The following is a 56,908-nucleotide window of genomic DNA, read 5'->3' as shown; positions in this document are numbered from 1 at the left end:
ATCGGCCTGTCGCTTGACAGCCCGAATGCCGACCGGCCCGACCTTGGCTTCGAGTTCAAGCTCGGTCGCGTGGGCGAGACCGTCGGCTACCAGTCGGCGCTCAGCGAAGCCTATTCGGTCTACAACGTGCGGCTCGATATCCGGCCGATCGTGGTGCAAAGGCCGCTGTATCAGTATCGCTGATCTCCAGGTCGCGCCTGGCGCTCAGTCACAGCGCCTTCTCGGGCGCCGTGATGGCCTCGAAAAAGCGGCGCATGACCAGGCGATACAGGTCCATCGTAGATGCCATGCCGTCGCCTTTCCAGCCGACGAATTTCAGGAACGAATAATCCTCGCCCCCGGTATAGCCGGCCTTTGCCTGTGGCGAGGCACAAGACGGCAGCACCTCGAACCTGGATGGCGGCGTCGGGTCGATGTTGGGCGCCTCGTACTTGCGCACGGCGCGCCGCACGATGCCGCTGCCACGCTGATCCCACTGCGCCAGCGTGATGTGCTTGCGGCACGATGCAAAGGGACCGGCACCAAACACCGAGGTTGGATTGCCTGGGCCGCCATGCACGTACAGCAGCACCGGATTGGCGCAGTCGTCGCCGCTGACGGTGACCTACTGCGCGATGCCGCCGATCTCCACGAAGCCGCTTTCGTCGACCGGCTGGCCGGGTCAATCGGCACGGCCTGGCAAATCTGACAGGCGGCGCCGTCGCCGCCGATCACGACAGGCTTAGAATAGCGCGATCTACCTATGAAGGATTCGCGATGCGCCTGTTTCACTCCTTCGCTGCGCTGCTGCTTGGCGCGCTGGCTTGCCTTGCCCACGCCGTCCAGCCGGCCACGGTCCGCCTGGACTACACGCACAGCGGCAATGCGCTGACTGACGGTTACGCGATTGAACGCGTCGTCATCGAGCCGTTGCCCTGGCCGGGCAGCGCGGATCGCAACCTGGACCACACCAATCGCGGCCAGAACCGGGTCGAAGTGGTCGATCCGAAAACGGGTGACGTGTTGTACTCGCGCGGTTTCTCGACCGTGTTCGGCGAGTGGAGCAGCACCGAAGAAGCGGGGCGCATCAGCCGCAGCTTCAGCGAGTCGGTGCGCTTTCCCCAGTTCGCGCAGCCGGTGCGCGTGCGCATCCTCGAACGCGATGAGCGTAACCAGTTCTCGGTGGCGTGGAGCATCGACGTCGATCCGAACGCACCGGATGTGGTCAAGCGCCAGCCGCCGCCAGCGGCGAAGCCGATCCCGATCCGGGTCAGCGGCCCGTCGCCCGACAAGGTCGATCTGTTGATCCTGGGCGATGGCTACACGCAGGCAGAGATGACCAAGTTCCAGCAGGATGCGCGGCGCCTGTCGGCGCACCTGTTCTCGGTCTCGCCGTTCAAGGAGCGCGCGCAGGACTTCAATGTCTGGGCGATGGCCGTGCCGACCACGCAATCGGGCATCAGCCGGCCATCGACCGGCGTACACCATGCGTCGGCGCTGGGCACGCGCTACGACATCTTCGGCAGCGAGCGGTATGTGCTCACGCTCGACAACCGGGCGCTGCGCGACATCGCCCAGCATGCACCGTACGAATTCATCGAAATCCTGGTGAACAACGAAACCTATGGCGGCGGCGGGATCTTCGGCCAGTTCAGCACGGCCGCAGCCGGCAATGACTGGGCCGACTACCTGTTCGTACACGAATTCGGCCATCACTTCGCAGGCCTGGCCGACGAGTACTACACGTCGCCAGTGGCCTACGCTGCCGCCAGCGGACGCATGGAGCCATGGGAGCCGAACGTCACGGCCCTGCGCGACCCGGCGAAGCTCAAATGGCAGCGTCACGTGACAGCCGCTACCCCGCTGCCGACGCCATGGCCAAAGGCCGAGTACGAAGCGGCGTCGCGCGACTACCAGAAGCAGCGCGCCGCGCTGCGCGAGGCCAACCGGCCGGAATCGGAGATGAGCGCCTTGTTCCGTGAAGACCTCAAGCAGACCAATGCGCTGTTCGACCGGCAGCCGCACCGGCATGCGGTCGGCGCCTTCGAAGGGGCGAACTACGAGGCTAGCGGGTACTACCGGCCAGCGATGCAGTGCCTGATGTTCGACCGCAGCGATGCGTTCTGCCCGGTATGCCGCGACGGCGTCACGGACATCATCGATCTGTATGCGGGCTCTGTTCGTCAGTAATCTTTGCTTACAACTCTGACAATTTCTGCGTGTGGTGGCTAACAGACTGGACGGTGGTGAAGCCGTATTCTGGAATCACTGAACAACAACAACGACTGCACGGGCAACCCGCTCTGTACAGCGACCACCAAAAGGAAACTTATCATGAACAAACTGATCGCAACCCTTATCGCCGGCCTGATGGTTACCGCTGCTCACGCCCAGACCACCGCACCAACCACCACCGCTGCGGACAACCGCATCGTGAAGGCTGAAGCCAGCGCCGAGAAAGACGTCATCAAGGCAGAACAAAAAGAAATCAAGACCGCAGTCAAGGCCGACCAGAAGCTGAACAAGACCGTGGCCAAGGCGAGTGAAGCCAAGGGCGACGCCCACGCCAAGCTGGTCAAGACCCACACCGACGCTGCTGCCAACGTCGCCAAGGCCGATCCTGAAGACCGCGCCAAGGCCATGGCCAAGGCCGAAGGCAAAGTGGCTGACGCCAACCTGAAAGCCGAGAAGAAAATGATCAAGGCTGACGAGAAAGTGCTGAAAGCACAGGTCGATGCTGCTGCCGACAAGGCAACCGCTGCTGCCAAGACCGAACAGGTCCGCGCTGAAGCCCAGGCTGATGTGCACAAGGCTGCTGCAAAGAACTAAGCAAACAGCTCCAATGAAAAATGCCGGCTCAGCCGGCATTTTTTTTGCGTTCAAACAGCGAGTGAGTCAGTCGTAGGGCGGGCGGCTATGCCGCCCACGCGTTCACACCCACTTCGCTCTGTGGCATGCAAAGGCGGGTTGAACGCGTGGGCGGGAAACCCGCCCACGCTACAGTAGCTAACTGAACGCCATTTCGGCGTTATGCCGCGTTGTGGCCGCGTTACGTTTTCACAGCATCGGTTTCGGCTGCCCGCATTGCCAGGTCATGCGCCTTTAGGCGCGCCGACAAGGCTTTGCCCTTGCGCGAGCGCTTGCCGAAGTGCGGCTCCAGGCCCGATGCGAACAGTTCCACGGTGCGCGCCTTGTCGCCGGCCCAGGTGCCGATCACGTTCAGCCCCTTCTGGTTGATTGGCTGTACCGCCAGCATCGTCTCTTTCGGCTCGAGTTCCATCAGCGTCACGCCGCGGCCGCCATTGGTCAGCACCTTCATTTCGTCGATGCCGAACACCAGCACGCGGCCCTTTTCGGACAGGCACGCGATCGCCCCGCAGGTATCGGTCACGATCCGTGGCGGCAGTGGCGCTGCGCCGTCGTTCAGCGTGATGAACGACTTGCCACCCTTCAGGCGGCTGACCATGTCGCCCGCCTTGGTGATGAAGCCAAAGGCGTCCGATGTCGACAGCAGCAGGCGCGTCTCGGCGTTACCGGCAAAGTAATGCAGGATGCGGATACCGCCCGACAGGTCGACCAGCGTGGTGATCGGCACGCCGTCGCCGCGCGAACCAGGCAGCGCAGCGACCGGCACCGAGTACACCTTGCCGTTGTCGCCAATGCCCAGCAGATGGTCGACCGTGCGGCATTCGAACGCCTTGTACAGCGAGTCGCCGGCCTTGAACGCGAACTGCGCCGGGTCGTGGCCGATACCGGTGCGCGCACGCACCCAGCCTTTTTCGGACACGATCACGGTGACCGGCTCGTCGACGACCTTCTGCTCGGCCACCGCGCGCTGCGCTTCTTCGATCACGGTGCGGCGCTCGTCACCGAACAGCTTGGCGTCGGCTTCGATTTCGCGGATGATCAGGCGCTTCATCGACGACGGGTTCTCGAGGATGTCCTGCAGCTTTTCCTTCTCGCTGCGCAGGTCGGCCAGCTCTTGCTCGATCTTGATCGCTTCCAGGCGCGCCAGCTGGCGCAGGCGGATCTCGAGGATGTCTTCGGCCTGGCGCTCGCTCAGGCGGAATTCCTCGATCAACGCAGCCTTCGGTTCATCCGCATTGCGGATGATGGCGATGACCTTGTCGATGTTCAGCAGGACGATCTCGCGACCTTCCAGGATGTGGATGCGGTCGTTGACCTTGGCCAGCTTGAAGTCGGTGCGGCGCCGGATGGTCGTGAAGCGATAATCGATCCACTCCTGGATGATCGTGCCCAGGCCCTTCTGGCGCGGACGGCCATCGCCGCCGATCATCACCATATTGATCGGGCTGGACGACTCGAGCGACGTATGCGCAAGCAGCATCAGCATGAATTCGTTCTGGTCCAGGTTCTTCGACTTCGGCTCGAACACCAGGCGCACCGCGGCTTCGCGGCCCGATTCGTCGCGCACCGTGTCGAGCGCGCCCAGCACGGTGTTCTTCAGCGCGAGCTGCTCGGGCAGCAGCGCCTTCTTGCCGGCCTTGACCTTCGGGTTGGTCAGCTCTTCGATTTCTTCGAGCACGCGCTGCGACGAGCAGCCCGGCGGCAGTTCGTAAACGATTGCTTGCCACTGGCCGCGCGCCAGTTCTTCGATCTTCCAGCGCGCGCGCACCTTCATCGAACCGCGGCCCACCGCGTACATGTCGGCGATGCTGGTGGCCGGGGTGATGATCTGGCCGCCGCCCGGAAAGTCGGGGCCGGGCACCATGGTCATCAGCTCGGCGTGCGACATCTTCGGATTGCGGATCATGGCGACGGCGGCAGCCGCCACTTCGCGCAGATTGTGCGACGGGATCTCGGTGGCCAGGCCGACCGCGATGCCCGAAGCGCCGTTGAGCAGCACCATCGGCAGGCGCGCCGGCAGCGTGCGCGGCTCGGTCGTCGAGCCGTCGTAGTTCGGCTGCGAATCGACCGTGCCCATGTCGATTTCATCCATCAGGATGCGGGCGATGGGCGTCAGGCGTGCTTCGGTATAGCGCATCGCGGCGGCGCCGTCGCCGTCGCGCGAGCCGAAGTTGCCCTGGCCGTCGATCAGCGGATAGCGCAGCGAGAAGTCCTGCGCCATGCGCACCAGCGCGTCGTACACCGACTGGTCGCCGTGCGGGTGAAGTGTGCCGAGCACGTCGCCGACCACGGCGGCCGACTTGCGCGGCTTGGCGGTGGGGCCCAGGCCCAGTTCATTCATCGCGTACAGGATGCGGCGCTGGACCGGCTTCTGGCCGTCCGACACGTCCGGCAGCGCGCGGCCCTTGACCACCGAGACGGCGTAGTCGAGGTAGGCGCGCTCGGCGAAGGTGGAGAGGGTGAGCGTCTCGACATCGGACGGCTCGTGTTGCTGTTCAAAGAGACTTGGTTGGTTCGTCATGGTGTCTGTTCTGTTGCGCGCGGGGCGGATGGCCGGTGCGGCGTATTAGATATCGGCCTCGGTTTCGTTCCCGTGCTCTTCGATCCAGGCGCGGCGCGCGGCGGCTTCGCCTTTGCCCATCAGCATATTGAAGCGTGCCGACGATTCGGCGTGGTCGTATTCGCCCAGGAACACGGGCAGCAGGCGGCGCGTGTCCGGGTTCATCGTCGTTTCCCACAGCTGCTCGGCGTTCATCTCGCCCAGGCCCTTGAAGCGCGAGATGCTCCACACGCCTTCTTTCAGGCCTTCTTTTTTCAGCTTGTCTTCGATTGCCAGCAGCTCGCCCGAGTCCAGCGCATACAGCTTCTGGATCGGCTTCTTGCCGCGCGCCGGGACGTCGACGCGGAACAGCGGCGGGCGCGCAATGCAGATGTTCCCGTTCGCGAACAGGGCCGGAAAGTGTTTGAAGAACAAAGTGAGCAGCAGCACCTGAATGTGCGAGCCGTCGACGTCGGCATCGGACAGGATGCAGATCTTGCCGTAGCGCAGACCGGTGAGGTCGGGCGAGTCGCCCGCGCTGTGCGGATCGACGCCGATCGCCACCGAGATATCGTGGATTTCATTGTTGGCGAACAGGCGGTCGCGGTCGGTTTCCCACGAATTGAGCACCTTGCCGCGCAGCGGCAGGATGGCCTGGAATTCCTTGTCGCGACCCATCTTGGCCGAGCCGCCGGCCGAGTCGCCCTCGACCAGGAACAGTTCGTTGCGCGTGATGTCGTTCGATTCGCAATCGGTGAGTTTGCCCGGCAACACGGCCACACCCGACGATTTTTTCTTTTCGACCTTCTGCAGCGAGCGCAGACGCGATTGCGCCTGGCGGATCACGAGTTCGGCCAGCTTCTTGCCGTATTCGACGTGCTGGTTCAGCCACAGTTCGAGCGGCGGCCTGGTGAAGGTGGAGACCAGCTTGAGCGCATCGCGCGAATTCAGACGCTCTTTGGTCTGACCCTGGAACTGCGGGTCCAGTACCTTGGCCGACAGCACGAACGAGACGCGTGCGAACACGTCCTCGGGCAGCAGCTTGACGCCTTTCGGCAGCAGGCCATGCAGCTCGACGAAATTCTTTACGGCGCCATACAGGCCGTCGCGCAGACCGGCTTCGTGGGTGCCGCCGCTGACCGTGGGGATCAGGTTGACGTAGGATTCGCGCACCACGCCGCCTTCTTCGGTCCAGGCCACGACCCAGGCCGCGCCTTCGCCTTCAGCGAAACTGTCGTCGCCGGCAGACGCGTACTGCGCGCCTTCGAACAGCGGGATCAGGGTCTCGCCGCTGGAGCTTTGCGCCAGCGCCTCGGTCAGGTAGCCGCGCAGGCCCTCGTCGTAGCGCCAGGTCTGCACTTCGCCCTTGGCGTTGGTGAGCGTGACCGTCACGCCCGGCAGCAGCACGGCTTTCGAGCGCAGCAGGCGTTGCAGGTCGCCCATCGGGATGGTCGGCGAATCGAAGTACTTGCCGTCCGGCCAGGCCGTCACGCGCGTGCCGTTCTTCTTGCCGCCGCGCTCGAACGGCGCGGAGGTGAGGGGTTCGATCACGTCGCCCGCGGCGAACACCAGCTTGTGCTGGCCGTTGCCTTGATCGTCCTTGCGCCAGACCTCGATCTCGAGGCGCTTGGACAGCGCATTGGTCACCGAGACGCCAACGCCGTGCAGGCCGCCCGAGAACGCGTAGGCGCCGCCCGAGCCCTTGTCGAACTTGCCGCCCGCGTGCAGGCGCGTGAACACGATTTCGACCGTGGACACGCCTTCTTCGGGGTGGATGCCGACCGGGATGCCGCGGCCATCGTCCTCGACCGTGATCGAGCCGTCCGGGTTCATCGTGACGCCGATGTTTTTGCAATAGCCACCCAGCGCCTCATCGGAGGCGTTGTCGATCACTTCCTGGATGATGTGGAGCGGATTTTCCGTGCGGGTGTACATGCCCGGACGCTGTTTCACAGGTTCGAGTCCCTTGAGGACGCGGATGGATGATTCGCTGTAGTCTGGAGCGGGTTTCTTGGAGGCCATCTTGAAGAGTATTTGTAGAATGCGATGGCATTCTATCTTGTCGAGCGGAAAAGGAAATGCTTTTTAACTGTATAAATATACAGTATTTTGCGCTTATGTCGTGCTTTTCACCTTGCACCTTTGTGCTAGATTGGGCTGTAAACACATAATCGATGCCACAAGGTGGTGCCCCATGCAGCGATCTCATTGTCTGTTCACCGTACGACCGGTGGGCTTCGATCCGGTTGAAACCGCCCGGCTGGCGGCGCTGCTCGAAGGCGCGCCGGGTGCGGGGCCGTTGTATTCTTGCCTGCATGCCGATAGTTTGCAAGAGCCGGATCTGCTCATTGCCAATGGCGACAGCCCGCTTGCGCTGGCGCAGCTGGCGAGGCGGCCACCTGATGCGCTGCAGCCGGCGCTCGTCGTCGGTGGCACTACCACCACCCTTTGGCCAACCGTAACCCGCCCGCTCGAACAACGGGCGCTGCATGCGCAGCTGGCCGAACTGCTCGACACCCGCGTGCATGCACTGGTGCAGCAGGGCGCCCGTGCGCGCCGCGTGCTGGCCGAACGCCGCCGCCGTTCGCGTCTGGGGCCGGATCTTGAAACGCCCGCATTCTACACGCGACTGCGCCGTGGCCCCGTCGATGGCCCGGTATTGATCGTCGATCAGGCGTGCGCCCTGCGCAATCGGGTGGCGCAGGTGCTCGGGCCGCGCCGGATCGGGGTCGAGTGGACCGACAGCCAGGCCACCGCTGTGCGCCTGTGCAACGAGACGCCGGTTGCGCTGGTGCTGATCAATACGGCGGCCCCTGGCATCGAACCGTATGCGCTGTGCTCGTCGATCAAGGCGCAGGCCGGCGCCGGGCGCACGCCCGTGGTGTTTCTGGTCGAGCCATCGTTCCATTACGACAGCGCCCGCGCCCGGCTGGCTGGCGCGCGCGGCCTGCTCGAGACGCCCGTGGCCGGGCGCCACCTGATGCTCACCTTCCAGAAGCTGCTCGACGTGCCGGTCTGAGCGGGTGGCGACCTTTTGTAACAACTTTGAATCGTGCGCGGCATTGCCGAAGTTATATTAATGACATGGCCGAAGAAGAACCCATCAAGCGCAATCCAGACGACCCGTCGCCAGAGGCGGATATCGATGAACGTCGCGAGACGCGCGTGCGCGTGCCCGACCGGCGCGCCAGCGGCGGCCAGCACGCACGCGGGCCGGCCCGCTATCTGCGCGATGGCGACAACCCGGTGGCCCTGGCTGGCCGGGTCATCACGTCGCGTTTTCGCTCGCTGCGTGAACGTTTCAGTCGCGACATCATGCAGCGCACGCTGCACATCGGTGTCTCGGCCCGCATCTTTCATCCAGAAGCCGGGGCCAAGGGACTGTTGAGCAAGAACCTGCAGTATCTCGAGGAATCCATCGCGCAGTGGGTGATGTCGCGCGACGTGCTGGTGTTCATGATCCCGACGGTCAATACCAACGGCTTGCTCCACCCCAGCAATATCACGCTGCGCCACTATGCACGCCACCTGGATGGCCTGGTGCTGCAGGGCGGGGCCGACGTCGCGCCGCAAACGTATTCCGAAACGCCCACGCGCCCAGAATGGAGCGGTGATCGCGCGCGTGACGTGTACGAGCTCGAACTGCTGCACGAATTCGTCGATGCCGGCAAACCGGTGCTGGGCGTGTGTCGCGGCTGCCAGTTGATCAACGTGGCCTTCGGCGGCACGCTGCACCAGGACGTCGCCACCGACCGCCCCGATGCGCTGGCGCACGTGCACGACCTGTACGACGCGCACCGCCATGCAATCGTGTTCCCCAAGGGCTCGTCGCTCGGGCGCATGTTCCCCAATATCCAGCAGGCGATCGTCAACTCGATCCACCACCAGGCCGTCAAGGATCTGGGGCGCGATATCCGCATCGAAGCCATGTCCGAGCCGGACGGCATCATCGAGGCGATCCGCTATCAGCGTGCCAACTTCGTCATGGGCTTGCAGTGGCACCCCGAGTTCCACCGCGCGGGCGGCGTCGAGCTGCTCGACTGCACACCGGTGCTGGATGAATTTTTGCGTGCGGCGCGCGAGACGCGTCTGTAGAACTACGTCAGCAGTCTGCCTGCAGTACTACCGGAGCGCGCGCAAAAACGCTTGCTTTCGCCGTGCGACACGTGAATAATGAAATGAGAATCATTCTCATCTCATCGCTTCACTTCGGCCCATGGAGACTCTCGCATGACGATTTCCCCCACACCCGCCACGCCATCCGCAGCAGCCGAGCCGCGCAACCAGGACACGCTGCTCGTCGCCTCGCTCCTGCACCTGATGTCGCATTACAGCGCCAAGGGCGATGGCGAGCCGCCTTGCGTCAAGCTGGCGTCCGTGATCGAGCGCCACCTATGCGCGCTGGCGCGCCTGCCGACGCTCGACCCGGTGCTGCGCGCCACCTGCGAGCAGCTGGCCGACCAGTGGGCCAATGTGGTCGACGCCAGGCTGCCGCCGCCGGCACCGGCCAGGCAGCCGCTGCTGGCGCGCTTCATGAAGACGGGCTGGGTCGGCAAGGGCGTACCGGTGGCAGGGTAAGCCTGCAACCGGATCAGGCGGTCAGGGTGCTCCGGAAGTGCCCGATCGCCGCATTGACCATGCTTTCGACCGAGCCTTCGCGCTCGGCGTGCCGGCGCAGGATCGCCGCATCGCTGCCGCTGCGCGCGGCGGCCGCCAGGTGCTGCAGCGCCTCGACGCTGCCCAGTGCATCGGCGTGGGGCAGCATCCGTTCGAGCGTGGCCAGGATATCGTCGCGCACCACGATGCTCTCGTAGGTTTTCGGGTGCGTGATGTTGCCATCCAGGCCGAAGCGGCAGGCCTGGAAGCGGTTGTAGTTGTAGACGAGGTAATCGTCTTCGACTGGTGCCTCGTCTTTTTTCTCGAGCAGATGGCGGCACAGCGCCTGCAGGTAGGCGGCCATCGCCGCGGCCCGCTCCACCGTCAGCGGGGTGTCGCACACGCGCAGCTCGATCGTGCCGAATTCGGGCTTGGGTCGCAGGTCCCAGTAAAAATCCTTCATGCTCTTGATGATGTTGGTGCGTTCCATCTTGGCGAAGTACACATCGGTGAACTCCTGCCAGCTAAGCGTGAAGGGCGCGCGTCCGCTCATCGGAAACGCGAACACGGAATTCAAGCGTGCCGATTCGAACAGGCTGTCGTGGCCCTGCACGTAGGGCGACGACGCCGACAGCGCGATGAAGTGCGGCAGGTAGCGGTTCAGCGCGTGCAGCAGGTACATCGCATCGTCGCCGTTGGCGCAGCCGATGTGCACGTGCTGGCCGAACACCGTGAACTGCTTGGCCAGGTAGCCGTACAGCTGCGACAGGTATTCGTAGCGCGGCTTGGCTGAAATGCGCTGGTCGGACCAGTGCTGGAACGGGTGCGTGCCACCGCCGGCGATGCCGATATTGAGCGTGTCGCCCGCCGCGACAAGGGTGTCGCGGATCTCCGTCAGTTCGGCCAGCAAGGGGCCATACGCCGTGTGCACGCTCGAATTAATCTCGATCATGCTCTCGGTGATCTCGGGCGTCACGTTGCCCGGGAACGGCTTGCGCTGCAGCAGGTGCATCAGGTCGGGACTGGCGGCAGTCAGGTTGAAGTCCGACAGGTTGACCAGTTGCAGTTCGAGCTCGACCCCGAAGGTGAGCGGCGCGGACGGATTGAAGGCGTCAAGGGGCATGCTGCGACTCCGGTGCTTCGCGCGCCCAGATCAGGGCGCGCTGGATGATGATCGGACCAAGCACTTCGAGCAGCATCGCCACGGCGGCCATCGCGTGCAGGTCGTCGACCACTTTGAGGCCTGCATAGCGCGCATGTTCGAGCATCAGGATCACGAACACGGCCAGCGGCGCCAGCCCCAGGCCCGTCAGTGCACCCTTGCGCCAGGTGACGCCCGACAGGTGCGAGAACGCGGCCACGCCGGCGGTCTTGGTCAGCAGCCGCACCAGCACCACGACCAGCGCCATCATGCCGCCGCCTGCTACCAGGCGCCAGTCGAGTGTCGAGGCGGCGTACACGAACAGCAGCACGGTGAGCACTTCGCCGAGTGCGCCGAAATTGCGCTGGGTCTGGGTAAAGGTCACGCGGCGCGAGCGCACGGTCAGGCCGAAGGCCAGCGCCGCGACGACCGGCGACAGGCCACCGACATCACATACTGACACCAGGAGGATCACGGCCAAGGCAAAAGCCACCGTGGTGTCCTGCTGCGCATTGCCGATCGCGCGCAGCAGCGCCGGTACCAGCACGCCGGCCACGGCGCCGGCCACGATCGACACGGCCAGCATGACCAGGCTTTGCCACAGCGCTTCGCCGATGGCGTCATGCGTGCGAAACAGCCAGATACCGATGATGGCATTGAACGCGAACACGGCCAGCACGCAGTTCTGGGCCGACAGGTGCAGCACGCGCTCGGTCATCTGGCCCGCGCTTTTTTGTTCGTTGATGACCCGCACGACGGTGGCAGGCGAGGTGGCCATCGACAGTGCCGCCATCAGCAGCGCCGTGATCTGGGCTGCGCCGAACGCGTTGGCGACGAGGTAGACGGCCAAGAAGGTCAGGCCCGCTTCGGCCAGCCCGGCCACGCCGATCCACGGATTGTTGACGAGCCAGCGCAGGTTGATGCGGTTGCCCAGTTCGAACAGGACCAGGCCGAAGGCGATGTTGGCCAGCAGCGCGACCGGCCCCAGATCGGCCGCAGGCAGGGCGCCGATCTGCGAGCTGCCCAGTGCAAAGCCGACCAGGCCGTAGAAGCTGATGCGGGGCAGGCCGGTCCAGCGATGGCCAAATTCACCGGCCAGCCACGCCAGCGCGATGGCCAGCGGCCAGGCAAGGCTTGTCAATACGGACAACAGGTCAGGCATGTGGTCTCCTTCTGTTCTTATCGTTGCGCGATTCTAGTGCGCGCGGCTGCTCCCGTCCGTGTTCGTGCTAACACTACTTGCTCAACAAGCGCATCGCCCGTTCCAGCCCCTCGAGCGTGATCGGAAACATCCGGTTGCTCATCACTTGCCGGATCAGCGCAATCGATTGCCGGTACTGCCACAAGTGCTCGGGCTCCGGATTGAGCCAGGCGCACTTCGGAAACGCCGTCATGAAGCGCGCCAGCCACACCGCGCCGGCTTCGTCGTTGTTGTATTCGACCGAGCCGCCGGGCGCCATGACTTCGTACGGACTCATGGTCGCGTCGCCGACGAACAGCACGCGCGTATCGGCCGGGTACTTACGCAGCACGTCCCAGGTGGCAAAGCGCTCGCTGTGGCGGCGTGCATTGTTCTTCCACAGGTAGTCGTAGACGCAGTTGTGAAAGTAGTAGAACTCCATGTTCTTGAATTCGCTGCTGGCGGCCGAGAACAGTTCTTCGGTGCGCTCGATATGGTCGTCCATCGAGCCGCCGACGTCGAACAGCATCACGACCTTGATCCGGTTCTTGCGCTCGGGCCGCATGCGGATGTCGAGCCAGCCGGCGTTGCTGGCGGTGGCGCGGATCGTGTCGTCCAGCGCCAGTTCGTCCGCCGCGCCCTGGCGCGCGAAGCGGCGCAGGCGGCGCAATGCCACCTTCAGGTTGCGCGTGCCCAGTTCGCGCTCGCCGTCGTAGTCGCGGTAGGTGCGCTGGTCCCATACCTTGACGGCGGTGCGGTTGCGGCTCTCGCCACCGATGCGGATGCCTTCGGGGTTGGTGCCGCCATGTCCGAACGGCGATGTGCCGCCGGTGCCGATCCACTTGCTGCCACCCGCGTGGCGTTCCTTCTGCTCTTTCAGCAGTTCCTGCAGGCGCTGCTGCAGCTTGTCGTAGCCGAATTTTTCGAGCTGCGCTTTTTGCTCCGGCGTGAGTTCGCGCTCGAAGCGCTTGATCAGCCAGTCGAGCGGAATCTCGGCTTTCGCGTCGAACACCGCATCGATGCCCCGGAACCAGGCGCCGAAGACCCGATCGAACTTGTCGAAATGGGCTTCGTCCTTCACCAGCGTCAGGCGCGCGAGATAGTAGAAGTCGTCCAGCGACGGGGCGATCACGCCGCGTTGCAGCGCGTCGAGCAGCGTCAGAAATTCGCGGATCGACACCGGTATGCGGGCCTCGCGCAGGGCGCGGAAAAAATCGATCAGCATCGCATCGAGGGGGCTGGCGCCACCATCACCGGTTGTTCCGCGCCATGAACATCAGGCGCTCGAACAGGCCCACGTCCTGCTCGTTCTTGAGCAGGGCGCCGTGCAGCGGCGGGATGCCCACCTTGCCTTCGGCACTCGCGCGCAGGGCTTCGGCCGGCACGTCCTCGGCCAGCAGCAGCTTGAGCCAGTCGAGAAACTCGGACGTCGACGGCTTCTTCTTGATGCCGGGGACGTCGCGCATGGCATAAAAGCTTTGCAGCGCGGCGGTCAGCAGGTCCTGGCGCAGGTTCGGGAAGTGCACGCCGACGATGTCGGCCATCGTCTGGCGGTCCGGGAACTGGATGTAGTGGAAGAAGCAGCGGCGCAGGAACGCGTCCGGCAATTCCTTCTCGTTGTTGGACGTGATGATCACGAGCGGGCGGTGGGTGGCCACGACCATCTCGCGCGTTTCGTACACATAGAACTCCATGCGATCGAGTTCGCGCAGCAGGTCGTTCGGAAATTCGATGTCGGCCTTGTCGACTTCGTCGATCAGGAGCACGACGGGTTCGGGCGCCGTGAAGGCTTGCCACAGCACGCCCTTGACGATGTAGTTCTGGATGTCGCGCACGCGCTCGTCGCCCAGCTGCGAGTCGCGCAGGCGCGAGACGGCGTCGTATTCGTACAGGCCCTGCTGGGCCTTGGTGGTCGATTTGATATGCCACTGCAGCAGCGGCATATCCAGACTGGCGGCCACTTCTTCGGCCAGCATGGTCTTGCCGGTGCCCGGCTCGCCCTTGATCAGGAGGGGGCGGCCCAGGGTCAGGGCCGCGTTGACGGCCAGTTTCAGGTCGGCGGTGGCGACGTAGTTGTCGCTGCCTTCGAAGCGGGGAGCAGCATGCATGGCGGGTGCTTTGTCGAGTCGGTCGGTGGCAGGAAGTATACGCGATAACCCCGGGCGCGCCGCCGCCGTCCGGTTTGTAGACTGGTGTCAAGTCTTCAGATAGAATCGGCCCGTTGGTAGACCCTTGCTAACTTTTTGTGCGGTTGCGGTTTTCGAATTACAACTAACGAGACGCCCATGAAAACAAGTTTGGCACCACTGGTACTGGCAGCATGCGCCTGTACCGCCGGCAGCGCCGTCGCCACGGCGGCAGAAGTCGTCGGCAACCCCAAGGCGGCCGTCGCCAAGATCGAGATGTGCATCGGCTGCCACGGCATCGCCGGTGGCTACAAGACCGCGTTCCCCGAAGTCTACCGGGTGCCGATGATCGGCGGCCAATCGGCCAAATACCTTGAGGCGGCCCTCAAGGCCTACCGCAAGGGCGACCGCAAACATCTTTCGATGGTCAATGTCGCCAGGTCGATGAGCGACCAGGACATCGCCGACGTAGCGGCCTATTACTCCCAACAAACGGTGGCCACGCGATGAATACTGCCATGAACCGGATCTGCCTTGCGCTGGCCTTGTGCGCGCTGGGCGCAAGCGCATCGGCCGCCGACATCGCGCGCGGCGCAGCGCTGGCCAAAACGCACAACTGCGCCTCGTGCCACGGCGCCGACTTCAACAAGCCAATCGACCCGAGCTACCCCAAACTGGCCGGCCAGCATGCCGATTACCTGACGACGGCGCTGCGTGCCTACAAGCGCGGCGCCGGCCCGAACGGGCGCGTGAACCCGATCATGGCGGCGCTGGTGCAGCCGCTGTCGAACCGCGACATGGCCGATCTCGGCGCGTACCTGGGCAGTTTGCCGGGCCAGCTGGTGATCAAGAAATAGGCCCGGCCAGCGACGCGCAAGGCACTCCCTGCTAACATGCGAGCCCCTTGCAGCGTCACCCGCCGGAGCTTTTCGTGTCATTTCTGTCTGTTCTCACCTCGCCCGCCTACCTCAAAACCAATCTGCTCAGTGGCCTGACGGTCGCCCTGGCCCTGGTGCCCGAGGCGATTGCCTTCGCGCTGGTCGCGCACCTGTCGCCGCTCACGGGCCTGTACGCGGCCGTGCTGGTTGCCTTCATCACGTCCGCATTCGGCGGGCGGCCCGGGATGATCTCGGCCGCCGCCGGTTCGCTGGCCGTGGTGATGGTGGCGCTGGTGGTGCAGCATGGCGCGCAATACCTGCTCGCGGCCGTGGTGCTCATGGGCGTGCTGCAACTGCTGTTTGCTGCCGCGCGGCTGGGGAAATTCATTCGCATGGTGCCGCATCCGGTGATGCTCGGCTTCGTCAACGGGCTGGCGCTGGTAATCTTTCTCGCCCAGTTCGGGCACTTCAAGGTGGCGGGTGCCGATGGCACGCCACACTGGATGCCCGCCGCGCAGCTGGTCACGATGGGCGTCATCATCGCCATCACGATGGCGGTGATCTACCTGACGCCGCGCCTCACCAGGGCGGTGCCGTCCACGCTGGTGGGCATCCTGGTGGCCAGCGTGGGTTGCGCGCTGCTTGGCGTCGAGACCCGCACCGTGGGCGACCTCGGTTCCATCGCCGGCGGCTTGCCGAGCTTCGCGCTGCCCGACGTGCCATTCACGTGGGACACGCTGCGCATCGTGTTCCCGTACGCGCTCGTGATGGCGGGCGTTGGCCTGATCGAGTCGCTTCTGACGCTCACCCTGATCGACGAAATCACCGACACGCGCGGCCAGCCGAACCGCGAATCGCTGGGTGCGGCCAACGTCGTCAGCGGCGTGTTTGGCGGGATGGGCGGCTGCGCGCTGATCGGCCAGAGCATGATCAACGTAAATAGCGGCGCGACGGGGCGCCTGTCCGGCATCGCGGCGGCGGCGATCCTGCTGTGCTTCATCCTGTTCGGCTCAAGCTGGATCGAGGCGATTCCGCTGGCGGCGCTGATCGGCGTGATGTTCGTCATCTGCGAAAAGACCTTCGAGTGGGGCACGTTCCGCCTGGCCGGTCGCGTGCCGCGCGCGGACCTGTTCGTGGTCGTGCTGGTGGCGGCGATCACGCTGCTGGTCGATCTGGCGGTGGCGGTGCTGACCGGCGTGATCGTCTCTGCGCTGGTGTTCGCGTGGCAGCATGCGCGCCAGGTGAAGGCGGCGCTCGCGCTCGATGCGCAGGGCTGGAAGGTGTACGCGCTCGACGGCACGCTGTTCTTCGCGTCGGTCAGTGCATTTCAGGGAATTTTCACGCCAAAGGACGATCCGCAGGACGTCGTGATCGACTTCCTGCACGCGCGGGTGGTAGACCATTCGGCGATCCAGGCGATCGACGCGCTGGCCGAACGTTACCGTCTACTCGGCAAGCGCCTGCACCTGCGCCACCTGAGCCCCGACTGCCGCGAGCTGCTGGAAAAAGCGCAGGACATGATCGAGGTGAATCTGATGGAAGACCCGCGTTACCGGGTCGCGGACGACAAGCTGGCCTGAATCAGGCAAACGCGCGGCGGCGCACGCATTCGATATAGGCCTCGGTGTCGGGCGGCACGCTATTGCGCTGCGAGGCCCAGATCATCTCGCCCAGGCACTCCATGATTTCGTGGTGGGCGTCGTGCTCTCCCCGTTTGGCCACCAGCATGTCGTGCGCGGCGCGGATCCCGCGCGGCTGGTCGATCGAGATCTGCTCGGCGATCGACAGGTGCATCGACAGGTGCAAAAACGGATTGGGCTTGCCGCCTTCGACCGAATAATCGCGCGCGATCGCCGCCTCGATGTCCTCGAACTGGTCGTGGTACTCGGGATGCTGCACGATCCAGTCGGCCGCGATGGCATCCATCGGCGTCAGGATTTCGCCATTACGTTGCTTGCGATAGGCGTCGCAGAAAAAGCGGCGCACGTCGTGCGAGGACGGAGTGAACATGGCAGGAGGGGGCGAAAAAAGGGGAGAGCGGGCATTGTAGCGCAGCCGCTGATCCGGCGCGGGCAGGGCCTCAGGATGCCTCTTTCGGCCCCTGGCGGCACTCAAGCGCCTCATCCAGCACCCGGTTGGCCTGCTCGGCATCGCCCGTGAACCGATGGCGCTCGGCGATCGCAAAGCGCGCCTGGCAGGCGCGCCGCAGCGCATGCGCCGATTCCTCGCGCGCGAGCTTGAGCAGCTTGCCTTCATCGAGCTTGCCGAGATAGAAATCAGCGATCGGCCCAGGCCATTCATCAAGGTCGTGCGTGAAGGCGCTGGCCAGTTCGCGCCGCGCCAGCTCGGTGTCTTTATTGTGCATGCGCGCCGTGTACAGCATCAGCGCGCCAGAGCGCTCGCCCGGCATGCTGTCGAGCGCCTGGCGCAGTCGCACCACCGCTTCGGTGTAGCGGCGTTCTTTCATCAGGCGCTGGCCGACTACCAGGTTGGCGCGCGGGTTTCCGCTGGCGGCCGCCTTGTCGAGCCAGACCAGCGCCTGCGCCATGTCAGGCGGCGTGCCGTGACCGCTGCGGTGCATTGAAGCCACCATCATCTGCGCGTCGCCATTGCCGGCGTCGGCTTCCTGCTGCAGCCAGGGTTCGATGCGGCGCCGCTGGCCAAGTGCGTCGCCCCCGACATAGGTAAAGTACAGCTTCTTCTGGCTCATCGCGAACATGACGCGGTGCGAGCGCAGGAAGTCGGCGCCCAGCAGCAGATCGACGTCCAGGTCATTCGTGTCGATCACGCCGACGTCGGCATTGATGATCGTTTCGCGGCCGATCTGCAGCTTGTCCAGCGTCGCGTTCCAGCGCGCGATGCGTTTGGTGCCGATGCCGCCCGCTTCGCCGGCCCGTGCGACGTCTGGCGCATTCATGTTCAGACCCGCTTTTTCCGCGGCCCGGCGCGTCATCACCGTGATGGAGGCGCCGCTGTCGATCACGGCCGTGACTTCCTTGCCGTTCAGGAGCACCTTGAATTCGGGATTGGCCTGACGCGAGCTGTTCCAGCGGAAAGGAATCTCGACGGCGTTCTCGTCCCAGTAGGCCAGGTGCGCACTATCGCAATTGGTCGGTTTGAAGAACTTGATTTCCTTGGTTGCCAGCGAAATCTCGAGGTCGGACTGGAGCAGGAACGGCGCGCCCAGGATCGCCTCGAACGATGGCGCCGTACCAAAGTCACCCAGCACCCGTACGCGGCTGTTGGTGATCGCCGCCGGCCCCGCCTTGAATTCCTTGATCTGCGCACTGTAGATGCGGGCCGCACCGCCAATGCCGTAGGCACGCCCGTCGGTAGGGCGCAGCGGCAGGGCGCGTCGCTCGGTCGCGGTGCGCGTGAGTATCGTGCCATTGGAGCCGGTGTCGATCAGCATGTCGGCCGGCGTGCCGTCGATCTGCCCCTCGATCGTCAGGTTTAGGTCCGGGCCGGTATAGCGCACGGGCAGCGTCGCGAGCTGAGCCAGTTGACAACGCTTGGGCTCGGCCTGCCAGGCATGGGCAGTGGGCACGGCACTCAGGGCAAGCAGTGGCAGCAGCAGATGCAGGCGGGCGGTAGGCGTAGTCATGCAAGCATTGTACCGGCGAATGTTGCCGCGAAAACAATGCTTTGAGCATGAAATGGAGCGGCGCCTGGAAGGGGCCGGGGGGATGCCGGAGCGTGGCGCGTCGCGCTCCAGCTCCGGCATTGTGACGCTGTTGACGCCTACTTGTTCGGCGCCAGCACCAGCGTATCGGGCGCCGCCGGATTGCCAGGGCCTGTCGGTCCGAGCATGTCCTGCCCGGCCTTGGCACCAGCCTGCGACCGGCCATGCGGCTGGCGCAGATAGCGCGCGCTGTGCCGCCGCTCGCCGTGCTGGCCCTTGGCCGGCCAGCTCAGAAAGCGCGATAGCTCCTGCAACGCGCGCTGGTAGACGTCGCGCTTGAACTCGATGACGACGTCGAGCGGCACCCAGTAGTCGTGCCAGCGCCAGGCGTCGAACTCGGGATGGTCAGTCAGGCGCAGATTGACTTCGTTGTCGCGCGCGACCATGCGCAGCAGGAACCAGATCTGTTTCTGGCCACGGTAATGCCCGCGAATTTCACGCTTGATGAAATGATCGGGCACTTCATAGCGCAGCCAATCGCGGGTGCGCCCCACGATCTTGACGTGCTCCTGACGCAAACCGATTTCTTCCTCGAGCTCGCGGTACATTGCCTGCTCGGGTGTTTCGCCGTACTTGATTCCCCCTTGAGGAAATTGCCATGAGTGCTCTCGCACCCGCTTGCCCCACCAGACCTCGTTGTTAGCGTTCAGCAGGATGATGCCGACGTTGGGCCGAAACCCTTCACGGTCGAGCATAAGTGCACCTCGATACTTTCTGCCGGCGGACGTTCCCTTATGTTTTTACTTACGTATTTTTACGCCCATGGGGTTTCCGCACCGCTTGCGCGGTCGATGATGCTGGTTCCGGACCCTGTTTGTAGAAAGATTGGACGCATCAGCCGGCTAATCCTTTAAAATTAGGTCGATTATAACCCTCTCTTTTTAAAAAGAATTCACAGATATGCGTGCCTCACGATTTTTTATTTCTACTCTGAAAGAAGCGCCTTCCGATGCCGAGATTGTCAGCCACAAGCTGATGATGCGCGCCGGGATGATCAAGCGCCTGGGTTCCGGCATCTACACGTATATGCCGGTCGGGCTGCGCGTCATCCGCAAAGTTGAAGCGATCGTCCGTGAAGAAATGAATCGCGCCGGCGGTATCGAACTCCTGATGCCACTCGTGCAGCCGGCCGAACTGTGGCAGGAAACGGGCCGCTGGGACAAGATGGGCGATGAGCTCATGCGCGTGAAAGACCGTCATGGCCGTGATTTCGCGATCCAGCCGACGTCCGAAGAAGTCATCACCGACGTCGTGCGCAGCGAGATCAAGTCGTACCGCCAGCTGCCGCTGAATTTCTATCACATCCAGACCAAGTTCCGCGACGAGCGCCGTCCGCGCTTCGGCCTGATGCGCGGCCGCGAATTCACGATGAAGGATGCGTATTCGTTCGACCGCGACGTCGCCGGCATGCAGACGTCGTACCAGACCATGTTCGACGCCTACACCCGCATCTTCACGCGCTTCGGCCTGAAGTTCCGCGCGGTGGCGGCCGACAATGGCGCCATCGGCGGCACCGGCTCGCATGAATTCCACGTCATCGCCAGCACCGGCGAAGATGCGCTGGTCTACTGCCCGACGTCCGATTTCGCGGCCAATATGGAAGCGGCCGAAGCCGTGGCCAGCGGCGAGCGCGCCGCTGCCTCGCAGACGCTGACCAAAACGCCGACCCCGGGCACGACCAAGTGCGAGACCGTGGCCGCGCTGCTGGGTGTGAACCTGGCGCAGACCGTCAAGACCATCGCCCTGACGGTCGAGAACGACGGCAAGAAAAGCTACTGGGTGCTGCTGCTGCGCGGTGACCATGAACTCAACGAGATCAAGGTCGGCAAGGTCGATGGCCTGGCCGGCTACCGCTTCTCGAGCGAAGCTGAAATCCTGGAGGTGTTCGGCACCGTGCCGGGCTACCTCGGTCCGGTCGGTACCAAGCTGCCAGTCACCGTCGTGGCCGACCGCACGGTCGCCAACATGGCCGACTTCGTGTGCGGCGCGAACGAAGCAGACTTTCACCACATCGGCGTGAACTGGGGCCGTGACCTGCCAGAGCCGCTCGTGGCCGACCTGCGCAATGTCGTCGAAGGCGACCCGTCGCCGGACGGCAAGGGCGTGCTGGCGATCGAGCGCGGCATCGAAGTGGGCCACGTGTTCCAGCTCGGTACCGCGTATTCGCAGGCGATGGGCGCGACCTTCCTCGACGACGGCGGCCGGCCTGCGCCGCTGCAGATGGGCTGCTATGGCATCGGCGTGACCCGCATCCTGGGCGCGGCGATCGAGCAGAACTTCGACGACAAGGGCATCGTCTGGCCAGATGCGCTGGCGCCGTTCGAAGTGGTGCTGTGTCCGATGGGGATGGACCGCAGCGAGATGGTCAAGGAAGCGACCGAGCAGCTGTACACGTCACTGGCGGCAAGCGGCATCGACGTCATCGTCGACGACCGCGGCCTGCGGCCGGGCGCGATGTTCGCCGACTGGGAACTGATCGGCGTGCCGCACCGCGTCGTGATCGGCGAGCGTGGCCTGAAAGAAGGCAACCTCGAATACCAGGGCCGCCGCGATGCAGAAGCGAGCGGCGTGGCAGTCGGCGAGATGGTCGGCTTCATCAAGGCCAAGCTGGGCAAGTGATGGCGTTGCGCCTGGCCTCCTGGTCCGGAGGCGTGCTGCTGGCGCTGGCCTTCGGTCTGGCGGCGCCGGCGCATGCCGGCAACCAGAAAGAAGAAGCGCTGTCCGACTCGGTGCGCCTGGCGCTGGCCAACGCCATCGCCGACGCGCGCCCGCCGCGCCCGACCTTTCGTACCGAGGCGGGGCGGGCGCGCTACCAAGCGTGGTTCGACCAGATGTCGCCGCGCCTGGCCAAGCGCCTGCCCGACGTCCAGACCCGCACCGAGTTCCTCGAGACCGCGTGGTACGAGTCGACCCGCGCGGGCCTCGATCCGGGACTGGTGCTGGGCCTGATCCAGGTGGAGTCGGCCTACCGCAAGTATGCGATCTCGGTTGCCGGCGCGCGCGGCTACATGCAGGTGATGCCGTTCTGGACGAAAGCGATCGGCGACGGCGACCGCCGCCGCCTGTTCCACATGCAGACCAATCTGCGCTATGGCTGCGCGATCCTGCGCATGTATATCGACATGGAGCGGGGCGACCTGTACCTGGCGCTGGGCCGCTACAACGGCAGCCGGGGCAAGCCAAAGTACCCGAATGCGGTGCTGGCGGCCTGGAAAAACTGGGAGTTCAAACCGGGAGCGTGAGGCGTTTCTGCGTTGTACAAAACCCTAACATAGCAATTCACCCCACCGTCATTGACGCAGTGTAGACTTCCCGCTTTCACCAGTGAGGACTGCATGCGACCCATCCTTTTCACCGCTGGCGCACTGCTGGCGGCGCTCACAGGCTGCGCTGCCACGCCGCCTGCCACGCCTACGACCGCGACCCCGGTCACAACCCCGGCGCTGACGGCCAACCCGGTCGACCAGCGCGCGAAGAATGTCATCTTTTTCCTGGGCGATGGCATGGGCGTCAACACCCTGACTGCCGCGCGCATCTTCGCCGCCGGTGAAGAAGGCGAGCTGGCGATTGATCGCCTGCCCGAATCGGCCTTCGTGAAGACCTTCTCCAACGATGCACAGGTCACCGACAGCGCCGCCTCGATGGCGGCCTACATGACGGGTGTGAAGCAGAACAACGGCGTGATCTCGATGTCGGCCGGCACCCGCTCGATCGCGCCGGCCAAGGACGCCAATGGCAACAGCCTGGTGAGCCGCTGCGAGAACGGCGAAGCCGCCGTCACGCTGCTCGAACTGGCCCGCAAGCGCGGCATGGCCGTGGGCGTGGTCACCAATACCAGCGTCACCGACGCCACCCCGGCGGCGACCTATGCCCATGCCTGCCACCGCAGGCTCGAAACCGACATCGCCGCCAGCCTGGTGCCCGGCGGCGCCGGCTACAACAAGGCGCTGGGCGCCCATGGCCTGGACGTCCTGTTCGGCGGCGGTGCGCAGCAATTCACGCCGTTCGCGCGTGGCGGCAAGCGCGCCGACAACCGTGATCTGCAGGCGGAGTTCAAGGCCAAAGGTTTCCGGGTCGTCAACGACACCGCCGGGTTCAGCGCGCTGGCGCCGGGCGCGCCAGTCGTTGGCCTGTTCGCCGCCAACCACATGGACTTCGACGCGATCCGCGACGCCGCCCGCCAACCGGCGCTGCCAGCCATGACAACCAAGGCGATCGAGCTGCTCGCGCCGCACCGTAACGGGTTTTTCCTGATGGTCGAGGGCGGCCTGATCGACCATGCGTTGCATGCGACGCTCGGCAAACGTGCGCTGCAAGAGACGGTGACGTACAACGCCGCGCTGCAGGCCGCGCTCGAGCGCATGGAAGCGCTCGACCCGGGTCTGAAGAACACGCTGATCGTCGCCACCGCCGACCATGACCACACGCTGCTGCTGAACGGCTATGCCGCCCGCACCGGCAAGACCACGCCCGTCAATCCGGGCGTACTGGGCCTGGTGCGCACCGCCGACGGCAAACCGACGCTCGACAGCCAGGGCATGCCATACACGATCATCGGCTTCGGCACCGGCGAAAATCGCCATCAGGGCGAGCGCACCACGCCGCTGACCGACGCCATCGTGACGGCCGACGACTACCACCAGCAAGCGGTCGTGCGCACGCGCGCGGGCGCCGAGACGCATGGCGGCAGCGACGTCTATCTGGGCGCGGCCGGCGCGAACGCGGAGCTGTTTCGCGGGACCATCGACAACACGCGCGTCTTCAATCTGATCAAGACCGCAGCCGGTCTGTAAGCACGAGAACTTCACCATGACTTCACGACGCATTCTTCCGCTGCTGCTGGCCGCCGCCTTTGGTGCAGCGCTCCCGGCAACGGCTTCGGCCCAGCAAAAAGCGAAGAACATCATCTTCTTCCTTGGCGACGGCATGGGCCCGTCCGTCGTCACCGCGGCCCGCATCTATCGCGGCGGCGAAGACAGCCTGCTGCACTTCGAGCGCCTGATGGACCGCACCGCGCGCGTCAAGACCTATTCACTCGATTACCAGACCACCGACAGCGCCCCGTCGATGGGCGCATACATGACCGGCGTGAAGATGAACAACGACGTCATCTCGCAGGCCGGTGCACGATCGATCGACCCGACCAAGGAAGGCGTCGATCAGTGCGGCGCGAACAATGGCCGGCCGGCCGTGACGATCCTGGAACTGGCCAAGGCGCAGGGCCGGGCCACCGGCGCCATCACCACCACCGAACTGACGCACGCCACGCCGGCGTCGACTTTTGCACACACCTGCAGCCGCGACGCGGCCTACACGATCGCGCAGCAGCTCGTGCCTGGTGGTGCCGGCTACAACGCGGCGCTGGGCGACGGCGTCGACGTGCTGATGGGCGGCGGGCGCAATCACTTCACGCCACGCGACACGGCGCTCAATCCGAAAGGCCGGCCAGATGGACGCGATCTGATGGCCGAATTTGCCGGCGCCGGCTACTACGTGGCCGGCACGCGCGCCGGCATGATGTCGGCCAGGGCAGGGCGCAAGTTCGTTGGCATCTACAGCGCGGCCAGCCACCTCGATTATGCGTACCAGCGCCGCCCCGAGCAGCCAACGCTGGCCGAAATGACGGGCAAGGCGATCGACCTGTTGTCGACGAATCCGAACGGTTTCTTCCTGATGGTCGAAGGCGGCAAGATCGACCATGCGCTGCACGACACCCGCGCCAAGCACGCGCTGGAAGAGACGGTGGCGTTCGACGACGCGTTGCAGCTGGCAGTCGAGCGCATGCGCGCGATCGATCCGGGCTTGCAGAATACGCTGATCGTGCTCACCGCCGACCATGACCACACGATGCAGATCAACGGCTACCCCAAGCGCGGCAACCCGATCCTGGATATCGTGCGCGACTACGCGACGGGCGAGCCAAAGAAGGACGCGGACGGCAAGACCTTCACCACGCTGGTGTTCGGCAATGGCCCGAACCGGCCGGACGTGCGCGCCGAGGTCGATGGCGTGGTCGCGCAGAGCGACGATTATCACCAGGAGACGGGTGTGCACAAGTCGTCCGAAACCCATGGCGGCGGCGACGTGAAACTGTATGCGACTGGCGCCGGCTCGGCGTCATTCAAAGGCACGATGGAAAATACCCGCGTGTTCGAACTGATGAAGGCTGCCGGCGGCTTGTAAGCCGAATCCGTGTCAGGGACAAGTTCGGATTCAGGTTATTTACACCTGAATAACAAAAAGCCCCGGGTTTGAATCCGGGGCTTTTTTAATCGGCGCGATGCCGAGTGAATATAACCTGAACTTATTTCAGATGATCCGAAATCAGTTTGGTCATTTCAAACATCGAGACTTGCTCTTTGCCGCCGAAGACTGCTTTGAGCTTGTCGTCGCCATTGATCATGCGACGATTTGCCGGATCTTGCAGGTCTTTCGACTTGATGTAATCCCAGACCTTTTTGGTCACTTCGGTGCGTGGCAGCGGCTTGTCGCCAACGACTGCAGCGAGCGTGGCCGACGGGGTCATGGCTTTCATGAACGCGGCGTTTGGCTTGCGTGCAACTGCTGGTTTGTCGGCCGATTTGTCAGCCGTTTTAGCGGCTGCTTTCGCTGGTGCTGCTGCCTTTTTTGCTGCGGGCTTGGCCGCTGCAGCAGGCTTGGCAGCTGCTTTTTTTGCTGGTGCTGCAGTGGTTTTTTTGGCTGTTGCCATCTTCGAGCCTCCTAAAACGAACACATGGAAAAATGCGTAATTTATCGCACGCCTATATTGGTAGCGTTTTACTGTTCGTGCAAGTCTTTTTCCAAACTTTTTCACTCTGATAAGCGGCTAAATGGGCGCTATCGCACACAACAACGCACGGGAACGATAAAACGCTGACAAGGGGCGTAAAAAAACCACGCAAAGCGATACATTGCGCGGTTCCGGGATCGAAACGTAGTGGATTAGCGCATGCCGGGCATCATGCCCTTCATCCCGCGCATCATCTTCATCAGGCCGCCGCCTTTGAGCTTTTTCATCATCGTCTGCATCTGGTCGTACTGATTGAGCATGCGATTGACTTCCTGCACCTGGACGCCGGCGCCGGCCGCGATGCGGCGCTTGCGGTTGGCCTTGATCAGTTCGGGTTTCGCGCGCTCGAGCGGCGTCATCGAGTCGATGATGCCGACCATGCGCTGCACCGATTTCTCGGCCTGGCCCATGTTCGCGCCTGCCGCCGCTTGCTGGAACTGGGCCGGCAGCTTGTCCATCAGGCCGGCCATGCCGCCCATCTTTTTCATTTGCGTCAGCTGCGACTTGAAGTCGTTCATGTCGAACCGGCCGCCAACCTTGATCTTGTTGGCCAGTTCGGCCGCCGCTTCGGCATCGACGCCCTTGCGCGCTTCTTCGACCAGCGCCAGGATGTCGCCCATGCCCAGCACGCGGTTGGCCATGCGGGCCGGATCGAAGGCTTCGAGGCCATCGAGTTTTTCGGACACGCCGGCAAACTTGATTGGCTTGCCCGTCACGTGCCGCACCGACAGCGCTGCGCCGCCGCGCGAGTCGCCATCGAGCTTGGTCAGCACGATGCCGGTCAGGGGCAGGGCGTCGTTGAATGCCTTGGCGGTGTTGATCGCATCCTGGCCGAGCATGGCGTCGACGACGAACAGCGTCTCGATCGGGTTGACGGCGGCGTGCACCGCTGCGATCTCTTGCATCATCGCTTCGTCGATACCGAGGCGACCCGCGGTATCGATGATCAGGACATCGTGGTAATGCTTCTTGGCCCAGTCGAGCGCAGCCAGCGCGATGTCGACCGGCTTGTCGCTGGCGGAGGACGGGAAGAAGTCGGCGCCGACCTGCTTGGTCACCGATTCGAGCTGCGCGATTGCGGCCGGGCGGTACACGTCGGCCGAGACGGTCAGGACCTTCTTCTTTTTCTGTTCCTTGAGGTACTTGGCCAGCTTGCCGGTGGTGGTGGTCTTACCGACACCCTGCAGACCGGCCATCAGGATGATCGCCGGCGGTTGCTGGGCGAACGAGAGCTGACTGGCTTCGGGGCCGAGGTCGGCGCCCATCAGGGCCGCCAGTTCCTTCTGCACCACGCCGACGAGCGCCTGGCCTGGACTGAGCGAGCCGACGACTTCTTCGCCGAGCGCTTTTTCCTTGACCTTGGCAATGAATTCACGCACCGCCGGCAGCGCCACGTCGGCCTCGAGCAGGGCCATGCGCACTTCGCGCAGCATCTCTGCAGTGTTTGCCTCGGTGAGGCGCGCCTCGCCGCGCATGGTCTTGACGACCTTGGCAAGGCGTTGGGTGAGGTTATCTAGCATGTTCAACCTAATCAGTAAGGGCACATCGGACGCGCGGTCCCGAGCGAAATGCAGGTGGGCGAGCGCCGCCAAAGCGGCATTTTACCTCGCGCAGGTGCCGCTTGTTCTTCCAGGGGACGGCGACCGCACATTTTTCAGCAAACCGTGGCGTTTTGCGCTGGAGGGCAGCGTGGGCGGCGCCGCTTGCGTTCCGGATGATCTCGCTGCCAACCATCACCGCGTGGGCGGGGATCCCGCCCACCCTACGTAGGGTGGAAGGCTCTGCCTTCCACGCGGTGATCGTTACCGGCGCCGCTCGCGTGCCGGATGATATGGCGGCAAACCATTACTGCGTGGATGGAAAATCCGCCCACCCCACGGCGACATCATGCAATGGTGTAGACTCCCGCTATGCAGAATTTCCTCTTCCTTGCCGCCGCTTTCCTGTACGCGGTATGCGCCCTGCTGCCATCGCGCCGCGCGCCAGCGATTTCGGCCGTGACGGCCGGCGCGTGGGCGCTGCACGGCGTTTCTCTCGGCATGGACGTGATGGTGCCGGGCCGGCTGCGCGTCGGTTTTGCCATCATGCTGTCCTCGGCGCTGTGGGTGTCCGTGGCCGCCTACTGGTTCGAGAATCGTAATTTTGCCCTCGACGGCATGCGCCGCCTGGTGATGCCGTTTGCCGCCGTGGCCGCGCTGCTGCCGCTGCTGTTTCCCGGCACGCTGACGCCGCTGGCCGGCAAGTCGCCGGCCTTTGGCTGGCATATTGCGGTTGCGGTGCTGGCCTACAGCACCCTGACCATTGCCGCCTTCCACGCCGTGCTGATGGCACTGCAAGAGGCGCGGCTGCACACCCGCACCGCCGGTGGCGGCCGCTTTGGCGCCGCGCTCGACCAGCTGCCGGCGCTGCTCACGATGGAAAAACTCCTGTTCCGTGTGATCTGGATCGGCTTCATTCTGCTGAGCCTGACGGTGCTGTCGGGTTTCGTGTTCTCCGAACAGGTGTTCGGCCGGCCTCTCATGCTTGACCACAAGAGCGTGTTCGCACTGCTGTCGTGGGCGCTGTTTGCCGCGCTGCTGGCCGGGCGGCGCTGGCGAGGCTGGCGCGGCAAGACCGCGCTGCGCTTCACGCTGGCCGGGTTTGCCACGCTGGCGCTGGCCTATGTCGGTAGCCGTTTCGTGCTCGAAGTTATCCTGCACCGGGGAACCATCTGATGCGACTATTATTCTGGATTGCCTTTATCGCTCTCGTCGTCTTTGCCGTGCGCAGCAAGCTGCGCGCCATGAGCAAACGCGCGGCCGTGCCGCCGCAGGCGCGGCCTGGCGCTGCCAAGGCGCCGGTGCAGATCGAAGCGATGTCCCAATGTGCCCACTGTGGCATGTACTTCCCGGCCTCCGAATCGGTGCGCGCCGACGGCCACGACTACTGCTCGCCAGGCCACGTGCGCCTGCCGCCGCCGTAGGCGCAGGCCGGCCTTGACGCCACGCCGCATCCTGTCGCCCGAAGCGCGCGTTGCCCTGTGGCGCTCGCTGCAGACCTTCACGCTCACGCGCATCGTCATCGCGCTGGTGCTGCTGCTGTACTTCGGCCTGGACTTCGAGAACGGCGCGCTGCGTATCACGCAGCAGGTCGCCCAGATCTGCTTGGGCTACGCCATCATGGCGCTGGTGTTCTCGTTCGCTGCGCGCAGGCAGCGCCGCTTCCTGCTGCAGCTCGGCGTGCAGGTCGCGATCGACCTCTTGGTCATTTCGCTGCTGTACCTGGCCGCCGGCGGCATGCGCAGCGGCCTGGGTATCCTGTATCTGTTCCCGCTGGCCGGCGCCGCGATCCTCGCACCCTTGCTGCTGGCGCTGTTCGCGGCGGCGGTGGCCACGCTGTTTTTGCTTGGCCTGAGCGTGTGGCAACTGGTCGAAGGGTTCGACCCGCCGTTGATGCAGGCGGGCCTGTTCGGCGCGGCGTTCTTCGCTGCCGTGCTGGTGGCCAACCGCATGGCCGCGCGCCTGCTGGGACAAGAAGAACTGGCGGCCCAGCGCGGCGCCGACCTGCGCATCCAGCAGGCGATCAATGAAATCGTGATTGCCGACGTGGGCGACGGCATCCTGGTGGTGGGCGCCGACGGCACGGTGTTTACCGGTAACCCGGCGGCGCGCCGCATGCTCGGGCTGCAGGCCGATACGTCCGGCTTCCTGCTGCACGCGGCACCGGCTTTCGAGCCGCTGGCCGAAGCCTTCGATGCCTGGCTCGCCGCGCCCGAGAACGATAAAGCCTTCGTCACCGTCAAGCCGTACCGTGAAGGCGATGGCGCCGGCGACGTGCGCGGACGGCGCGACCAGCCGGTGCATGTCAAGCTGCGCTTTGCCCGCGTCGCCGCGCCCGTCGATGCAGTGGGCGAGGCGCCGGGTGAGGCGGGCGAGCGCAGCGTGATCTTCATGCAGGACGTGAGCGCCATCGAAAACCAGGCGCAGCAACTCAAGCTGGCGTCGATGGGGCGCCTGACGGCCAGCATCGCGCACGAGGTGCGCAACCCCTTGTCGGCCATCGGTCACGCGACGGCGCTGCTGGCCGAAGACCTGCACGGTCCGGCCGAAGTCCGGCTGCTGAAAATCGTCGGCGACAATGTGACGCGCGTGAACCGCATGGTCGAAGACATCCTGCAGCTGTCGCGCAAGGCCCAGCCCAATGGCGAGCCGGTGCCGCTGGGCGTGTTTCTCGAGCAGCTGAAAGCCGAATTCTGCGAAATCCACGGCCTGGCCGGTGATATAGTCTATATCGGCGATCCGGGCGGCAGCGCCGTACGGTTCGACCCGCTGCACCTCCACGAAGTCCTGCTCAATCTGCTGAACAACGCGGTGCGCTACGCCAGCCGCCAGCCGGCCAGCATCCGCATGTTCCCGGCGCGCGATGCGGCCGGGCGGCGCGAACTGCACGTGCAGGACGACGGCCCCGGCATCACGCCCGAAGTGCGCGACCACCTGTTCGAGCCGTTTTATACCACCTCGAGCAAGGGCACCGGCCTTGGACTCTACCTGGCGCGCGAACTGTGCCTCAACAACGATGCGAAACTCGATTATGAATACCGGTTCGACCCGTCCGCGCTGGGCCCGCGCAAGGCCAGCGGCCGTTTTGTCATCACCTTTGCCCTTGCCTGACGTGGCCCGGGAGCCGTCATGAGCGCGCCGCGCGTCCTGGTGCTCGACGACGAGGCCGACCTGCGCGAGCTGCTCGAGATCACGCTGCTCAAGATGGGCCTGGATGTCGACAGCGCCGCCACGCTGCGCGAGGCGCGCGCGCTGTTCGACGAGCGCGATTACGCGCTGGTGCTGACCGACATGCGCCTGCCCGACGGTCTGGGCCTGGAGCTGGTGCGCGAAATTGGCGCATCCGGCAAGGGCACGCCGGTGGCCGTGATCACCGCCTACGGCAGCGCCGAAAACGCGGTGGTGGCGCTCAAAGCCGGCGCGTTCGACTACATCGCCAAGCCGGTGGCGCTGGACGCGCTGCGCGTGATGGTGCGCGCGGCGCTCAAGCAATCCGAAAGCGCTGCGCTTGGTGGCGGCGCTGCGCCCGACTCGCGCATGATCGGCAGCTCGGCCGCGATGGCGGCCTTGCGGGCCCAGATCGCCCGCCTGGCGCGCTCGATGGCGCCGATCTCGATCACCGGCGAATCGGGCAGCGGCAAGGAGCTGGCCGCGCGCGAGATCCACGCCCAGAGCTCGCGCGCCGCGAAACCCTTCATCGCCGTGAACTGCGGCGCGATTCCCGAAACGCTGATGGAGGCCGAGTTCTTCGGCTACCGCAAGGGCGCTTTCACGGGCGCGTCCGACGAGCGCGACGGTTTTTTCCAGGCAGCCAACGGCGGCACCCTGATGCTCGACGAGGTGGCCGACCTGCCGCTGGCAATGCAGGTCAAGCTGCTGCGCGCGATCCAGGAGCGGCGCGTGCGCAAGATTGGCGCTACGGTCGAGGAGCCGGTCGACGTGCGCATCATCAGCGCAACGCACCAGGATCTGGCGCGCTGCGTCGAAACGGGCAAGTTCAGGCAAGACCTGTTCTACCGGCTCAACGTGATCGAGCTGGGGTTGCCGCCGCTGCGCGAGCGCCTGGATGACCTGGCGCCGCTGGTGAACGGCATCCTGCAGCGCCTGGCCGGGGCAGGGCAGGCCACGCTTGGGGCCGGCGTGCTGGACGCGCTGCGGGCGTATTCGTTCCCCGGCAATGTGCGCGAACTGGAAAACGTGCTGGAGCGGGCCTTGGCGTTTGCCAACGATGGCGTGATCGAAGTGGGCGATCTGTCGCTCAAGGCGGCGCGGCCGCTCGAGCCGGCGCGGGTCGAGCTGGCGCCGCCGGCAGTCGCACCGCCCGCGCCGGCTGCGGCTCCGGCTGCTGCTGCTGCTGCTGCTGCTGCTGCGCCCCTCCCGGTCGCGTTCGCCGCGCCGCCGCCGGGTGTTGGTCCCGCCGACTTGCCCGGCAACCTGCCGGAATACCTCGAACAGGTCGAACGCGACATCATCGGCCGCGCCTTGCAGCACACCCAGTTCAACCGTACCCAGGCAGCCAGCCTGCTGGGGATCAGTGTCAGGCAGCTGCGCTACCAGATGCAGAAGCTGGACATCACGGCGCCCGAGGATTGAACCGATTTACGGTTCATACCGGGTGCATGTCCTGTGACTGCACGTTGTCATTTTGTGCACGTTTGCCGGTGCATGGTGCACAGCGATTGGGCAAGCGCGCATCGCATTGATGATTGCTTGAGCAGCTCATCCACGGTAGCTGCCGCCGATGTTAGCGCTCGCTAACCGCGCGCCGCCCGCCGTTTGGGGGACCCCTGAAAGTCAAGGGTTCGCACGCTTTAAAACGGCAAATATTGCGGATTTATTCACTTGCCGCTGCGGGTTCGAGGTACTACAATTAGTCTCATATCAAGGCTGGACACTACATGTAGTGGTAGCCACTCGGTAGTGATGGGATTGATGGCACCAGGGTCCAACCGGTGTTTCTTTTCTCAGCAAGCGGTTTCCAAACACACCACATTGCACTTGTACTGACTATTCTTGCCCTGCTTTTCTGGTGCGCCGCACGTTGGCCGCCGGCCGGCAGGGATTCGTTTTGCTAATTTTTTGCGACATATTTGCTAGTTGTTTGTTCGGAGACCGGGGGTGCGCGCAGCACCGGGCGGTTTTCATGACGACAAACGGCGGCCCGTCCGCTCTCCTGGAGGCTCAATGCACCAAGCACAGAACATCTCGATCAACCCGCACGCCGCCCAAGGTGCAACGCCAGCTGGCGCCACCCCGGCCGACATCGTCGCCCGCGGCGACTACCGCGTCATCCGCCGCAACGGTTCGGTGGTGGCGTTCGAGCCGCACAAGATATCGGTCGCGATGACCAAGGCCTTCCTGGCGATCGCCGGCGGCCAGGGCGCCGTGTCGGCGCGCATCCGCGAGCTGGTCGAGCAGATGACCAATAACGTCGTCGCCGCGCTGGTGCGCCGCCAGCCGAACGGCGGCACGTTCCACATCGAGGACGTGCAGGACCAGGTCGAGCTGTCGCTGATGCGTTCGGGCGAACACGATGTCGCGCGTGAATACGTGCTGTACCGCGCCAAGCGCATGGAAGAGCGCCGCGCCGCGAAAGAAGCCGCCGGCGGTACTGCCGTCGTCGCGCCGCAGATCCACGTCATCGATGGCGGCGAGCGCCGCCTGCTGGACATCAACACGGTCATCAATCTGATTGGCGCGGCCTGCGCCGGCCTGGAAAAACACGTCGATGCCGACGCGATCCTGGCCGAGACCATGAAGAACCTGTACGACGGCGTGCCGGTCGAAGAGCTGCACAAGTCGGCCATTCTGGCTGCGCGCGCGCTGATGGAAAAAGACCCGGCCTACAGCCAGGTCACGGCCCGCATCCTGCTGCACACGATCCGCAAGGAAGTCTTCGGCCGCGAAGTGGCGCAAGCCGGCGCCGCCGCCGAATACCTGACCTACTTCCCGCAGTACATCGCCAAGGGCATCGCCAACGAGCTGCTCGACGAAGAACTGGGCAAGTACGACCTCGAGCGCCTGGCCAAGGCCATCGTCGCCGACCGCGACCTGCAGTTCGGCTACATCGGCCTGCAAACCCTGTATGACCGCTACTTCCTGCACGTGCGCGACGTGCGCATCGAAATGCCGCAGGCGTTCTACATGCGCGTGGCGATGGGCCTGGCCCTGCGTGAAGACGACCGCGAAGCGCGCGCCATCGAGTTCTACAGCCTGCTGTCGTCGTTCGATTTCATGAGCTCGACCCCGACCCTGTTCAACTCGGGCACCCGCCGCTCGCAACTGTCGTCGTGCTACCTGACCACCGTCGGCGACGACCTGGAAGACATCTACGACGCCATCAAAGAGAACGCGCTGCTGTCGAAGTTCGCTGGCGGCCTGGGCAACGACTGGACGCCAGTGCGCGCACTCGGTTCACGCATCAAGGGCACCAACGGCCGCTCGCAAGGCGTGGTCCCGTTCCTGAAAGTGGTCAATGACACGGCCGTCGCGGTCAACCAGGGCGGCAAGCGCAAGGGCGCTGTCTGCGCCTACCTGGAAACCTGGCACCTCGACATCGAAGAGTTCCTCGACCTGCGCAAGAACACGGGCGACGATCGCCGCCGCACCCACGACATGAACACGGCGAACTGGATTCCCGACCTGTTCATGAAGCGCGTGATGGAAAAGTCGCACTGGACGCTGTTCTCGCCATCCGAGACCCCCGACCTGCACGACCTGACCGGCAAGGCCTTCGAACAAGCTTATCTGGCGTACGAAGCCAAGGCCGAGCGCGGCGACATGGCGGTCTTCAAAAAGATCGAGTCGCTCGACCTGTGGCGCAAGATGCTGTCGATGCTGTTCGAAACCGGCCACCCATGGATCACGTTCAAGGACCCGTGCAACATCCGTTCGCCACAGCAGCACGTGGGCGTCGTGCATTCGTCGAACCTGTGCACCGAGATCACGCTCAATACCAGCGCCGATGAAATCGCCGTCTGCAACCTGGGCTCGGTCAATCTGCCGCAGCACATGAAGGGCGATGGCCTCGATCACGTCAAGCTGCAAAAGACGATCCGCACCGCGATGCGCATGCTGGATAACGTCATCGACATCAACTACTACGCTGTCGAAAAAGCGCGCAACTCGAACCTGCGCCACCGTCCGGTCGGCATGGGCGTGATGGGTCACCAGGATTGCCTGCACATGATGCGCATCCCGTTCGCGTCCGACAAGGCCGTGCAGTTCTCGGACACGTCGATGGAAGCGGTCTGCTACTACGCTTACCTGGCCTCGACCGAACTGGCCGAAGAGCGCGGCCGCTACGAGACCTACACCGGTTCGCTGTGGGACCGCGGCATCCTGCCACAAGACTCGATCCAGCTGCTGGCCGACGAACGTGGCAGCCAGTACCTGGAGCAGGATACGTCGTCGACCATGGACTGGACCCCGGTGCGCGAGCGCATCAAGCAGTTCGGCATGCGCAACTCCAATTGCGTGGCGATCGCCCCGACTGCGACGATCTCGAACATCATCGGCGTCTCGGCCTGTATCGAGCCGACGTTCCAGAACCTGTACGTGAAGTCGAACCTGTCGGGCGAATTCACCGAGATCAATTCGTACCTGGTGCGCGACCTGAAGGCGCGCGACCTGTGGGACGAAGTCATGATCGCCGACCTGAAGTACTTCGACGGCTCGCTGTCGAAAATCGACCGTGTCCCGCAAGACCTGCGCGACCTGTACGCAACGGCATTCGAAGTCGAGCCGAAGTGGCTGGTCGACGCTGCGTCGCGCCGCCAGAAGTGGATCGACCAGGCCCAGTCGCTGAACATCTACATGGCCGGCGCATCGGGCAAGAAGCTGGACGAAACCTACAAGCTGGCCTGGCTGCGCGGTTTGAAGACCACGTACTACCTGCGTACGATCGCCGCGACGCACCTGGAAAAGTCGACCACCCGCACCGGCGCGCTGAACGCCGTGTCGGTCTCGGGCGGCCTGTCCGGCGGCCTGTCGGCCGGCGAGAAAGCGCCAGTTGCACCGGCGCCGGCAGCGGCGGCGAATATGGCGACGGCGACGGCGACGGCGACGGCAGCAGCGACCGAAGAAGACGGCGCCGCATGCTATCTGCGTCCGGGTGACGACGGTTTCGAGGAATGCGAAGCCTGCCAGTAAGCCGCGCAGTCACTGAGTCATGGAGGGCGAGCCGCCTGCAAGGCCGGCTCGCCCCCCAGCAAGTCAGCGGCGGCCCTGGTCGCCGACAACACGAATAACCAACGGATCAACGTGCCCCGGTCGCAGTCGCTGCGCCAGCGCACCACAAAAGGAATCACCATGCTCAATTGGGACGACGAACCAACCAGCGCCCTGCGCGCTCCGCAAGCCGACGCCGACCTCGCCATCGTGCCTGTCGCCGAAGTGGCAAAACGCGTCAACGCCGACGACAAGCGCATCATCAACGGCCAGACCGACGTGAACCAGCTCGTGCCATTCAAGTACAAATGGGCATGGGACAAGTACCTGGCCGGCTGCGCGAACCACTGGATGCCGCAAGAAGTGAACATGCAGCGCGACATCGAGCTGTGGAAAAGCCCGAACGGCCTGTCGGAAGACGAGCGCCGCCTGGTCAAGCGCAACCTGGGCTTTTTTGTCACCGCCGACTCGCTCGCCGCGAACAATATCGTGCTGGGCACCTACCGCCACATCACGGCCCCCGAGTGCCGCCAGTACCTGCTGCGCCAGGCGTTCGAGGAAGCGATCCACACGCACGCCTACCAGTACATCGTCGAGTCGCTGGGCCTGGACGAAGCCGAGATCTTCAACGCCTACAACGAAGTCAAGTCGATCCACGACAAGGACCAGTTCCTGATCCCGTTCATCGACACGCTGACCGACCCTGAATTCAAGACCGGCACCACCGAAAACGACCAGAAGCTGCTCAAGTCGATCATCGTCTTCGCCTGCCTGATGGAAGGCCTGTTCTTCTATGTCGGCTTCACGCAGATCCTGGCGCTGGGCCGCCAGAACAAGATGACCGGCGCCGCCGAGCAGTACCAGTACATCCTGCGCGACGAATCGATGCACGTGAACTTCGGCATCGACGTGATCAACACGATCAAGATGGAAAATCCGCAGCTGTGGACCCCGGAATTCCGCGAAGAGATCAAGGCGCTGTTCATCGAAGCAGTCGACCTCGAATACCGCTACGCCGAAGACACGATGCCACGCGGCGTGCTGGGCCTGAACGCCCCGATGTTCAAGGGTTACCTGCGCTTCATCGCCAACCGCCGTGCGGTGCAGATTGGCCTGGAGCCGCTGTTCCCGAACGAAGAAAATCCGTTCCCGTGGATGAGCGAAATGATCGACCTGAAGAAAGAGCGTAACTTCTTCGAAACGCGCGTGACCGAGTACCAGACTGGCGGTACGCTGAGCTGGGATTGATGCTGGGGCGTCCATCGCCCTGAGTCAGTCGCACACAAAAAGCCCGGCGGTGGTTCAGCCGGGCTTTTTTTCGCCTGTCGCGCGCAGCCCGTCGATGTTGACCTATGATGGCGATCTTTCAAGCCTGACCAGGAGACACCCTTGAACGCCAGCACCTTGCTGCTTCCCGCCCTCATGCTCGCCGGCCTGGCGTCGGTATCCGTCGCCCACGCTGCGCCACAGGTGGCCGCGGGCCGCACCATCTTCCAGAACAACTGCGCCAGCTGCCACACGGTCGATGCCGGGCTCGCGCCGCTGGCAGGCCCCGGCCTGTTCGGTGTCGTCGGGCGCAAGGCGGCGGTTGTCAACGGATTCAATTATTCGGCGGCGCTGGCCAAGGCCGGCGCGAGCGGCACGGTGTGGACGCGCGACGAACTCGATGTGTTCCTGCTCGACCCGGCCAGGCGCGTGCCCGGCACCACGATGCCGGTTGGCGTGCCGGACGCACAACAGCGCGGCGCGCTGATCGATTACCTGGCCAGCCTGCAAGGCACTGCCGCTGCTGCTGCTGCTGCTGCTGCTGCGCCAGCGGCTGCCAAAGCCGCTGCCGAGCCTGTACCAGCAGCATCGCGCGCCGGTGCCTGGACCGAAAACCAGCCCGGCAAGGTCTATCACATCAAGCCGACCGACCTGGCCGCGCCATTTGCGACGGACAGCGTTGGCAACAGCGCGCGCGTGCAGGCGCGGCCCAACGGCACGCTGCCGACCGTGATGCCCGGCTTTACGGTCAGCGTGTTCGCGCAGGACGCCGACAAGCCGCGTGTGGCGCTGCGCGCGCCGAACGGCGACGTGTTCCTGGCCGCGACCGGCGCGGGCGCGATCAAGGTGCTGCGCTCGAACGATGGCAAGAAGGCCGACAGCGCCGGCGTGTTCGCCACGGGCCTGGCGCGTCCATACGGCATGGCGTTCTGGCCGAGCGGCGCCAATCCGCAGTATCTGTATGTGGCCGGCGTCAACACGGTGGTGCGCATCCCGTATCGCAATGGGGACCTGACGGCGCGCGCCGCGCCGGAGGTCGTGATTGCCGAACTGTCCGAGACCAGTGGCGGACACACGACGCGCACGCTGGCGTTCTCGAAGGACGGCAAGACGCTGCTGCTGTCGATCGGTTCGGCCACCAACGTCGCGGCCGACATTGGTCGCACGCCGCCAGTGCCGCTGGCGCAGTGGGAGCGCCAGCACGGCCTGGGCGGCGCCTGGGGCGTGGAGACGGACCGCGCCACCGTGATGGCATTCGACCCGGACGGCAAGAACCGTCGCACCTTCGCGACCGGCCTGCGCAACTGCGTGGGCCTGCTGGTGCTGCCGAGCACCGGTGACGTCATGTGCAATGTGAACGAGCGCGATGCGCTGGGCGACAACCTGCCGCCGGACTACCTCACGCGCGTGAAGCAGGGCGGCTTCTACGGCTGGCCGTGGTACTACATCGGCGACAACGAAGACCCGCGCCTGGCCGGTCACCGGCCCGACCTGAAGGGCAGGACGATCACCCCGGACGTGCTGCTGCAGGCCCATTCGGCGCCGCTGGGCATGGTGGCGTATCACGCGCCCAAGGGCGCGACGAGCGCGTTCCCGAAGGAATACGAGGGCGATGTGTTCGTGGCGCTGCACGGCTCGTGGAACCGTGGCGTACGCACCGGCTACAAGGTTGTGCGCGTGTTCATGAAGAACGGGGTGCCCACCGGGCAGTACCAGGACTTCATGAGCGGCATGGTGGTCAGCGACCGCGATGTGTGGGGCCGGCCGGCCGCAGTCGAAGTCGCGCGTGATGGCGCGCTGCTGGTGCTCGACGATGCCGGCGGCACGCTGTGGCGCGTGGCGCCGGGGCGCTGACAAGAAGGCAGCACCCGCGTGCACACGCGAGCGCAGATGCGCTAGGATGGACATCTCCTATTTGCAGGGACGACCATGACACCGCATACCTTCAGGCTGACCCTTTGTGGCGTGGCTTTGCTGGCCGGGTGCGCCGGCATACCGCCCGCGGCCGTCAAGCCGACGCTGGTTCTCGAAGACTATGTAAAAGGCGCGCCGCCCGACGCGGCGTGCCTGGCGTTGGACGATGGCGCGCGCGCCCGGGTTACCAACCTCGGTTTCGATCTGATGGCGAAGGACATGGTGGTCGCGCCCACGGCCGGCGGGCCGGCGGATGGGGCGCAGCGATCCGTCTACCTGGTACCGCTCGGTAGCCACCCGGTGGAGCGAATGGCGCGGCAAATGGATGGCTCGTTCCATTCGGTATTCGTCAATTGCCAAACTCGACTGGCCTATATTGCCAAACGCGGCAGCGTCAGCGACAGTATCTATTGGTTCGGACCGTTCGATCTGTGAGTCGATTCAACGCCGGGTTGAAACGCGCGCGTTAATCCAGCGTCATTTGCAGAATCCCCGTCAATTCAGGCGCGCTGGCTTATTTGGCCGACCATATTGCGCGACTTGTTTCCGATTCTCGGTTGCGCGCACACAAAGAAAGCACGTAGTTTACGCGATTGAATTTGTCAAATCGGGAAGATGTGATATTGTCGCGGGCATCGGGCAAATCGATCGAATAATAAGGCGCTGAACCAAACAGTATGCACGGACGCGAAGCGAAAAGAACAAGCCGCCTTGCCTGACCAATTGCTCAGGCAAGGCGGCTTTTTCTTTTCGCACCTGCAAGGGTAGCGCTGTGACGACGCTGGAACAGTGGCCTGTCGACGTTGGCTGAAGCGCTGCAACTGTGAGGAGTTGCAGCAGTTCAGCCGGTGCCGGATTCATTGGCGCATATCGATCTTCGGCGTGCGTCGATGAATAACTCGCCGGTCAACAACGATCTGGCGGGTTTTAAACCCTGAGCGTATTTCTCATCGCAGATGAAGGAGAATTAAAATGGCAACCGCAAAAAAAACAGTTGTAAAGGCAGCAGTGAAGAGCGCGCCTTCGTCCACGACGAAGTCGACCGCAAAGGCTGCAGCAGAGAAACCAGTCGTGAAAAAAGCCGCGACCAAGGCCACCACCGCCAAGACCACCACCAAGGCAGCAGCCAAACCGGCAGCCCGGGCAGTGAGCAAGCCAGCAGCGAAAACCACGGCGAAACCTGTTGCAAAGAAAACCACTGCAACCAAAACTGCCGCGACCAAAACCACGGCGACCAAAACCACTGCCGCCAAGGCAACGGTTAAATCGACCGCCAAGTCGTCCGCAAAGCCTGCAGTAAAGAAAACCGTCGCCAAAACTGCAGCAAAGCCAACGGTAAAGAAAGCCGTCGCTAAAACTGCAGCCAAGCCGGCAACCAAGAAAGTCGCTGCCAAGTCCGCAGTAAAGCCGGCAACCAAGCCAGCAACTAAAGCAGCAACCAAGCCAGCAACTAAAGCAGCAACCAAGCCAGCAACTAAAGCAGCAACCAAGCCAGCAGCTAAAGCAGTAACCAAGCCAGCGGCTAAAGCAGCAACCAAGCCGGCAGCCAAGCCGCCAGCAAAGAAAGCAGCAGCCAAACCGGCAGCCAAGCCAGCGGCAAAGAAAGCGGCAGCGAAACCTGCAGCCAAGCCAGCCGCAAAGAAAGCGGCAGCCAAGCCAGCCGCTAAACCTGCAGCCACGAAAACGTCGGCCAAGGCCGCTACCAAAGCGCCGGCTAAATCGGCCACCAAGTCGACTGCTAAATCGACCACCAAGTCGGCAGCTAAAGCGCCGGCCAAGTCGACTGCCAAATCAGCAGCCAAGCCGGCAGTAAAGAAAACCACCGCCAAGCCAGCCGCTAAAACGACGACCAAAGCTGCCGCCAAGCCGGTCACCAAAAAAGCAGCCACCACCAAGGCAGCTGCCAAACCGGTCGCCAAAAAAGCGGCCACGACCAAAGTAACGGCAAAGCCCGCAGCGCAAAAAGCAACCGTGACCAAAGCCGCAGCCAAACCAGCCGCCAATAAAACTGCTGCTGCAAAGCCGGCCGCTAAAAAAGCGACCACGACCAGCACTGCGGCCAAACCAGCCGTGAAAAAAGCCACGCCAGCCGTGACCAAAGCTGCTGCGAGCGCGACCGTGGCGGCCAAACCTGCTGCCACCAAGACCGCTTCTGCCAGCGCCGCTGCTGTCAAGACGGTCGCCGCCAAGCCAGCTGTCACCAAGGCCGCTGCTACCAAGACTGTCGCAGCCAAGCCAGCCGCCACCAAGCCAGCCGCCACCAAGCCAGTTGCCGCAAAGCCGGAGCTGAAGGCCGAAACCAAAGCCGACATCAAAGCCGACACCAAGCCGGAAGTCAAAGCCGATGCGAAGGCAGACGTCAAAGCAGAGGTCAAAGCAGACGTGAAAGCCGACGCCAAGCCCGAAGCGAAGAAGCCGGCCGCCAAGAAGGCAGCCACCAAGCCGGTAGCAGCTGACGCGAAAGCAGGCGACGCGCCTGCCGCCGCGCCGGCAGCGCCAGCGGCCACGCAAGCAAAAAGCGTGATCGCGCCAACCGCCTGGCCATTCCCGACCAGCAGCCGTCCGTAATCGCGAACGTCGCCCTGCCTGCCGCGCGCCTCGTGCAGCATGGCAAGCAGGGCGCGCTTCAGGCACAATGCCGCTGTGTGATCCTTCGCACAGCGGTTTTTTTTTGAGGAGAGTCCGTGCTGTCCATTCTTCAGTTTATCGTCGATATCGTCGCAGGCCTGCTGGGTGGGGTGCTGTTGCTGCGCTTCTGGACGAATGCCATCCGCGTGCGTCTTCCCGACCAGATTCGCCAGTTCGTCCACACCATCACCGACTGGCTGGTGATGCCGCTGCGGCGCGTGGTGCCGGGTACCCGCGGCTACGACTGGGCAAGCCTCATCGGCGCCTTCCTGGTGGTCCTGGTGGCCAGCACGGTGCTGTTGCTTGCCGGCGCCAGCGGCGAGACGATGCTGCTGTATGCGCTGCATCGCTTCCTGACCTGGATCCTGTATGGCTTCATGGCGCTGTTGATCATCGAAGCGATCTTCAGCTGGGTCAATCCGAACGCGCCGCTGGCGCCGTTCGTGCATGCGCTCAATCAGCCGTTGCTGCGCCCGATCCGGCGCGTGGTCAAGCCGATCGGCGGCATGGACCTGTCGGTGCTGGTGGCGCTCGTGCTGATCCAGATCCTGCTGTTCGTGCTGCGGCAGGTGTTCGGCTACGTGTAGATCGTTGTCGCTGACGGTAGCGTGGGCGGGTTTCCCGCCCACGCGTTCAACGTTCCTTGGTGCACCACGAAATCAGCTGGATCTGAACGCGTGGACGGCATAGCCGTCCACCCTACGATGAAAAAAGGCCTCTGCATGCAGAGGCCTTTTTTATGTCCCGAGCGGCGCCTTCGTTTTAGCGGAACTTGCTACCGAACGCCTGCTCGAACTGGGCGTCGAATTCCTGCGGCGTGAAGCGGTGGTTCTGGCCACCGGCCGACGCAATCTTGATCGCGCCCAGCAGGCTGGCGATGCGCCCGCTCGTGGCCCAGTCCAGGTCATTGGTGATGCCGAACAAGAGGCCCGCGCGATAGGCGTCGCCGCAGCCGGTCGGGTCGACCACGTTGGTTGCCGTCACGGCTGGAATCTGGATGTGTTCACCGCCCGCGTAGATGTCCGAACCGGCTTCGCCGCGCGTGATGATCAACGCCTCCAGGCGCGCCGCGATGTCAGCCTGGGTCAAGCCCGTGCGGTCCATGACCATTTCGAATTCATAGTCGTTGCACGCCAGGTAGCTGGCCTGCTCGATGAACGTGATCAGCTCTGCGCCCGAGAACATCGGCAGTTGCTGGCCCGGGTCGAACATGAACGGCACCTTCTGTTCGGCGCAGTCGCGCGCGTGCTTGATCATGCCGTCGCGGCCGTCGGGCGAAATGATCGCCACGCGGATCGCGCCCTGGTCGGCCACGTTGTTCTGGTTCGAGTATTCCATCGCGCCCGGGTGGAAGGCGTTGATCTGGTTGTTGTCCTGGTCGGCCGTCACAAAGCACTGCGCGGTGTAAGCCTCGGGGATCGTGCGGATGCCGCGCGTCTCGAGTCCCTGTTCCTGCATGCGCTTGAGGTAGTCGCCGCCGTCCTGGCCGAGCGTACCCATCATCAAAGGCTCGCCGCCCAGCTGCTTGAGGTTGTAGGCGATATTGGCCGCGCAGCCGCCGTATTCGGTGCGCAGCGTCGGCACCAGGAACGACACGTTCACGCGGTGCAGCTGGTCGGCCAGCAGCGTGTCGCCGAAGCGGCCGTGGTATTGCATGATTTTGTCGAACGCGAGCGAGCCGCAGATCAGGGCGGTTTTGGTCATGGGGTGGCTTTCATGGATAAAACACTGCGATGTGGTAGCCGGATGGCTGTGCGCCCTCCAGCCTGAAATGGATGCGCACTGGCTGCTCGCCGCGTGCGGCGAATCCGGTGGGCGCGGCAGCGGCAGCGCCGGCGTAGTCGCGCGGGCCGAACACGCGGCGCACCAGCGGCTTGTCGTCAAGGTCGTTCAGGGTCAGTTCGAGGCTGGGCCAGGCCAGCGCCATGTCGCCGCTGTTGCGCAGCACGGTGCTGAAGGTATAGGCATTGCCACCCAGCGTGATGAGTTCACCGGTCTCGATTACCAGCTGATCCGGTCGCGCGGGCAGGTTGACGCTGCAGCCGAGCAGCGCGCAGGTCGAGACCAGGGCCGGGCGCAGGCCAGGATAGCGCGCGGCCAGCACGTCGCGAAAGCTCACCGCCGCCTGCACGACCAGCACAATCAGCAACAGCACGCTGCCGGCGGCCAGCGCGATGCGCCTCGTCTTGCTAGAAGCTTCGCGCTGGCGGGTGCTGCGCACGAACTCCGGTTCGTCGATATCCGGTTTCGGTTTCGGTGGCGGCGGTGGTGGTTTGGGCGGCTCGTCGATGCGCGGTGGTGCTGCCTTGACGCGGCGCGCGCGTGCTTCGGCGGCGCGGTTGCGCGGCGAGGCGGGCACGTTCGATCCGATCGGCGGCGAGCCGCCCGACGATTCGCGCAGCAGCAAGGTCGGCGGGCCGATCGAGTCTGCCGTGTGTTCGCGGCTTGGCTCGGGCGCCGGGAGCTTGTCCGGCTCGGGATGTGGCACCGGCGCCGGTTCTGGTTCTGGTTCTGGGTTTGGCTCTGGCTCCGACTCCGACACCGGCTGCGCTACCGGCTCGCCGACCGGTGCGGCGTCGGATGCGTCGTCGGCGGGCGCGATGTCGGGATGGTCCGGTACGAGCGTATCGACTGGTGTCTCATCGACGGCAGCAGGGGAGGCAGCAGGGGAGGCAGCAGGGGATATAACGTCAGGCGGCGCGTCGGCCGGTGGCGCGACAATCGGGGAAGAAACAGCCGCCAGATCCACCAGCGCGCTGTTCCCGTCAAAAATCTGCTGGCATGCGCCACAACGCACGATGCCCCCACGCAGCTTGAGCTGGTCCGCGGCGACGCGGAACTGCGTGCCGCAGTGGGGGCATTGTGTGGCGAGCGCCATGCCTTTAGCCGGCAGTAGCAGTGGCAGTGGCAATGCGTGCCGGCGGTGTGTCCTGACCCAGCGTGCCGTGCAGGGCAACCCAGCCATCCTGCTCGGCCCAGACGCCCAGCTTGATGAACGGGGCATAGGCTGCGGCCACTTCGTCGGCCTGGCGTGCCAGCACGCCCGAGAGCACGAGCGAACCGCCATCGGCCACGCGGCCTGCCAGCATCGGCGCCATCAGCTTCAATGGGCTCGACAGGATGTTGGCCACGACGATGTCGAACTTGCCGCTTGCATGGCGCGCATTGCCGGAAGCGGCAAACGTGTCAGGCAGGTAGAAGTCGATGGCGACGTTGTTACGCTCGGCGTTGGCGCGCGCCGATTCGATCGCTTGCGGATCGATGTCGACGCCGGCCACGTCCTGCGAGCCCAGCTTCTTGGCCACCATCGCCAGGATGCCCGAGCCGCAGCCGTAGTCCAGCACCGATTTGCCGGGTGCAGGATGGGCTTCGAGCCACTCCATGCACAGGCGCGTCGTCGGATGGCTGCCGGTGCCGAAGGCCAGGCCCGGGTCCAGCTCGAGAATCAGGCCGTTCGGGTCGGGCGCCACGTGCCAGCTCGGCACGACCCAGATATTGGTGCCGATGTGGATCGGCTCGAACTGCGATTGCGTCAGGCGCACCCAGTCGGCGTCTTCCACCTTGCGGGTGGTGAACGCCGGCACGACCGCCAGGCCGATGGCTTGCGCGGCCTCGCTGACGATGGCCAGCTGGTCGGCCTCAAGCTCGGTCAGCGCGACGACGCGGCTGTGATCCCACGCCGCTTCGGTCGGCTCCATGCCCGGCTCGCCGAACAGTGGTTTTTCGTCTTCGGTGCCTTCGTCGGCGTCTTCCACCGACACCGACAGCGCGCCGGCTTCCATCAGGGCGTCCGACAGCGCCTCGGCGTGTTCGCGCGCCAGTTCGATGACGACTTCAGTCCAGCTCATTTGATCACCTTGACTTCAGATTTGGCGGACAGCGCCGTTTCCTTCGGCAGGTCAGGCTTGGCGGCCAGTTTCTGCTCGAGGTAGTGGATGTTGGTGCCGCCTTCGATGAAGCGGGCGTCGACCATCAGTTCGCGGTGCAGCGGAATATTGGTCAGGATACCCTCGACCACCATTTCGGACAGCGCGATCTGCATGCGGCGAATCGCCTGCTCGCGCGTGGCGCCATACGCAATGACCTTGCCGATCATCGAATCATAGTGCGGCGGCACGTAGTAGCCGGCGTACGAGTGCGAGTCGACGCGAATGCCCGGGCCACCCGGCGGATGCCAGCTGGTGATGCGCCCTGGCGACGGCGTGAACTTGAATGGGTCTTCGGCATTGATGCGGCACTCGATCGAGTGACCCGACAGCATGATGTCACGCTGGCGGAAACGCAGCTTTTCGCCGCAGGCGATGCGGATCTGTTCCTGGACGATGTCGATCCCCGTGATCATCTCGGTGACCGGATGCTCGACCTGGATACGCGTGTTCATTTCGATGAAGTAGAACTCGCCATTCTCGTACAGGAATTCGAAGGTGCCGGCGCCACGGTAGCCGATCTTGCGGCAGGCTTCGGCGCAGCGGTCACCGATCTTTTCGATCAGCTTGCGCGGGATGCCCGGCGCCGGCGCTTCTTCGATGACCTTCTGGTGGCGGCGCTGCATCGAGCAATCGCGCTCGCCGAGCCAGACGGCGTTTTTATGTTCGTCGGCCAGGATCTGGATTTCCACGTGACGCGGATTTTCCAGATACTTCTCCATATAGACTTCGGGATTGCCGAACGCGGCGCCGGCTTCGGCCTTGGTCATTGCCACGGCGTTGATCAGCGCAGCCTCGGTGTGCACCACGCGCATGCCGCGTCCGCCACCGCCACCGGCAGCCTTGATGATGACCGGATAGCCGACGCGGCGCGCCGTCTGGACGATTTCTTTCGGGTCTTCCGGCAGGGCGCCTTCCGAGCCTGGCACGCAGGGCACGCCGGCGCGGAGCATGGCCTGCTTGGCCGAAACCTTGTCGCCCATCAGGCGGATCGATTCGGAACGCGGGCCGATGAAGACGAAGCCCGATTTCTCGACGCGCTCGGCGAAGTCGGCGTTTTCGGACAGGAAGCCGTAGCCCGGGTGGATCGCTTCGGCGTCGGTCACTTCGGCCGCGCTGATGATGGCGGGCATGTTCAGATAGCTGAGGCTCGATTGCGCCGGGCCGATGCAGACCGACTCGTCCGCCAGTTTCACGTACTTGGCGTCCTTGTCGGCCTCGGAGTGCACGACGACCGTCTTGATGCCCAGCTCGCGGCAGGCGCGCTGGATACGCAGCGCGATTTCACCACGGTTGGCGATGAGGATTTTTTCAAACATGGTTGGTCCGGTGGTTCAGTGAAAACCGGCGTGGCGACACTTGCATCGCGGCGCCGGACACGTCATGGGTGAGCTGGCGGCAGGACTGCCGGCCAGCTTGAGGCTTTAGCCAATCACGAACAGCGGCTGGCCGAATTCGACCGGCTGGCCGTTTTCCACGAGGATCTTGGTGACAACGCCCGAGACTTCGGCGTCGATTTCGTTCAGGAGCTTCATCGCTTCGATGATGCACAGCGTCTCGCCTTCCTTGATGGTCGAGCCCACTTCGACGAACGCGGCAGCGCCCGGTGCGGACGAACGGTAGAAGGTACCCACCATCGGCGACTTGACGACGTGGCCGGTTGGCTCCGGCGGCACGACCGGCGCAGCAGCGACAGGTGCAGCGGCTGGGGCTGGAGCCGCGAATTGCTGGACGCCTTGTTGCGGCATCATCATCATCTGGCCCTGGCCAACAGCGGACGACTTGACGATGCGGACCTTGCTTTCGCCTTCGGTCACTTCGAGTTCGGCGATGTCCGATTCAGCGACCAGGTCGATCAAGGTCTTGAGTTTTCGTAGATCCATGTGAAACCCCTTGGAATTATTCGTTTTAGAGAGCAGGCCGGCGCGTCAAACAGGCCGCACGGCCGCTGATACATGAAGTTGACGTAGATTAACGCTATTTAAGTGCGAAGTCGATGGCAAACCTGTATCCGTCCGGCCCCAGTCCGCAGATCACGCCGCGCGCGATGCCGGAGAGATAGGAATGCTGCCGGAACGATTCGCGAGCATGCACGTTCGAGACGTGCACCTCGACGAATGGAATGGCCACCGACGCGAACGCATCGCGCAGTGCCACGCTGGTATGGGTCAAGCCACCAGGATTGATCACGATAAAATCCACGCCTTCGGTGCGTGCGGCGTGGATGCGATCGATCAGGGCGCCCTCATGGTTGCTCTGGAAATGCTCCAGTGCTGCGCCGGCTTGCATGGCTTGTGCAACTGCTGCGTTCTCGATGTCGGCCAGCGTCGTCGTGCCGTACACTGCAGGCTCGCGCGTCCCCAATAAATTGAGGTTGGGGCCGTTGAGAAGCAGTAGCTTTTTCGCCATAATGAGAGTCTGGTAGCCCGAAAGTCAGGCATTGTGCCGCCTAGCTCGGCTGTTGGCAAGCGGTAAAATTGCTGGTGATTAGCCGAAATTGGCCGCAATTGCAAATCGTACGATCGTTCGTTAAAACCTTGATCAACCGTTCAATTTGGCCAGGTCAGCGCGCAATTCGTCGAACTTGAGCTTGCCAATATACGTCTTGAGCACTTGCCCGTCGGCGCCGATCAGCACAGTGTACGGCAAGCCGCCCATCGTGTTCCCCAATTCCTTCGACAGCTCGGTGCCGCCCATGCCGGCCACGTAGAGTGGATAGGCGATCTGGTGCTTGGCGGCGAATTCGCTCATATTGGTCGGCGAATCGATGCCGATGCCGATCACATTGAAATGCTTGCCCTGGTCTTCGCCCGCCAGATGCGACAGCTCTGGCATTTCTTGCACGCAAGGGCCGCACCAGGTGGCCCAGAAATTCACCAGGAGCGGCTTGCCCTTCCACTGGGCCAGCGGCTGCGGTTCGCCGGCCAGGTTGTTGAGCGACTGCGCATACAGGTTGGTGACGGCATTGGTTACTGCACCCGCGCCGGCAGCCGTGCTGATCTGGGGGGAGGCCGGTGCCGGCGCCTTTTTGTAGAGCGCGACGACGGCGCCCATCACACCAAACAGTGCGGCCACTGCCGCATACGCGGCCAGATGTTTCTTGTTCATTCGTTCTGTTCCAGTGTTGAGTCGGCAGCGATCAGCGCGCGCAGGCCGGCAGCGTCGAGACGCTGTGGACGGCCATCCGCGCGCGGCTTGAGCGCGCCGCGCAGGTCTTGGTATTCAAACAATTGCGCATGTACAGTTTCCTTCATCCACGGGAAACTGACGGTCTCGACAGGCGCATGACGCCCCCCCTTGAAATGCGGGGTTTCCGAGATCTCGATATTAACATTGCGATTCAACAAATAGATCTGCACTTCTTTCGCGCTGTCGGCGAACAGTTGCAGATGGATGTCGTCGTACTCACCGGCCGTGCCTTGCAGCACCGGGCCAGTGATGTACGGATTGAAGTCGGCCAGCGCGTCCATCACCTGCAGCGCCGTGGCGCGCAATTGCGCGAGGCGCTCGCTGTGGTCCGGGCCGCCGAACAGCGCCAGGTACTTGCGCACTTCGTCTTCGACCTGGATGTCGTCGGGCATCATATTGGGAACCGGCTGGCTCACGCCGAGCACCTGGCGGGCCGCCTTGCGGCGCGCGGTATCGATGTCGGCGCCATCCTGGGCAACCATGCGCGCAGCCACAAGGGCGATCTCGGCGCGCAATTGAATGAGATCGTTGTTCAAGTTCGGCATCATGATCCAGATCATACTCTGAACCTTAATTTGGCAGCGGCTCGGGTAGAATCCCGGTTTCGTCCATTTACATCGCACCAGCGCACCTTCCCATGCACATTCATATTCTCGGCATTTGCGGCACCTTCATGGGTGGCCTGGCGGTCCTGGCCAAGGAAGCCGGTCACCGCGTGACCGGTTGCGACGCCAATGTCTATCCGCCGATGAGCACGCAGTTGCAGGCCCAGGGAATCGAGCTGATCCAGGGCTATGGCCCGGAGCAGGTGTCGCTCAATCCCGATCTGTATGTGATCGGTAATGTGATGACGCGCGGCAACCCGCTGATCGAGGAAATCCTGAACCGCGGCCTGCCGTATATGTCGGGGCCGCAGTGGATTGGCGAGCATATCCTGCGCGAAAAATGGGTGCTGGCCGTGGCCGGCACGCACGGCAAGACGACCACGACATCGATGCTGGCCTGGATCCTGGAAGATGCCGGCTATGCGCCGGGCTTCCTGATCGGCGGCGTACCGATGAACTTCGGCGTCTCGGCGCGGCTGCATGGCGACAAGCCATCCGACTTCTTCGTCATCGAAGCCGATGAATACGACACGGCCTTCTTCGACAAGCGCAGCAAGTTCGTGCACTACCACGCCAAGACGGCCGTACTCAACAACCTGGAATACGACCACGCCGACATCTTCCCGGACATCGGCGCCATCGAGACCCAGTTCCATCACCTGGTGCGCACGGTGCCGGGCGTGGGCCGCCTGGTCGTCAATGGCGACGAAGCGTCGATCGGGCGCGTGCTCAAGCGCGGTTGCTGGAGCGAGAAAGAAAGCTTTGGCGGCGCCGAGGGTGTCGACTGGACGATGGTCGAGCATCCGGGGGGCGCCAGCTTCGACGTCGTGTTCAAGGGCGCGTCGCAAGGCACCGTGCACTGGAACCTGACCGGCAAGCACAACCGCTCGAACGCGCTGGCCGCGATTGCCGCCGCGCGCCACGTCGGCGTCCCGGTCGCGCAGGCGATCGAATCGCTGGCCCGCTTCGAGAACGTCAAGCGCCGCATGGAGGTGCGCGGCGTGGTTAATAACATCACCGTCTACGACGACTTCGCGCACCACCCGACGGCCATTGCCACCACCGTCGGCGGCCTGCGCCAGAAGCTGGGCGCACAAGGTTCCGGCCGCATCCTGGCCGTGCTCGAGCCGCGCTCGAACACGATGAAGCTGGGCGCGATGAAGGATGCGCTGCCGGGCAGCCTGAGGGATGCGGACCTGGTGTTCGGCTTTGGCAGCCAGCAGGCGCTGGGCTGGTCGCTGGCCGATGCGTTCAAGCCGATGGGGACGATCGCGCACAGCTTCGACCAGATCGACTATATGGTGCAGGCCATCGTGCAGCAGGCGCAGCCGGGCGACCATATCCTGGTGATGAGCAATGGCGGTTTCGGTGGCGTGCACCAGAAGCTGCTCGACGCGCTGGCCCCATGACGTCGGCGCTGCAGTTGCCACCATACCTGCTCTATTTGCACGGCTTTCGCTCGTCGCCCAAATCGATGAAGGCGCAGGTCGTGCATGCGGCGCTCGCAGAGCGTGGCTTGCTCGACCGCCTGATCTGCCCGCAATTGCCGGCCTCGCCAAAGGCCGCGTTCGCGCTGGCGCTGGACCTGGCCGCGCAGCATGCACCTGGCAATCTCGCCATCGTCGGCTCGTCGCTCGGCGGCTTCTATGCGTGCGCGCTGGCCGAGCGCCTTGGCGTGCGGGCCGTTGTCATCAACCCGTCGGTCGACCCGACCCGCAACCTCGAACACCACGTGGGCGTGACGACCAACTGGCATTCGGACGAACCGTTCGAGTTTCGCGCAGCGTATATCGATGAACTCAAGGCCCTGCGCGTCGAGGCCATCACGCAGCCCGAGCGGTATTTTCTGCTGGCAGCCACCGGCGACGAAGTGCTCGACTACCGCGACATGGTGGCCCACTACGCCGGCGCGCGCCAGCACGTGATTGACGGCAGTGACCACGCGGTGTCGGCGTTTCCGATGTATGTCGACGAGGTGCTGGCGTTCTGCGGGATGAATGGAGCCCGACCTGCCGCCGGGGATCCGGCGCAGTGAGAAACCGTTCGCTGCGCCTTGCCGTCTGGCAGCCGCATGCGCGCGCCGTGCGCGCCCCCGCGCCCATGCACGACTGGCTCGTCACACCGGGCTCGCTGACCGCGCGCCTGGTCGCCAGCAGCGAAGCGTTTCGCGTGCGCCGCCTGCATCAGCACAGTGCCGTGTGCCTGGCCGACGAGGCGGCGGCGATTGGCCTGGCGCGGCAGCAAAGGGTCTGGGAACGCGAAGTGCTGCTCGTCTGCGACGGCACGCCGGTGGTCTTTGCCCACACGGTCGTGCCGCCCGATGCCGATGCGAGCGACTGGCCGCTGTTTTCGGCGCTGGGCGAACGCTCGCTCGGCTCGACACTGTTTTACGATCCGCTCGTGCGGCGCGGATCGCTGGAATTTGCCCGCCTGGGCGCCGACCATCCGCTGGTGCGCCGCGCGCACGCAGCCATTGGCGGCGCGCTCGCCGGAGAACCGATTTACCATGCGCGGCGCTGCGTCTATCGCCGCCGTCAAGGCCTGCTCCTGGTCACCGAGGTATTTTTGCCGATGGTGCTCAGTCTGGGAGCCGGCGCAACCACGAACAACACAGAATAATCATGAATGTATTTTTTGAGGAATCGGGCGACTTCAAGGTCGGCGCCATCCTGTCGCAAGCCGGCGAGGCATACCAGGTCGAACTGGCCAGCGGCAAGCGCACCAAGGTCAAGACGCGCGACGTGCTGCTGCAATTTGAAAAGCCCGCTCCGCAAGAGCTGATGGACGCGGCCAAGGCCGTGGCGGCGGACGTCGACCTCGAGTTCCTGTGGGAAGTCGCGGGCGAAGACGAATTCGGCTTTGCCGAGCTGGGCGCCGAATACTTCGGGCACGCACCGCTGCCGCACGAAGCGGCCGGCCTCGTGCTGACGCTGCACGGCTCGCCGGTCTACTTTTACAAGAAGGGCCGTGGCCGCTACAAGGCCGCGCCGGAAGCCTCGCTCAAGGCCGCGCTGGCCGGCATCGAAAAGAAAAAACAGCAGGCCATCATCCAGGCCGGCTATGTCGACGAGCTGAAAGCCGGCAAGCTGCCCGAATCGATGCAGCCGCTCGTGCACCAGCTGCTCTTCAAGCCGGACAAGAACACCATCGAATACAAGGCGTTCGAGGCCGCGGCTGACGATTTGAAGACGAGTGCGGCGCGCCTGATGCTGGACGTCGGCGGCCTGGCCTCGCCCAAAGACCTGCACATGGGGCGCTTCCTGTTCGAGAACTTCCCGCGCGGCGCCGGCTTTGCGCCGGTGGCCGTGCCGACAGCGCCGACTGACCTGCCGCGCGCCGACGTTGCCGCATTCTCGATCGACGACGTGACCACGACCGAGATCGACGATGCGTTCTCCGTCGTCAAGCTGATTGATGGCACCGTGCGCGTTGGCATCCACATCGCCGCGCCGGGCCTGGCCGTGCGCCCGGACGACGCGATCGACAAGATCGCCCGCGCGCGCATGTCGACCGTGTATATGCCGGGCGACAAGATCACGATGCTGCCGGACGAGGTGGTCAATGCGTTCACGCTGGCCGAGGGCAACGATTGCCCGGCGCTGTCGCTGTACGCCGTGCTCAATCCCGAAGACTGGAGCGTCATCTCGACGACGACGCGCGCCGAGCTGGTGCCGATCAAGAGCAATCTGCGCCACAACGACCTGGACGACCTGGTCAATGAAGAAACGCTGGCCAGCGGCGAGGGCGAGTATCCGCACAAGGAAGAGCTGGGCCAGTTGTGGCAGTGGGCCTTGAAGCTGGAAGCGGGCCGCATGGCAAAGCGCGAAGCGTTTGGCCTGAAACCCGAGCAAGCCAACCGCATGGACTTTAATTTCTACGTCGAGGACGACGTGGTCTCGATCGTGCGCCGCAAGCGCGGCGCGCCGCTGGACAAGATCGTCGCCGAGCTGATGATTTTTGCCAACAGCACCTGGGGCAAGCTGCTGCATGACTCGGGCGTGCCGGGTATCTATCGCTCGCAAGGACCGGGCGCCGGCGGCTGGGCCGCCAAGATGCAGGTGCGCATGGTCACGCACGCCGCGCCGCACCAGGGCCTGGGCGTGGACCAGTACGCATGGAGCACGTCGCCGCTGCGTCGCTATACCGACCTGGTCAACCAGTGGCAGATCATCGCGGCGGCCGAAAACGGCGTCACGGCGCCGCTGGTCGCCCCGTTCAAGCACCGCGATGCGACGCTGTTTTCCATTGTGTCGAGCTTTGACGCGGCGTATGCGGCGTATAACGAGTTCCAGCAGAACATGGAGCGCTACTGGTGCCTGCGCTGGCTGGGGCAGGAGGGCGTCAAGATGGTCGACGCCGTCGTGCTCAAGGACGAACTGGTGCGCCTGACCGACGTGCCGCTGGTGGTGCGCCTGCCGGGCATGTCGCAGGTGGCGCGCGGCGCGCAGGTCAAGCTCGACATCGTGCGCTGGGACGAGATCGAACTGAACCTCGAAGCGCGTTTGCTGGAAGTGGCGAGCAGCACGCCGGATGCGGCTATCGGGGAGGAAGAAGAGAGCGACGCCGACACCGGCGAAGCGGCCGCGGCCGAAGCGGTGGAAGCTGAAGGCGCGGTTGCCGTGGTGGAGACGGCTGACGTGACGGAACCAGCGTCGTCAGCAACGCCGTCCAGTACCTCGGCACCATAATGGATTTGGCAAAAGAAGCCGAAGGCATGGACGGCATCTGAAGCCGCAGGCTCTGTGGGCCGTTGGCAAGGAGACTGAGCGCGGGATTTTGCAGGCCGCCCGCCTCTCAGACTTCCAGCTTGCGCCCTCGTAGCCACCACGCCAACGGCGCAATGACACCCGCAACGACGGACGGGTAGAAAATCAGCGCGAACGCCTTGTCAATGCTGGTGGATGGAGCGAAGAGGAAGATCGCCAGCCAGACAAGTACCGCAACTGACAGGGTTGAACTAATTGCGATCAGCAGGTATTTCAAGGTACTGAAGATGGCTTTCATGGTTTGAACGGTTCCATTGATGGACAATTATCGCGCTATTGGTGGCAAGGCCCATCTGAGCACGCCTTGTTGTCTGCGCAATTCTGCAACAGAATTTGATCGCGGTGCTTGTCGTCCGGGGGGGCTTCGGTGACGCCGTTGATCCTGAGGTATGCATCGTTCGCCATGTGGCTCTCCGTTGTGAGTTGGATAAGACGGACGATTATTCACCCCGTATGGCGCCGCAGGGTTGTCAAGAGTCAGGGTCGCAGGTAGCTAAGATCAAGCGGACATTCAAGGATTGGCAAGACCATTCCAACCCTTCGGCTACTATTGTCGAACCCACCACGTTGTGTCGCGCGCCAATTGCACCTCCCCCTATGGGTTCGCCTCAGGTTAGAATGAATCAATTCTCCGATTCAATTCTCACCCGCAGCGCGTGAAGTCTCTCCTACATAACCGTCCCCTAATCATTGCCCTGGCCGTATCGGTGGCAGCCCACGCGGCGCTGCTGGCGGTGCGCTTTGCTGCGCCTGAAACGTTCCGCCAGACCCCGGCCGACCCGGGCCTTGAGGTCATCCTGGTCAACGCCAAGCACGACCGGGCACCGGCCAAGGCCGACGCGTTGGCCCAAGCCAATCTGGACGGCGGCGGCACTGCCGAAGCGGGCCGCGCCAAGTCGCCGCTGCCCGACCTGCGCAAGACGGAAGACGGCGACAGCATCAAGGCCCTGCAGCGCCGCATCGCAGCGCTCGAGCAGATCCAGCAGAACGTCGTCACGCGCGCCCGCACGTCGAGCTTTACTGCACCGCCCGTGACCGAAAAGGAAAGGCCGGACCCGTCGCGCACGGGCGAGGACAACCTCGACACGTCGCGCGCCATCTCGCGCAGCGCCGCCGAAATCTTCGAGCGCATCGAAGAAGAAAACCGCCGCCCGAAACGCACGCAGATCACGCCGAGCACGCGCGAGGCCGGCTACGCGCTGTACTACAAGGCGATGCAGAAGCGGATCGAGGAAGTCGGCACGCTCAATTTCCCGCAGCAGGGCGGCAAGAAGCTGTATGGCGAGCTGGTCGTGTACATCCCCGTGTACCAGGACGGCACGCTGTACCTGAAGGATGGCGGCCCGAAGGTCGAGCGCAGCTCGGGCAATGCCGCGCTCGACAAGGCGGCGCTGGACATCGTGCGCCGCTCGGCGCCGTACGGCGCGTTCCCGGCCAATATGCGCACCAAGGGCAAGGACGATCTGTGGGAAGTGTTTACGCGCTTCCAGTTCACCCGCGAAGACAGTCTGCGCGCCACCCTGGGGAATGCGTCGCCATGACCGACCGTTACTGCGTCATCGGCAACCCGATTGCCCACAGCAAGTCGCCCCGGATCCATGCGCAATATGCCGCGCAGCTGGGCGAGGATATCCACTACGAGCAGTGCCTGGCGCCGCTCGACGGCTTTGCCGCGACGGTGGCGCGCCTGGTCGATGAAGGCTACAAGGGCGCCAACGTCACCGTGCCATTCAAGCTGGAAGCCGCCCGCCTGGCAACGCGCCTGACCGCGCGCGCGCAGGCGGCCGGCGCCGTCAATACGCTGGTATTCAGCGGCGGCGAGATCGTCGGCGACAACACCGACGGCGCGGGCCTGGTGGCCGACATCGTGCGCAATGCCGGCGTGTCGCTGACGGATCAGCGCGTGCTGCTGCTGGGCGCCGGTGGTGCGGCGCGTGGCGCGCTGCTGCCCTTGCTCGATGCCGGCCCGCGCCAGCTCGTCATTGCCAACCGCACGCTGGCCACCGCCGAGGCGCTGGTGGCCGAGTTTGCCGACCATGCGGCGCGCCTGGCGGTCAGCAGCTTCGCCGATGTCGACGGTCCGTTCGACGTGATCATCAATGCGACCTCGGCCAGCCTGAACGCGGCCGTGCCGCCGGTGCCGGCGACGGTGTTCGGCCCGGACACGCTCGCGTTGGATATGATGTACGGAAACAAACCAACCGTGTTCATGGACTTTGCCGCGAGCCACGGCGCCGCCGTGCGCGACGGCCTGGGCATGCTGGTGGAGCAGGCCGCCGAAGCGTTCGCGCTGTGGCGGGGCAAGCGGCCGGGCACGGCGCACGTGCTGGCCTCGATGCGTCAATCACAATAACAGGGGTAACCCGTGGCTACAGCGCGCAGTAAGGGATCATCAAAGGCACCATCGAAGTCGCCAGCGAAGCGGCGCTGGATCAAGTGGCTCTTTCTGGGGCCGCTGCTGATCGTGCTGCTGGTCCAGCTGTATTTCTTCCTGATGGTGTGCTGGTATGCGCAGTTCAACCCGGGCTCGACCAGCTTCATGCGCGCGCAATTGTCGGTACTGCGCGAAACCAATCCCGACGCCACGCTCAAGCACCAATGGGTACCGTACGACCGGATTTCGTACAACCTGAAACGCGCGGTGGTGGCGTCCGAAGACGCCAATTTCAACGAGCACTACGGCGTGGACCTGAAAGCCATCGAGCGCACCTACGAGCGCAACGAACGCCGCGGCAAGCTGGTCGGCGGCGGCTCGACGATCACCCAGCAACTGGCCAAGAATCTGTTCCTTTCCGGCTCGCGCAGCTATCTGCGCAAGGGCCAGGAAACGATCATCGCGTTCATGCTCGAAGCCGTGATGAGCAAGCAGCGCATTCTGGAAATCTACCTGAACGTGGCCGAGTTCGGCCGCGGCGTGTTCGGCGCCGAAGCGGCGGCGCGCTATTATTTCAAGACGTCCGCCGCCAAGCTGAGCACGGCGCAGGCTGCACGCCTGGCCGTGATGCTGCCCAATCCGCGCTTCTACGACAAGAACCGCTCGACCCGCTATCTGGAGCGCCGCACCAGCACGATCCAGCGCCGGATCCCGTCCGCTGACGTACCACGCGCCGACGAGCGGCCGTAAACGC

General features: G+C 64.2%; 52 protein-coding genes (1 of these 52 only partly in view). 30 read left to right on the top strand and 22 right to left on the bottom strand.

The window, feature by feature from the left end; genetic code table 11:
- Positions 1-183, top strand: the 3' portion of a protein-coding gene (locus tag RCH14_RS10820; RefSeq protein ID WP_343026126.1) for a cyanophycinase. Its footprint begins 1,074 nt before the window's first position; the window shows 183 of its 1,257 coding nt (coding positions 1,075-1,257); the start codon falls outside the window, past its left edge; the stop codon is at positions 181-183.
- 25 nt (positions 184-208) lie between these two features.
- Here RCH14_RS10820 and RCH14_RS10815 read toward each other — a convergent pair whose 3' ends face one another.
- Positions 209-559 (bottom strand): hypothetical protein, encoded by a 351-nt coding sequence (locus tag RCH14_RS10815; RefSeq protein WP_343026125.1) that lies wholly within the window; start codon positions 557-559, stop codon positions 209-211.
- A 197-nt stretch (positions 560-756) separates the two neighbouring features.
- Here RCH14_RS10815 and RCH14_RS10810 point away from each other — a divergent pair, with 197 nt between their 5' ends.
- Positions 757-2,169, top strand: a complete 1,413-nt coding sequence (locus RCH14_RS10810; RefSeq protein ID WP_343026124.1) for a M64 family metallopeptidase — start codon at positions 757-759, stop codon at positions 2,167-2,169.
- Between the two features lie 144 nt (positions 2,170-2,313).
- Entirely contained in the window at positions 2,314-2,808 is a 495-nt protein-coding gene (locus tag RCH14_RS10805; protein ID WP_343026123.1) for a hypothetical protein, read from the top strand.
- 220 nt (positions 2,809-3,028) lie between these two features.
- On the opposite strand, the gene parC is transcribed toward RCH14_RS10805, so the two are convergent.
- Complete coding sequence (gene parC / locus RCH14_RS10800; protein ID WP_343026122.1) at positions 3,029-5,368, bottom strand: DNA topoisomerase IV subunit A; 2,340 nt, start codon at positions 5,366-5,368, stop codon at positions 3,029-3,031.
- Positions 5,369-5,413: 45 nt separating this feature from the next.
- Positions 5,414-7,408, bottom strand: coding sequence for a DNA topoisomerase IV subunit B (locus tag RCH14_RS10795; protein ID WP_343026121.1), 1,995 nt, complete (start codon positions 7,406-7,408; stop codon positions 5,414-5,416).
- Between the two features lie 172 nt (positions 7,409-7,580).
- Here RCH14_RS10795 and RCH14_RS10790 point away from each other — a divergent pair, with 172 nt between their 5' ends.
- The 3 genes from RCH14_RS10790 to RCH14_RS10780 all read left to right on the top strand — a co-directional run bounded on the left by RCH14_RS10790 (position 7,581) and on the right by RCH14_RS10780 (position 9,964).
- On the top strand, positions 7,581-8,405 hold the full coding sequence (locus tag RCH14_RS10790) for a response regulator (protein ID WP_343026120.1): 825 nt from the start codon (positions 7,581-7,583) through the stop codon (positions 8,403-8,405).
- A 65-nt stretch (positions 8,406-8,470) separates the two neighbouring features.
- Complete coding sequence (locus RCH14_RS10785; RefSeq protein WP_343026119.1) at positions 8,471-9,481, top strand: type 1 glutamine amidotransferase; 1,011 nt, start codon at positions 8,471-8,473, stop codon at positions 9,479-9,481.
- Between the two features lie 135 nt (positions 9,482-9,616).
- A complete protein-coding gene (locus RCH14_RS10780; protein WP_407070069.1) occupies positions 9,617-9,964 on the top strand; it encodes a hypothetical protein in 348 nt (115 codons plus the stop codon).
- A 13-nt stretch (positions 9,965-9,977) separates the two neighbouring features.
- Here the strand turns inward: RCH14_RS10780 and RCH14_RS10775 are convergent, their stop codons facing one another.
- From RCH14_RS10775 to RCH14_RS10760, 4 genes are all read right to left on the bottom strand, one after another.
- The gene (locus RCH14_RS10775) at positions 9,978-11,105 is read right to left on the bottom strand and encodes a YbdK family carboxylate-amine ligase (protein ID WP_343026118.1); all 1,128 of its coding nucleotides are present in this window, start codon (positions 11,103-11,105) and stop codon (positions 9,978-9,980) included.
- Positions 11,095-12,285, bottom strand: coding sequence for a cation:proton antiporter (locus tag RCH14_RS10770; RefSeq protein WP_343026117.1), 1,191 nt, complete (start codon positions 12,283-12,285; stop codon positions 11,095-11,097). The genes RCH14_RS10775 and RCH14_RS10770 overlap by 11 nt, the downstream gene beginning before the upstream one ends.
- A gap of 73 nt (positions 12,286-12,358) precedes the next feature.
- A complete protein-coding gene (locus RCH14_RS10765; protein ID WP_343026116.1) occupies positions 12,359-13,528 on the bottom strand; it encodes a VWA domain-containing protein in 1,170 nt (389 codons plus the stop codon).
- 25 nt (positions 13,529-13,553) lie between these two features.
- Positions 13,554-14,411 (bottom strand): MoxR family ATPase, encoded by an 858-nt coding sequence (locus RCH14_RS10760; RefSeq protein ID WP_343026115.1) that lies wholly within the window; start codon positions 14,409-14,411, stop codon positions 13,554-13,556.
- 177 nt (positions 14,412-14,588) lie between these two features.
- Here RCH14_RS10760 and RCH14_RS10755 point away from each other — a divergent pair, with 177 nt between their 5' ends.
- From RCH14_RS10755 to RCH14_RS10745, 3 genes are all read left to right on the top strand, one after another.
- On the top strand, positions 14,589-14,939 hold the full coding sequence (locus RCH14_RS10755) for a c-type cytochrome (RefSeq protein WP_343026114.1): 351 nt from the start codon (positions 14,589-14,591) through the stop codon (positions 14,937-14,939).
- 8 nt (positions 14,940-14,947) lie between these two features.
- A complete protein-coding gene (locus RCH14_RS10750; RefSeq protein WP_343026113.1) occupies positions 14,948-15,286 on the top strand; it encodes a cytochrome c in 339 nt (112 codons plus the stop codon).
- Between the two features lie 83 nt (positions 15,287-15,369).
- Positions 15,370-16,887: a SulP family inorganic anion transporter gene (locus tag RCH14_RS10745; protein WP_343026425.1), complete on the top strand. Its 1,518-nt coding sequence runs from the start codon at positions 15,370-15,372 to the stop codon at positions 16,885-16,887.
- 1 nt (position 16,888) lies between these two features.
- Here the strand turns inward: RCH14_RS10745 and RCH14_RS10740 are convergent, their stop codons facing one another.
- The 3 genes from RCH14_RS10740 to RCH14_RS10730 all read right to left on the bottom strand — a co-directional run bounded on the left by RCH14_RS10740 (position 16,889) and on the right by RCH14_RS10730 (position 19,684).
- On the bottom strand, positions 16,889-17,317 hold the full coding sequence (locus tag RCH14_RS10740; RefSeq protein WP_343026112.1) for a DUF1841 family protein: 429 nt from the start codon (positions 17,315-17,317) through the stop codon (positions 16,889-16,891).
- Positions 17,318-17,387: 70 nt separating this feature from the next.
- Positions 17,388-18,911, bottom strand: coding sequence for an aspartyl protease family protein (locus RCH14_RS10735; protein ID WP_343026111.1), 1,524 nt, complete (start codon positions 18,909-18,911; stop codon positions 17,388-17,390).
- Positions 18,912-19,048: 137 nt separating this feature from the next.
- On the bottom strand, positions 19,049-19,684 hold the full coding sequence (locus tag RCH14_RS10730; RefSeq protein WP_343026110.1) for an RNA pyrophosphohydrolase: 636 nt from the start codon (positions 19,682-19,684) through the stop codon (positions 19,049-19,051).
- 205 nt (positions 19,685-19,889) lie between these two features.
- On the opposite strand from RCH14_RS10730, the gene RCH14_RS10725 reads away from it, so the two are divergent.
- From RCH14_RS10725 to RCH14_RS10710, 4 genes are all read left to right on the top strand, one after another.
- Positions 19,890-21,608: a proline--tRNA ligase gene (locus RCH14_RS10725; RefSeq protein WP_343026109.1), complete on the top strand. Its 1,719-nt coding sequence runs from the start codon at positions 19,890-19,892 to the stop codon at positions 21,606-21,608.
- Entirely contained in the window at positions 21,608-22,231 is a 624-nt protein-coding gene (locus RCH14_RS10720; protein ID WP_343026108.1) for a lytic transglycosylase domain-containing protein, read from the top strand. Before RCH14_RS10725 ends, RCH14_RS10720 begins: the two co-directional genes overlap by 1 nt.
- Before the next feature lie 93 nt (positions 22,232-22,324).
- Positions 22,325-23,782 (top strand): alkaline phosphatase, encoded by a 1,458-nt coding sequence (locus tag RCH14_RS10715; RefSeq protein WP_343026107.1) that lies wholly within the window; start codon positions 22,325-22,327, stop codon positions 23,780-23,782.
- 16 nt (positions 23,783-23,798) lie between these two features.
- Positions 23,799-25,172, top strand: a complete 1,374-nt coding sequence (locus RCH14_RS10710; protein ID WP_343026106.1) for an alkaline phosphatase — start codon at positions 23,799-23,801, stop codon at positions 25,170-25,172.
- 121 nt (positions 25,173-25,293) lie between these two features.
- On the opposite strand, the gene RCH14_RS10705 is transcribed toward RCH14_RS10710, so the two are convergent.
- Positions 25,294-25,698: an SWIB/MDM2 domain-containing protein gene (locus RCH14_RS10705; RefSeq protein WP_332532342.1), complete on the bottom strand. Its 405-nt coding sequence runs from the start codon at positions 25,696-25,698 to the stop codon at positions 25,294-25,296.
- Between the two features lie 233 nt (positions 25,699-25,931).
- The gene (gene ffh, locus RCH14_RS10700) at positions 25,932-27,299 is read right to left on the bottom strand and encodes a signal recognition particle protein (protein ID WP_343026105.1); all 1,368 of its coding nucleotides are present in this window, start codon (positions 27,297-27,299) and stop codon (positions 25,932-25,934) included.
- A 390-nt stretch (positions 27,300-27,689) separates the two neighbouring features.
- On the opposite strand from ffh, the gene RCH14_RS10695 reads away from it, so the two are divergent.
- From RCH14_RS10695 to RCH14_RS10660, 8 genes are all read left to right on the top strand, one after another.
- Positions 27,690-28,493: a cytochrome c biogenesis protein CcsA gene (locus tag RCH14_RS10695; RefSeq protein ID WP_343026104.1), complete on the top strand. Its 804-nt coding sequence runs from the start codon at positions 27,690-27,692 to the stop codon at positions 28,491-28,493.
- Positions 28,493-28,741 (top strand): PP0621 family protein, encoded by a 249-nt coding sequence (locus RCH14_RS10690; RefSeq protein ID WP_343026103.1) that lies wholly within the window; start codon positions 28,493-28,495, stop codon positions 28,739-28,741. The genes RCH14_RS10695 and RCH14_RS10690 overlap by 1 nt, the downstream gene beginning before the upstream one ends.
- Positions 28,742-28,754: 13 nt before the next feature.
- Positions 28,755-30,428, top strand: coding sequence for an ATP-binding protein (locus RCH14_RS10685; RefSeq protein WP_343026102.1), 1,674 nt, complete (start codon positions 28,755-28,757; stop codon positions 30,426-30,428).
- 18 nt (positions 30,429-30,446) lie between these two features.
- Positions 30,447-31,910, top strand: a complete 1,464-nt coding sequence (locus tag RCH14_RS10680; RefSeq protein WP_343026101.1) for a sigma-54 dependent transcriptional regulator — start codon at positions 30,447-30,449, stop codon at positions 31,908-31,910.
- A 591-nt stretch (positions 31,911-32,501) separates the two neighbouring features.
- Positions 32,502-35,468 carry a ribonucleoside-diphosphate reductase subunit alpha gene (locus RCH14_RS10675; RefSeq protein WP_343026100.1) on the top strand — a complete coding sequence of 989 codons (2,967 nt, stop codon included), beginning with the start codon at positions 32,502-32,504 and terminating at the stop codon, positions 35,466-35,468.
- Between the two features lie 159 nt (positions 35,469-35,627).
- Positions 35,628-36,734: a ribonucleotide-diphosphate reductase subunit beta gene (locus RCH14_RS10670; protein ID WP_343026099.1), complete on the top strand. Its 1,107-nt coding sequence runs from the start codon at positions 35,628-35,630 to the stop codon at positions 36,732-36,734.
- A 141-nt stretch (positions 36,735-36,875) separates the two neighbouring features.
- Positions 36,876-38,606 carry a PQQ-dependent sugar dehydrogenase gene (locus RCH14_RS10665; protein ID WP_343026098.1) on the top strand — a complete coding sequence of 577 codons (1,731 nt, stop codon included), beginning with the start codon at positions 36,876-36,878 and terminating at the stop codon, positions 38,604-38,606.
- A gap of 75 nt (positions 38,607-38,681) precedes the next feature.
- Positions 38,682-39,101: a hypothetical protein gene (locus RCH14_RS10660; RefSeq protein ID WP_343026097.1), complete on the top strand. Its 420-nt coding sequence runs from the start codon at positions 38,682-38,684 to the stop codon at positions 39,099-39,101.
- A gap of 512 nt (positions 39,102-39,613) precedes the next feature.
- Here the strand turns inward: RCH14_RS10660 and RCH14_RS10655 are convergent.
- On the bottom strand, positions 39,614-40,795 hold the full coding sequence (locus RCH14_RS10655) for a hypothetical protein (protein ID WP_343026096.1): 1,182 nt from the start codon (positions 40,793-40,795) through the stop codon (positions 39,614-39,616).
- Here RCH14_RS10655 and RCH14_RS10650 point away from each other — a divergent pair.
- Positions 40,785-41,234, top strand: coding sequence for a histone (locus RCH14_RS10650; RefSeq protein WP_343026095.1), 450 nt, complete (start codon positions 40,785-40,787; stop codon positions 41,232-41,234). The two genes, RCH14_RS10655 and RCH14_RS10650, sit on opposite strands and share 11 nt — an antisense overlap.
- A gap of 116 nt (positions 41,235-41,350) precedes the next feature.
- A complete protein-coding gene (locus tag RCH14_RS10645; RefSeq protein WP_343026094.1) occupies positions 41,351-41,881 on the top strand; it encodes a YggT family protein in 531 nt (176 codons plus the stop codon).
- Positions 41,882-42,056: 175 nt separating this feature from the next.
- On the opposite strand, the gene RCH14_RS10640 is transcribed toward RCH14_RS10645, so the two are convergent.
- From RCH14_RS10640 to RCH14_RS10605, 8 genes are all read right to left on the bottom strand, one after another.
- The gene (locus tag RCH14_RS10640; RefSeq protein ID WP_343026093.1) at positions 42,057-42,998 is read right to left on the bottom strand and encodes a carbohydrate kinase family protein; all 942 of its coding nucleotides are present in this window, start codon (positions 42,996-42,998) and stop codon (positions 42,057-42,059) included.
- A 10-nt stretch (positions 42,999-43,008) separates the two neighbouring features.
- Complete coding sequence (locus RCH14_RS10635; protein ID WP_343026092.1) at positions 43,009-44,172, bottom strand: DUF3426 domain-containing protein; 1,164 nt, start codon at positions 44,170-44,172, stop codon at positions 43,009-43,011.
- A gap of 4 nt (positions 44,173-44,176) precedes the next feature.
- On the bottom strand, positions 44,177-45,142 hold the full coding sequence (prmA, locus tag RCH14_RS10630) for a 50S ribosomal protein L11 methyltransferase (protein WP_343026091.1): 966 nt from the start codon (positions 45,140-45,142) through the stop codon (positions 44,177-44,179).
- Entirely contained in the window at positions 45,139-46,539 is a 1,401-nt protein-coding gene (gene accC / locus RCH14_RS10625) for an acetyl-CoA carboxylase biotin carboxylase subunit (RefSeq protein WP_343026090.1), read from the bottom strand. Before accC ends, prmA begins: the two co-directional genes overlap by 4 nt.
- 105 nt (positions 46,540-46,644) lie before the next feature.
- Positions 46,645-47,103: an acetyl-CoA carboxylase biotin carboxyl carrier protein gene (gene accB / locus RCH14_RS10620; RefSeq protein ID WP_343026089.1), complete on the bottom strand. Its 459-nt coding sequence runs from the start codon at positions 47,101-47,103 to the stop codon at positions 46,645-46,647.
- A gap of 94 nt (positions 47,104-47,197) precedes the next feature.
- Positions 47,198-47,629 carry a type II 3-dehydroquinate dehydratase gene (aroQ, locus tag RCH14_RS10615; protein WP_343026088.1) on the bottom strand — a complete coding sequence of 144 codons (432 nt, stop codon included), beginning with the start codon at positions 47,627-47,629 and terminating at the stop codon, positions 47,198-47,200.
- 132 nt (positions 47,630-47,761) lie between these two features.
- Positions 47,762-48,328, bottom strand: a complete 567-nt coding sequence (locus RCH14_RS10610; protein ID WP_343026087.1) for a TlpA disulfide reductase family protein — start codon at positions 48,326-48,328, stop codon at positions 47,762-47,764.
- The gene (locus RCH14_RS10605) at positions 48,325-48,957 is read right to left on the bottom strand and encodes a hypothetical protein (protein ID WP_343026086.1); all 633 of its coding nucleotides are present in this window, start codon (positions 48,955-48,957) and stop codon (positions 48,325-48,327) included. The genes RCH14_RS10610 and RCH14_RS10605 overlap by 4 nt, the downstream gene beginning before the upstream one ends.
- Before the next feature lie 125 nt (positions 48,958-49,082).
- On the opposite strand from RCH14_RS10605, the gene mpl reads away from it, so the two are divergent.
- Genes mpl through RCH14_RS10585 form a run of 4 tightly spaced genes read left to right on the top strand, consistent with a single transcriptional unit; the run spans position 49,083 to position 53,702 of the window.
- Positions 49,083-50,423, top strand: a complete 1,341-nt coding sequence (mpl, locus tag RCH14_RS10600) for a UDP-N-acetylmuramate:L-alanyl-gamma-D-glutamyl-meso-diaminopimelate ligase (protein ID WP_407070073.1) — start codon at positions 49,083-49,085, stop codon at positions 50,421-50,423.
- Positions 50,420-51,049, top strand: coding sequence for a YqiA/YcfP family alpha/beta fold hydrolase (locus tag RCH14_RS10595; RefSeq protein WP_343026084.1), 630 nt, complete (start codon positions 50,420-50,422; stop codon positions 51,047-51,049). Before mpl ends, RCH14_RS10595 begins: the two co-directional genes overlap by 4 nt.
- On the top strand, positions 51,046-51,633 hold the full coding sequence (locus RCH14_RS10590; protein ID WP_343026083.1) for a chorismate lyase: 588 nt from the start codon (positions 51,046-51,048) through the stop codon (positions 51,631-51,633). Before RCH14_RS10595 ends, RCH14_RS10590 begins: the two co-directional genes overlap by 4 nt.
- Before the next feature lie 2 nt (positions 51,634-51,635).
- Positions 51,636-53,702 (top strand): RNB domain-containing ribonuclease, encoded by a 2,067-nt coding sequence (locus tag RCH14_RS10585; protein WP_343026082.1) that lies wholly within the window; start codon positions 51,636-51,638, stop codon positions 53,700-53,702.
- Positions 53,703-53,808: 106 nt separating this feature from the next.
- Here the strand turns inward: RCH14_RS10585 and RCH14_RS10580 are convergent, their stop codons facing one another.
- Positions 53,809-54,018, bottom strand: coding sequence for a hypothetical protein (locus RCH14_RS10580; protein ID WP_343026081.1), 210 nt, complete (start codon positions 54,016-54,018; stop codon positions 53,809-53,811).
- A 469-nt stretch (positions 54,019-54,487) separates the two neighbouring features.
- Here RCH14_RS10580 and RCH14_RS10575 point away from each other — a divergent pair, with 469 nt between their 5' ends.
- The 3 genes from RCH14_RS10575 to mtgA are packed head-to-tail and all read left to right on the top strand — an operon-like array spanning position 54,488 to position 56,904.
- Positions 54,488-55,321 (top strand): TonB C-terminal domain-containing protein, encoded by an 834-nt coding sequence (locus RCH14_RS10575; protein WP_343026080.1) that lies wholly within the window; start codon positions 54,488-54,490, stop codon positions 55,319-55,321.
- Positions 55,318-56,133, top strand: coding sequence for a shikimate dehydrogenase (gene aroE / locus RCH14_RS10570; protein ID WP_343026079.1), 816 nt, complete (start codon positions 55,318-55,320; stop codon positions 56,131-56,133). The genes RCH14_RS10575 and aroE overlap by 4 nt, the downstream gene beginning before the upstream one ends.
- Positions 56,134-56,145: 12 nt before the next feature.
- A complete protein-coding gene (gene mtgA, locus RCH14_RS10565; RefSeq protein WP_343026078.1) occupies positions 56,146-56,904 on the top strand; it encodes a monofunctional biosynthetic peptidoglycan transglycosylase in 759 nt (252 codons plus the stop codon).
- Positions 56,905-56,908 lie beyond the last annotated feature (4 nt).

This window comes from Massilia sp. MP_M2, assembly GCF_039123635.1.
In the GTDB taxonomy this organism is placed as follows: domain Bacteria; phylum Pseudomonadota; class Gammaproteobacteria; order Burkholderiales; family Burkholderiaceae_D; genus Telluria.
This window is presented reverse-complemented; position numbering and strand designations above follow the sequence as displayed.

What these genes read in the sequence shown, in the direction of transcription:
- RCH14_RS10810 (WP_343026124.1), top strand. Translation starts at nt 757, where the DNA reads ATGCGCCTGTTTCACTCCTTCGCTGCGCTGCTGCTTGGCGCGCTGGCT.
- RCH14_RS10805 (WP_343026123.1), top strand. Translation starts at nt 2,314, where the DNA reads ATGAACAAACTGATCGCAACCCTTATCGCCGGCCTGATGGTTACCGCT.
- parC (WP_343026122.1), bottom strand. Translation starts at nt 5,368, where the DNA reads ATGACGAACCAACCAAGTCTCTTTGAACAGCAACACGAGCCGTCCGAT.
- RCH14_RS10795 (WP_343026121.1), bottom strand. Translation starts at nt 7,408, where the DNA reads ATGGCCTCCAAGAAACCCGCTCCAGACTACAGCGAATCATCCATCCGC.
- RCH14_RS10790 (WP_343026120.1), top strand. Translation starts at nt 7,581, where the DNA reads ATGCAGCGATCTCATTGTCTGTTCACCGTACGACCGGTGGGCTTCGAT.
- RCH14_RS10785 (WP_343026119.1), top strand. Translation starts at nt 8,471, where the DNA reads ATGGCCGAAGAAGAACCCATCAAGCGCAATCCAGACGACCCGTCGCCA.
- RCH14_RS10780 (WP_407070069.1), top strand. Translation starts at nt 9,617, where the DNA reads ATGACGATTTCCCCCACACCCGCCACGCCATCCGCAGCAGCCGAGCCG.
- RCH14_RS10775 (WP_343026118.1), bottom strand. Translation starts at nt 11,105, where the DNA reads ATGCCCCTTGACGCCTTCAATCCGTCCGCGCCGCTCACCTTCGGGGTC.
- RCH14_RS10770 (WP_343026117.1), bottom strand. Translation starts at nt 12,285, where the DNA reads ATGCCTGACCTGTTGTCCGTATTGACAAGCCTTGCCTGGCCGCTGGCC.
- RCH14_RS10765 (WP_343026116.1), bottom strand. Translation starts at nt 13,528, where the DNA reads ATGCTGATCGATTTTTTCCGCGCCCTGCGCGAGGCCCGCATACCGGTG.
- RCH14_RS10760 (WP_343026115.1), bottom strand. Translation starts at nt 14,411, where the DNA reads ATGCATGCTGCTCCCCGCTTCGAAGGCAGCGACAACTACGTCGCCACC.
- RCH14_RS10755 (WP_343026114.1), top strand. Translation starts at nt 14,589, where the DNA reads ATGAAAACAAGTTTGGCACCACTGGTACTGGCAGCATGCGCCTGTACC.
- RCH14_RS10750 (WP_343026113.1), top strand. Translation starts at nt 14,948, where the DNA reads ATGAACCGGATCTGCCTTGCGCTGGCCTTGTGCGCGCTGGGCGCAAGC.
- RCH14_RS10740 (WP_343026112.1), bottom strand. Translation starts at nt 17,317, where the DNA reads ATGTTCACTCCGTCCTCGCACGACGTGCGCCGCTTTTTCTGCGACGCC.
- RCH14_RS10735 (WP_343026111.1), bottom strand. Translation starts at nt 18,911, where the DNA reads ATGACTACGCCTACCGCCCGCCTGCATCTGCTGCTGCCACTGCTTGCC.
- RCH14_RS10730 (WP_343026110.1), bottom strand. Translation starts at nt 19,684, where the DNA reads ATGCTCGACCGTGAAGGGTTTCGGCCCAACGTCGGCATCATCCTGCTG.
- RCH14_RS10725 (WP_343026109.1), top strand. Translation starts at nt 19,890, where the DNA reads ATGCGTGCCTCACGATTTTTTATTTCTACTCTGAAAGAAGCGCCTTCC.
- RCH14_RS10720 (WP_343026108.1), top strand. Translation starts at nt 21,608, where the DNA reads ATGGCGTTGCGCCTGGCCTCCTGGTCCGGAGGCGTGCTGCTGGCGCTG.
- RCH14_RS10715 (WP_343026107.1), top strand. Translation starts at nt 22,325, where the DNA reads ATGCGACCCATCCTTTTCACCGCTGGCGCACTGCTGGCGGCGCTCACA.
- RCH14_RS10710 (WP_343026106.1), top strand. Translation starts at nt 23,799, where the DNA reads ATGACTTCACGACGCATTCTTCCGCTGCTGCTGGCCGCCGCCTTTGGT.
- RCH14_RS10705 (WP_332532342.1), bottom strand. Translation starts at nt 25,698, where the DNA reads ATGGCAACAGCCAAAAAAACCACTGCAGCACCAGCAAAAAAAGCAGCT.
- ffh (WP_343026105.1), bottom strand. Translation starts at nt 27,299, where the DNA reads ATGCTAGATAACCTCACCCAACGCCTTGCCAAGGTCGTCAAGACCATG.
- RCH14_RS10695 (WP_343026104.1), top strand. Translation starts at nt 27,690, where the DNA reads ATGCAGAATTTCCTCTTCCTTGCCGCCGCTTTCCTGTACGCGGTATGC.
- RCH14_RS10690 (WP_343026103.1), top strand. Translation starts at nt 28,493, where the DNA reads ATGCGACTATTATTCTGGATTGCCTTTATCGCTCTCGTCGTCTTTGCC.
- RCH14_RS10680 (WP_343026101.1), top strand. Translation starts at nt 30,447, where the DNA reads ATGAGCGCGCCGCGCGTCCTGGTGCTCGACGACGAGGCCGACCTGCGC.
- RCH14_RS10675 (WP_343026100.1), top strand. Translation starts at nt 32,502, where the DNA reads ATGCACCAAGCACAGAACATCTCGATCAACCCGCACGCCGCCCAAGGT.
- RCH14_RS10670 (WP_343026099.1), top strand. Translation starts at nt 35,628, where the DNA reads ATGCTCAATTGGGACGACGAACCAACCAGCGCCCTGCGCGCTCCGCAA.
- RCH14_RS10660 (WP_343026097.1), top strand. Translation starts at nt 38,682, where the DNA reads ATGACACCGCATACCTTCAGGCTGACCCTTTGTGGCGTGGCTTTGCTG.
- RCH14_RS10640 (WP_343026093.1), bottom strand. Translation starts at nt 42,998, where the DNA reads ATGACCAAAACCGCCCTGATCTGCGGCTCGCTCGCGTTCGACAAAATC.
- RCH14_RS10635 (WP_343026092.1), bottom strand. Translation starts at nt 44,172, where the DNA reads ATGGCGCTCGCCACACAATGCCCCCACTGCGGCACGCAGTTCCGCGTC.
- prmA (WP_343026091.1), bottom strand. Translation starts at nt 45,142, where the DNA reads ATGAGCTGGACTGAAGTCGTCATCGAACTGGCGCGCGAACACGCCGAG.
- accC (WP_343026090.1), bottom strand. Translation starts at nt 46,539, where the DNA reads ATGTTTGAAAAAATCCTCATCGCCAACCGTGGTGAAATCGCGCTGCGT.
- accB (WP_343026089.1), bottom strand. Translation starts at nt 47,103, where the DNA reads ATGGATCTACGAAAACTCAAGACCTTGATCGACCTGGTCGCTGAATCG.
- aroQ (WP_343026088.1), bottom strand. Translation starts at nt 47,629, where the DNA reads ATGGCGAAAAAGCTACTGCTTCTCAACGGCCCCAACCTCAATTTATTG.
- RCH14_RS10610 (WP_343026087.1), bottom strand. Translation starts at nt 48,328, where the DNA reads ATGAACAAGAAACATCTGGCCGCGTATGCGGCAGTGGCCGCACTGTTT.
- RCH14_RS10605 (WP_343026086.1), bottom strand. Translation starts at nt 48,957, where the DNA reads ATGATGCCGAACTTGAACAACGATCTCATTCAATTGCGCGCCGAGATC.
- mpl (WP_407070073.1), top strand. Translation starts at nt 49,083, where the DNA reads ATGGGTGGCCTGGCGGTCCTGGCCAAGGAAGCCGGTCACCGCGTGACC.
- RCH14_RS10595 (WP_343026084.1), top strand. Translation starts at nt 50,420, where the DNA reads ATGACGTCGGCGCTGCAGTTGCCACCATACCTGCTCTATTTGCACGGC.
- RCH14_RS10585 (WP_343026082.1), top strand. Translation starts at nt 51,636, where the DNA reads ATGAATGTATTTTTTGAGGAATCGGGCGACTTCAAGGTCGGCGCCATC.
- RCH14_RS10580 (WP_343026081.1), bottom strand. Translation starts at nt 54,018, where the DNA reads ATGAAAGCCATCTTCAGTACCTTGAAATACCTGCTGATCGCAATTAGT.
- aroE (WP_343026079.1), top strand. Translation starts at nt 55,318, where the DNA reads ATGACCGACCGTTACTGCGTCATCGGCAACCCGATTGCCCACAGCAAG.